General features: G+C 53.6%; 40 protein-coding genes. 24 read left to right on the top strand and 16 right to left on the bottom strand.

The window, feature by feature from the left end:
• Positions 1–430 precede the first annotated feature (430 nt).
• Entirely contained in the window at positions 431–2,887 is a 2,457-nt protein-coding gene (plsB, locus tag I9W95_RS12990; protein WP_225675559.1) for a glycerol-3-phosphate 1-O-acyltransferase PlsB, read from the bottom strand.
• 160 nt (positions 2,888–3,047) lie between these two features.
• Entirely contained in the window at positions 3,048–3,278 is a 231-nt protein-coding gene (locus I9W95_RS12985) for a SlyX family protein (protein ID WP_225675557.1), read from the bottom strand.
• 161 nt (positions 3,279–3,439) lie between these two features.
• Here I9W95_RS12985 and I9W95_RS18530 point away from each other — a divergent pair, with 161 nt between their 5' ends.
• Positions 3,440–3,931, top strand: coding sequence for a cold-shock protein (locus I9W95_RS18530; protein WP_318653617.1), 492 nt, complete (start codon positions 3,440–3,442; stop codon positions 3,929–3,931).
• A gap of 237 nt (positions 3,932–4,168) precedes the next feature.
• On the opposite strand, the gene I9W95_RS12975 is transcribed toward I9W95_RS18530, so the two are convergent.
• Complete coding sequence (locus I9W95_RS12975) at positions 4,169–4,942, bottom strand: inositol monophosphatase family protein (RefSeq protein WP_225675555.1); 774 nt, start codon at positions 4,940–4,942, stop codon at positions 4,169–4,171.
• Between the two features lie 272 nt (positions 4,943–5,214).
• Between I9W95_RS12975 and trmJ the strand changes: the two genes are divergently transcribed.
• The 14 genes from trmJ to I9W95_RS12905 all read left to right on the top strand — a co-directional run bounded on the left by trmJ (position 5,215) and on the right by I9W95_RS12905 (position 20,190).
• The gene (gene trmJ / locus I9W95_RS12970) at positions 5,215–5,997 is read left to right on the top strand and encodes a tRNA (cytosine(32)/uridine(32)-2'-O)-methyltransferase TrmJ (protein WP_225675553.1); all 783 of its coding nucleotides are present in this window, start codon (positions 5,215–5,217) and stop codon (positions 5,995–5,997) included.
• Between the two features lie 2 nt (positions 5,998–5,999).
• On the top strand, positions 6,000–6,836 hold the full coding sequence (gene cysE / locus I9W95_RS12965) for a serine O-acetyltransferase (protein ID WP_225675550.1): 837 nt from the start codon (positions 6,000–6,002) through the stop codon (positions 6,834–6,836).
• A 62-nt stretch (positions 6,837–6,898) separates the two neighbouring features.
• Positions 6,899–7,381, top strand: coding sequence for a Fe-S cluster assembly transcriptional regulator IscR (iscR, locus tag I9W95_RS12960; protein WP_225675549.1), 483 nt, complete (start codon positions 6,899–6,901; stop codon positions 7,379–7,381).
• 105 nt (positions 7,382–7,486) lie between these two features.
• On the top strand, positions 7,487–8,647 hold the full coding sequence (locus I9W95_RS12955) for an aminotransferase class V-fold PLP-dependent enzyme (RefSeq protein ID WP_225675546.1): 1,161 nt from the start codon (positions 7,487–7,489) through the stop codon (positions 8,645–8,647).
• 141 nt (positions 8,648–8,788) lie between these two features.
• On the top strand, positions 8,789–9,214 hold the full coding sequence (gene ndk / locus I9W95_RS12950) for a nucleoside-diphosphate kinase (protein ID WP_225675544.1): 426 nt from the start codon (positions 8,789–8,791) through the stop codon (positions 9,212–9,214).
• 78 nt (positions 9,215–9,292) lie between these two features.
• Positions 9,293–10,426: a 23S rRNA (adenine(2503)-C(2))-methyltransferase RlmN gene (rlmN, locus tag I9W95_RS12945; protein ID WP_225675543.1), complete on the top strand. Its 1,134-nt coding sequence runs from the start codon at positions 9,293–9,295 to the stop codon at positions 10,424–10,426.
• The gene (locus I9W95_RS12940) at positions 10,423–11,217 is read left to right on the top strand and encodes a tetratricopeptide repeat protein (protein WP_225675541.1); all 795 of its coding nucleotides are present in this window, start codon (positions 10,423–10,425) and stop codon (positions 11,215–11,217) included. Before rlmN ends, I9W95_RS12940 begins: the two co-directional genes overlap by 4 nt.
• Before the next feature lie 2 nt (positions 11,218–11,219).
• Positions 11,220–12,332, top strand: coding sequence for a flavodoxin-dependent (E)-4-hydroxy-3-methylbut-2-enyl-diphosphate synthase (ispG, locus tag I9W95_RS12935; RefSeq protein WP_225675539.1), 1,113 nt, complete (start codon positions 11,220–11,222; stop codon positions 12,330–12,332).
• A gap of 32 nt (positions 12,333–12,364) precedes the next feature.
• The gene (gene hisS / locus I9W95_RS12930; protein ID WP_225675537.1) at positions 12,365–13,645 is read left to right on the top strand and encodes a histidine--tRNA ligase; all 1,281 of its coding nucleotides are present in this window, start codon (positions 12,365–12,367) and stop codon (positions 13,643–13,645) included.
• A gap of 40 nt (positions 13,646–13,685) precedes the next feature.
• Positions 13,686–14,348, top strand: a complete 663-nt coding sequence (locus tag I9W95_RS12925) for a YfgM family protein (RefSeq protein WP_225675535.1) — start codon at positions 13,686–13,688, stop codon at positions 14,346–14,348.
• Positions 14,348–15,565 carry an outer membrane protein assembly factor BamB gene (gene bamB / locus I9W95_RS12920; RefSeq protein ID WP_225675533.1) on the top strand — a complete coding sequence of 406 codons (1,218 nt, stop codon included), beginning with the start codon at positions 14,348–14,350 and terminating at the stop codon, positions 15,563–15,565. The genes I9W95_RS12925 and bamB overlap by 1 nt, the downstream gene beginning before the upstream one ends.
• Positions 15,566–15,646: 81 nt before the next feature.
• The gene (gene der / locus I9W95_RS12915) at positions 15,647–17,131 is read left to right on the top strand and encodes a ribosome biogenesis GTPase Der (RefSeq protein WP_225675531.1); all 1,485 of its coding nucleotides are present in this window, start codon (positions 15,647–15,649) and stop codon (positions 17,129–17,131) included.
• A gap of 523 nt (positions 17,132–17,654) precedes the next feature.
• Complete coding sequence (locus tag I9W95_RS12910) at positions 17,655–19,268, top strand: methyl-accepting chemotaxis protein (protein WP_225675529.1); 1,614 nt, start codon at positions 17,655–17,657, stop codon at positions 19,266–19,268.
• Between the two features lie 91 nt (positions 19,269–19,359).
• Positions 19,360–20,190 (top strand): ATP-grasp domain-containing protein, encoded by an 831-nt coding sequence (locus I9W95_RS12905; RefSeq protein WP_225675527.1) that lies wholly within the window; start codon positions 19,360–19,362, stop codon positions 20,188–20,190.
• Between the two features lie 7 nt (positions 20,191–20,197).
• Here the strand turns inward: I9W95_RS12905 and I9W95_RS12900 are convergent, their stop codons facing one another.
• The 3 genes from I9W95_RS12900 to I9W95_RS12890 all read right to left on the bottom strand — a co-directional run bounded on the left by I9W95_RS12900 (position 20,198) and on the right by I9W95_RS12890 (position 25,376).
• A complete protein-coding gene (locus tag I9W95_RS12900; RefSeq protein ID WP_225675524.1) occupies positions 20,198–22,330 on the bottom strand; it encodes a methyl-accepting chemotaxis protein in 2,133 nt (710 codons plus the stop codon).
• Between the two features lie 459 nt (positions 22,331–22,789).
• Positions 22,790–23,572, bottom strand: coding sequence for a crotonase/enoyl-CoA hydratase family protein (locus I9W95_RS12895; RefSeq protein WP_225675522.1), 783 nt, complete (start codon positions 23,570–23,572; stop codon positions 22,790–22,792).
• Positions 23,573–23,585: 13 nt separating this feature from the next.
• Entirely contained in the window at positions 23,586–25,376 is a 1,791-nt protein-coding gene (locus I9W95_RS12890) for an acyl-CoA dehydrogenase (protein WP_225675520.1), read from the bottom strand.
• 118 nt (positions 25,377–25,494) lie between these two features.
• Here I9W95_RS12890 and I9W95_RS12885 point away from each other — a divergent pair, with 118 nt between their 5' ends.
• Complete coding sequence (locus I9W95_RS12885; protein ID WP_225675518.1) at positions 25,495–26,475, top strand: GlxA family transcriptional regulator; 981 nt, start codon at positions 25,495–25,497, stop codon at positions 26,473–26,475.
• A 131-nt stretch (positions 26,476–26,606) separates the two neighbouring features.
• Positions 26,607–28,949: a CCXG family PEP-CTERM protein gene (locus tag I9W95_RS12880; RefSeq protein ID WP_225675516.1), complete on the top strand. Its 2,343-nt coding sequence runs from the start codon at positions 26,607–26,609 to the stop codon at positions 28,947–28,949.
• On the opposite strand, the gene I9W95_RS12875 is transcribed toward I9W95_RS12880, so the two are convergent.
• The gene (locus tag I9W95_RS12875) at positions 28,918–30,126 is read right to left on the bottom strand and encodes an MFS transporter (RefSeq protein ID WP_225675514.1); all 1,209 of its coding nucleotides are present in this window, start codon (positions 30,124–30,126) and stop codon (positions 28,918–28,920) included. The two genes, I9W95_RS12880 and I9W95_RS12875, sit on opposite strands and share 32 nt — an antisense overlap.
• A gap of 129 nt (positions 30,127–30,255) precedes the next feature.
• Here I9W95_RS12875 and I9W95_RS12870 point away from each other — a divergent pair, with 129 nt between their 5' ends.
• The 5 genes from I9W95_RS12870 (at position 30,256) to I9W95_RS12850 (ending at position 34,347) form a co-directional block, all read left to right on the top strand.
• A complete protein-coding gene (locus I9W95_RS12870) occupies positions 30,256–31,161 on the top strand; it encodes a LysR family transcriptional regulator (protein WP_225675512.1) in 906 nt (301 codons plus the stop codon).
• The gene (locus I9W95_RS12865) at positions 31,158–31,607 is read left to right on the top strand and encodes a YbaN family protein (protein ID WP_225675510.1); all 450 of its coding nucleotides are present in this window, start codon (positions 31,158–31,160) and stop codon (positions 31,605–31,607) included. The genes I9W95_RS12870 and I9W95_RS12865 overlap by 4 nt, the downstream gene beginning before the upstream one ends.
• Before the next feature lie 82 nt (positions 31,608–31,689).
• Positions 31,690–32,442 carry a class II aldolase/adducin family protein gene (locus I9W95_RS12860; RefSeq protein WP_225675509.1) on the top strand — a complete coding sequence of 251 codons (753 nt, stop codon included), beginning with the start codon at positions 31,690–31,692 and terminating at the stop codon, positions 32,440–32,442.
• Positions 32,432–33,334, top strand: coding sequence for an alpha/beta fold hydrolase (locus tag I9W95_RS12855; RefSeq protein ID WP_225675507.1), 903 nt, complete (start codon positions 32,432–32,434; stop codon positions 33,332–33,334). The genes I9W95_RS12860 and I9W95_RS12855 overlap by 11 nt, the downstream gene beginning before the upstream one ends.
• On the top strand, positions 33,331–34,347 hold the full coding sequence (locus tag I9W95_RS12850) for an AraC family transcriptional regulator (protein WP_225675505.1): 1,017 nt from the start codon (positions 33,331–33,333) through the stop codon (positions 34,345–34,347). Before I9W95_RS12855 ends, I9W95_RS12850 begins: the two co-directional genes overlap by 4 nt.
• Before the next feature lie 53 nt (positions 34,348–34,400).
• Here the strand turns inward: I9W95_RS12850 and I9W95_RS12845 are convergent, their stop codons facing one another.
• The 5 genes from I9W95_RS12845 to I9W95_RS12825 all read right to left on the bottom strand — a co-directional run bounded on the left by I9W95_RS12845 (position 34,401) and on the right by I9W95_RS12825 (position 41,974).
• On the bottom strand, positions 34,401–36,464 hold the full coding sequence (locus tag I9W95_RS12845) for an alkyl/aryl-sulfatase (protein ID WP_225675503.1): 2,064 nt from the start codon (positions 36,462–36,464) through the stop codon (positions 34,401–34,403).
• 105 nt (positions 36,465–36,569) lie between these two features.
• Positions 36,570–37,883 (bottom strand): ABC transporter permease, encoded by a 1,314-nt coding sequence (locus tag I9W95_RS12840; RefSeq protein ID WP_225675501.1) that lies wholly within the window; start codon positions 37,881–37,883, stop codon positions 36,570–36,572.
• Positions 37,873–38,559: an ABC transporter ATP-binding protein gene (locus tag I9W95_RS12835; RefSeq protein ID WP_225675499.1), complete on the bottom strand. Its 687-nt coding sequence runs from the start codon at positions 38,557–38,559 to the stop codon at positions 37,873–37,875. Before I9W95_RS12835 ends, I9W95_RS12840 begins: the two co-directional genes overlap by 11 nt.
• Positions 38,560–38,580: 21 nt before the next feature.
• On the bottom strand, positions 38,581–40,695 hold the full coding sequence (locus I9W95_RS12830) for a TonB-dependent receptor (protein WP_225675497.1): 2,115 nt from the start codon (positions 40,693–40,695) through the stop codon (positions 38,581–38,583).
• A 13-nt stretch (positions 40,696–40,708) separates the two neighbouring features.
• Entirely contained in the window at positions 40,709–41,974 is a 1,266-nt protein-coding gene (locus tag I9W95_RS12825; RefSeq protein ID WP_225675495.1) for a hypothetical protein, read from the bottom strand.
• 104 nt (positions 41,975–42,078) lie between these two features.
• Between I9W95_RS12825 and I9W95_RS12820 the strand changes: the two genes are divergently transcribed.
• Entirely contained in the window at positions 42,079–42,663 is a 585-nt protein-coding gene (locus tag I9W95_RS12820; RefSeq protein ID WP_225675493.1) for a DUF3299 domain-containing protein, read from the top strand.
• A 76-nt stretch (positions 42,664–42,739) separates the two neighbouring features.
• Here I9W95_RS12820 and I9W95_RS12815 read toward each other — a convergent pair whose 3' ends face one another.
• Together I9W95_RS12815 and zigA are read right to left on the bottom strand one after the other, a co-directional pair.
• Positions 42,740–43,387: a DUF1826 domain-containing protein gene (locus tag I9W95_RS12815; protein WP_225675491.1), complete on the bottom strand. Its 648-nt coding sequence runs from the start codon at positions 43,385–43,387 to the stop codon at positions 42,740–42,742.
• Entirely contained in the window at positions 43,388–44,611 is a 1,224-nt protein-coding gene (gene zigA, locus I9W95_RS12810) for a zinc metallochaperone GTPase ZigA (RefSeq protein ID WP_318653616.1), read from the bottom strand. It abuts the gene before it with no gap.
• A gap of 166 nt (positions 44,612–44,777) precedes the next feature.
• Here zigA and I9W95_RS12805 point away from each other — a divergent pair, with 166 nt between their 5' ends.
• Complete coding sequence (locus I9W95_RS12805; protein WP_225675489.1) at positions 44,778–45,446, top strand: phosphatase PAP2 family protein; 669 nt, start codon at positions 44,778–44,780, stop codon at positions 45,444–45,446.
• A 69-nt stretch (positions 45,447–45,515) separates the two neighbouring features.
• Here I9W95_RS12805 and cspE read toward each other — a convergent pair whose 3' ends face one another.
• Together cspE and I9W95_RS12795 are read right to left on the bottom strand one after the other, a co-directional pair.
• Positions 45,516–45,725: a transcription antiterminator/RNA stability regulator CspE gene (cspE, locus tag I9W95_RS12800; RefSeq protein WP_225675487.1), complete on the bottom strand. Its 210-nt coding sequence runs from the start codon at positions 45,723–45,725 to the stop codon at positions 45,516–45,518.
• Between the two features lie 236 nt (positions 45,726–45,961).
• Positions 45,962–46,447 (bottom strand): LabA-like NYN domain-containing protein, encoded by a 486-nt coding sequence (locus tag I9W95_RS12795; RefSeq protein WP_225675485.1) that lies wholly within the window; start codon positions 46,445–46,447, stop codon positions 45,962–45,964.
• Positions 46,448–46,578: the final 131 nt, after the last annotated feature.

The raw sequence follows: 46,578 nt of genomic DNA, 5'->3' as shown, positions 1-46,578 counted from the left end.
TTTTAGTACAACGCCTACTCTGAATTTCAGTCAGAGACATGAAGTTCAGATTCTGCGTGACGTTTGAAATAAGGCTGTGAGGTTGACTAACACAGCGCCTCTGGGCTCGCCGCAGAAAGCGTAGATATTTCCGATCTGCCCGAAGGGACTCGGGCAAGCGGCCCCGGCCATGGATGGCCGATGGGGCGTGAGGTCAGGAAATATCAAGGTTTCAAGGGTAAGCGAGCCAGGACAGCGCGAAGCGGGCCGGTTTTTGCTCCTGCAAAACCTGCATTTCCGCCATCCATGGCGGTCAGGAGTCACGCCCGTCCGGCGAGAGGGGCGGTCCGACGTTTCGGAAGGCCCCTCTATGAGGACAAGGGGCCTGGAGTATCCCACAAAAGTTCAAATAAAAATGTGTGGGACAGCAGTGGCGTCAGCGGGCTTTTTATCAGGCATTCAGACTACGCAGAATACTCTGTCGCAGTGCACCATCGAGTACATCTTCCAGTGCTTCAGTCATATCATCCAGTGAAGAATTGACCGACAATTTTCCTTCATCATCGCGACTCAGACGCTGATCACTCAATAATTGCTGAATCAGCGTACGGAACAGTGCCTTATCAAAGAACTCAGGGGAATTAATGCCATACAGCATGCTTATGCGCTGCGCCAACAGGGTACATTGCTCTTCCAGTTCCTGTGCTGTCAGCGAGCCATTATCCTTACCCTTGAGAATGCTCAGGGTCAGGAAGTAACGTTCCAGCGTCTGCATTACGTTACCAGCCATGCCGGCCAGCAGTACGTACTCGCCGGTACTCGCCGGTGGCGCGTGGTAGCCTTTTTCATTGAGAATCAGGTAGCCACGACCTGTCAGGGCATCCAGCCAGCGGCCGGTTTCCTGTTCCAGTTGCGACTCATCCCAATGCAGGAATAACTCCGCTTTCAGGTAAGGGTAGAACAGAGCAACCAGTGCTTGTGTCTGTTCACGGCTGAAACGCTGATTATTAACAAACAGGCAGGCCAGCAACGACGGCAGGGCAAACAGGTGCAGTACGTTGTTGCGGTAGTAGGTCAGAGTAACCGCCTGGCGATCATCAGTCTGAATCAGGTCGCCCAGTGGGTGTTTGCTGCGCGAGACCGAATTCAGTTTTTCGGCATAGGCCAGCCATTCGGCACCATCGCCTTGTGGTAATGCCGTCAGTGCGCTGTAAGCGTTATCGGCAATCAGGTCGCGATAAGCTTCCATTTGCTGAATCAGCTGCTGTTCTTCCATTGCCTGGCGCGGCGCCGACAGAATACTCAGCGCGATCAGGTTGATCGGGTTAATGGAAGCGGCGGTGTTGATACCGGTAACCACTTCTTTGGCCAGCTGATCAACAACGGCCGGTGCCCACTGCGGGCGGTAATCGCAGTCGGTGTAATCTGTCTCTTTCCAGCCTGGTTGTTCGCGGTCGAGGAAATCGGTTAGATAAATCGGCTCGCCAAAGGTTACGTTCACTTTACCGAAAGAGCGCTTAAAGGAACGCAGGGTGCCGACAACACCAAGCAGACTTTCTTTTTTCTTTTTCGCGCCACGCAGCTCGCCAAGGTAGCTGTTCGCTTCGAATACTTTCTCGTAGCCGGTGTATACCGGCATAAACATGATTGGCTTCTTCGAGTCGCGCAGGTAACTACGCAGTGTCATCGCCAGCATACCGGCTTTAGGGCTCAGGGTGCGGCCAGTACGGGAGCGACCACCCTCAACGAAGTATTCCGTGGCATAGCCACCAGAAAATACCGAGTGCAGGTATTCATCAAATACGGCGGCATACAATTTATTATCGCGGAAGGTACGGCGCATAAAGAATGCACCGCCGCGACGCAGGATCGGTCCGACAACCGGCATGTTCAGGTTAATGCCTGCGGCAATCTGTGGCAGCTGCAGACCGTTGCGGTACAGCACGTAAGACAGCAGCAGGTAGTCGATATGACTGCGGTGGCATGGAACGTAGATGATCTCGTTCTCTTTGATAACCTCTTTCAGGTTTTCAATATTGTGCAGCTGCACACCGTTGTAGATTTTGTTCCATACCCAGGTCAGCACCAGATCCAGAAAGCGGATATTGGTGTAGGAGATATTGGAAGCGATTTCATCGGCGTACTTTAACGCTCTTTGCTGAGCTTTTTTCTTACTGATGCCTTTGCTCTCGGCCTCTTCTTCAATGGCTTTCTGCACCAGAGGACGGTTTGGAATCTGATGCACCAGGGTGCGGCGGTGAGACAGATCCGGACCAAGAACGGTCGCAGATACCTGGCGATTATGTACACGCAGTACCCGGGCCAGTTTACGCGCAATAATTTCGGCGTTGGTTTCTTTGTCTGCCAGTTCTCGCAGAGAAATAGGGCGGCTGAAATGCACAAAGGTATTACGGCCGTTGAAAATAATTGCCATCAGCTTGGCCAGACGACCACCGATAGCACCGGTATTCTGCAGCCAGATTTTCAGGAAGGAGCCTTCTTTCTCAGGCGCTCGTCCCCAGAATACACGTACCGGCACCACCTGAATGTCACGCTGCTCGTCTTCACTCAGCCACTCTGCCTGACGAATCAGCTGACGTGCGACCATTGGTGTGCCTTGCTTGCGGAAAAAGTTTGCCCGTCGGTAAATACTGAAGAAGGGTTTGCCGGGCAGTTCTTTGTTCAGACGACTTTCCTGCGGGCTGCCCCAGCCAAGCTTCGACACTTCACGGTCAATAACCAGTTGTTCGGCATGGGAAGGATAGAGCATGGCGTAAATGACGGGACGCTCCGGATCAATGCTGAACTCTTTCTGGTCCGGACCAATGATCTGGGTCTTAATCAGGCCGTACAGCCACTTTTGCTGCAGTCGGAAAAGGGAGCTGCGGATGCTTCTGATGATACTCATAGTATTTGTTCTTAAATGTCAGTTGACTGATGAAACGAGCGGCAGTTTAACCCGACGGGCCAGACGTTAAAACGTTTAATACTTGCTGAATATCTCAGAATCGGAACCCGGTATTGGCGGCTATGCCCCGGGTGATCCGGTGTGATGGTCTTTTGCGGACTCAGTAGTGCGGTGGTGGGGTTTCTTCGGAAATATCACGGATGTTGCTTTCGCCGGCGCCCATTTGTTCGACTTTGGCATTCAGCATGCGCAGTGCTTTCATCGCCATGTCGAATTCCTGGGCAATCTGGGCCAGTTGTTCGTTCAATGCATCGGTCGTGTCTTCAAGAAAGGCGATGCGCACTTCGAGTTCTTCTATGCGCTTTTCGCTCTGAGGGTCATTTGACTGCATGGTCGGATCCTTTGTCGGTCGCCGCTTACGGGTCTTATACCGGTTAGCTATCGTGTTGATTTTTTTAATGAATTGGGCTTTCATAGCCCACTTGTCAGAGGGCTGTCTGGCCCTGTTTTGTATTGTACGTGGTGATATTAACGAGTCATACGGGATAACGCATGGGTAAATTAATGGTTAGAAAAATTGTGGTGGCAGTTATCTGCGCTGTTTTGATGGCAGTGGTGGCAACATTGGTGTTTCCTGCGCTGGTTTCCGGCCTGCAAACTGCAGACGGTGTTGCAGTAACTGCAGCTGGATTGCTGGATATTCCGGGCATGATGGCCTTTGTCATTGTTATGGGTGCGGCTGGTGGTGTTGTCAGTTTTGTGTCTGCACAGCTTTCTCCGTCTCGTCGTCGTCGTTTCCGTTCCAGCGGTACAGTGATTGAAGACGATGTAGAAGATGGTCGCGAGCGCGGTGTTGTTAAATGGTTTAACGTGAAGAAAGGCTTTGGCTTCATTACCTGGGACCAGGGTGAAGACGTGTTTGTACACTTCCGCTCAATTCGCGGTCAGGGTCATCGCTCATTGACGGAAGGTCAGCGTGTGAAGTTCGCGGTTGTACGTGGCCAGAAAGGCCCTCAGGCTGAGGACGTGTCAGCGGTTCGCTGATATTCGGACTTCAGAAACAAAAAAAGCGGCTGATGCCGCTTTTTTTGTGTCCATCGGAAGGGTCAGATGTCCGGATCGCTGGTCTGGTGAAGTTCCAGCTCATCGCAGCCCATAGGCTCCGCCAGCCACTGAAGTATCCGTTGGAATTGTTGCCAGAGCATAGTGCCATCCTCCCGCAGGTGCCTGTTGTACACCGTTTAATTCAGTGTAGGCCCTTTGCGGAAGGATGCCAGTGGCTCAGTCGCGCGCGACCAGAGCCTTCAGCAAGCGAGGGTTGCACACTACCAGATTGGCCGGTGCACGCAGCTGTGGCTGGCCATTGGCATTGGCCATCAGGCAGCCGGCTTCATTGGCAATCAGAGTCGCTGCATTGAGGGAGAACTCGTCAACATTGCTCAGCAGTGCGCCCTGGAAGCGGTTGGCGGCAACGTAGCAGATGGACAGTGCGTTGGAGCCGATGTTGCGCAGGTCGTAGGCGCGGCCCATCAGGCGCTGGATACGCTGGCGCTGTTCGAAAGCAGTTTCGTTAGTGCCCATTGGCTGGGTGTAGCCAATGATGGAATCACTCAGGCTGTTGGCATTGCCGCAACGGATACGACGATTGGTCAGCTGTGCACCACGACCGCGAGAGGCAGAGAACTCGTCGTTGTTAATCGGGTTAACGACAATGGCGTGTTCAGTTTTGCCTTTGATCTGGCAGCTGATAATGATGGCAAAAGATGGGATCCCCAGACGGAAGTTAGACACGTCATCAATCACGCATACCTGCCATACAGGCTGGTCGTTGCTTTCGCCATTAAAGCCGGTTTCACGGCCCATGAAATTGTGCTCAGGCAGCGACTTCTTCAGATCGAAGATGATGCTTTTTTCCAGACCGATTGTGCAGTCTGCAATGAACTTAGCTTTTTCCTGGTCAGTGCTCTGGTAGGAGTCAAAGCGGTCAAGACGCTGTACCAGGTCCTGACCAGCATTACGCGCAGCGCGCAACGCAAGGTTCACCATGGGTTGCATAGGGATCTCTATCTCTTAAAGAACAAAGGCTGCCAGTGCGGGACCGATCAGCCAGTTAACTGGTTTCGCTGTCTGCCCAGGGGGGCGATGCAGCGTATGTTACCCGTGGCGGTTAAGCCGATGTACAACAACACGGGGCGCGGGATTATAACAGCCGTTCACTGGTTGTCGAGGGGTGTTTTGCGTTACAATCCGTGCCCTTCATTTAAGTCAGCCTGAGACTGGCTGCACGATCACACGCACAGACAGGGCTGACAGGCCCGGCGAGCCGTATGCTAGATAAAATTCAGATTGTCATGGTTAACACCACCCATTCCGGCAACATTGGTGCTGCGGCACGGGCGATGAAAAATATGGGGTTGAGCCGGCTGACGCTGGTAGATCCGATTGCAGCGGTTGATGAAGAAGCGATCCAGCGTTCGTCCCGCGCAGAAGACATCCTTCATAACGTACGTATTGTCTCCACGCTGGAAGAGGCGATCGCGGACTGTGGTCTGGTGATTGGTACCAGTGCGCGCAGTCGTCATATTCCATGGCCGCTGATGAATCCGCGTCAGGCGGCTGCCAAGGCTGCCGAGATGATTCCTGCGGGTAATGACGTGGCACTGGTATTTGGTCGTGAATCCCGTGGCCTGACCAATGAAGAGCTGCACCTGTGTCATGCCCATGTGCACATTCCGACTAATCCGGATTTCTCCTCGCTGAACGTCGCACAGGCAATTCAGGTGCTGTGTTATGAGCTGCGTATGGCCATGGTCGCCGAAGAAACTGAGGAAGAGGAGGGGCAGTGGGGAGTGCCCTGGGATTATCCGCTGGCTACCCATGGCGAGTTGGAAGGACTGTTCCAGCATATGGAGAAAACGCTTATTGATATTGGCTTCCTCGACCCCAATACTCCAAAACAGCTGATGCCACGACTGCGCCGCCTGTTTCAGCGCTCGGCGCCGGATAAAACTGAGGTGAATATCCTGCGTGGCATGCTGGCTATGATCCAGAAGAAAACTGTCCGTAGCGGACAGGAGCAAACACCACCCCAGACAGAGCAAGGGGAATAGCATTGAGTATCAGACAACTGAGGGAAGATATCGCCAGCGTTTTCGAACGTGACCCCGCTGCGCGTAACACCTTTGAAGTCATAACAACCTATCCGGGACTGCACGCGCTGCTGCACTACCGTCTGGCTAACTGGCTGTGGCGTAAAGGGTTCAAATGGCTGGCCCGTCTGTTGTCGACCTTCAGTCGCTGGATGACCGGTATTGAGATTCACCCGGGCGCCACGATTGGCCAGCGTTTCTTTATCGACCACGGTATGGGCGTGGTGATTGGCGAAACCGCTGAGATCGGTGATGACTGTACTCTTTATCACGGGGTGACGCTTGGCGGCACTACCTGGAATAAAGGTAAGCGCCACCCAACACTGAAAAATGGCGTAGTCGTGGGTGCCGGTGCCAAGGTTCTTGGTCCGATTACGGTCGGCGAAAATGCACGTATCGGTTCCAATGCTGTTGTTACCAAAGAAGTGCCGGACAGCGCGACAGTGGTCGGTATTCCGGGGCGTATCATTCGTAAGACAACCGCATCAGAAGATGAAAAGCGCCGCCGTATTGCGGAGAAAATCGGCTTCGATGCCTATGGTATTGCTGATGAGATGCCGGACCCGATTGCTCGCTCCATTCATAACCTTATGGACCATATGCACGCGGTGGATGCCAAGATAGATACCATGTGCAGAGCACTCAGTGCACTGGGCGATACCACTTGCTCAGATGCGTTGCCGCGGCTTGAGGAAGAGACCTTTGTGGCGCTGAACGAAGCCTTCAGTGACGCTGCAGCGGAGGCGGCATCGCAAAGTGAGCAGGGTGAGGTAAAACCTGACCAGATTGATAGAGTTTAAAGTTGACTGTATTAGTCGGATATCCGCATAATCCATAAGAGATAGAGTGTGGGAGAGCGACGATGCGATTAACAACCAAAGGCCGCTATGCGGTAACAGCAATGCTGGATCTGGCGATTCACGCCACCCAGGGGCCTGTCAGCCTGAATGATATTTCTGGCCGCCAGGGTATTTCCCTGTCGTATCTGGAGCAGCTGTTCGCCAAACTGCGTCGCGGTGGTCTGGTCGCCAGTGTTCGTGGTCCGGGGGGCGGCTATCGCCTCAGTCGTGAATGTGAACAAATCAACGTGGCTGAAATTGTGGACGCAGTGAATGAGTCCATGGATGCCACGCGTTGCAATCGTCGTGGCGATTGTCAGGATGGCCACCCTTGCCTGACGCACCATTTGTGGCTGGATCTGAGTGACCAGATTCATGATTTTCTCACCGGTATTACTCTGCAGAGCCTGATTTCGCGTAAGGAAATCCAGACCATTGCAGAGCGCCAGGATAATCGTTCCGGCCGCATTGAGGCTGCTCTGCGCGAAGACGAAGAGCTGGTCTGATCTCATAACTGCCAGTGCAGGCTTGACCCAGAACGCCGGGTACGGACAATCCCCGGCGTTTCTTATTTCTGGCCGGAGCTTCCGGCGACGCAACAGGGTGACCGGATGAAAGCTTTCTATTTCGACTATGCCGCTACTACGCCAGCAGACCCGCGGGTTGCGCAGGCGATGGCTGACTGTCTGACTCTGGAAGGTAACTTCGGCAATCCGGCATCGCGCTCTCATCGCTATGGCTGGCAGGCCGAGCAGGCTGTCGAACACGCTCGTCGCCAGCTGGCTGATCTGCTGAACGCCGATCCGCGAGAAATTGTCTGGACTTCCGGTGCAACAGAAAGCAATAACCTGGCGTTAAAAGGGGTGGTTGAGCAGTTGCGTCTGCAGGATGCAGAGGCTCCCTTGCATATCATCACTTCTGCCATTGAACACAAAGCTGTTCTTGATCCATGTGCCTGGCTGGAAAAACATCAGGGGGTGGATGTTACCTGCCTGGTACCGGATGCTGACGGTCTGATTCACCCGACACAGGTGGCAGAGGCATTGCGTCCCGATACTTGCCTGGTCAGCCTGATGGCAGTCAATAACGAGCTGGGTACGATTACCGATATCGAGGCCATCGGTCAGTTGCTGGTTGATCACCCGGCTTTACTGCACGTTGATGCCGCTCAGGCGGTGGGCAAGGTTGACGTTGATGTGCAGCGCTGGAAGGTCGATTTACTGTCGGTTTCGGCGCACAAGTTCTATGGCCCCAAGGGCGTGGGCGCACTGTATGTGCGTCGTGAACCGCAGGTGAAGCTGGCGGCACAGATGCATGGTGGTGGTCATGAGCGTGGTATGCGTTCGGGCACGTTACCTACCCATCAGCTGGTCGGTATCGGTCTGGCAGCTCAGCTGGTGCAGGAGCAGCTGAGTTCAGACAAAGAGCGGGTGTCCACTCTGCGTAACCGGTTATGGCAGGGCCTGGAGGCGATCGGTGGTGTATATCTGAATGGACACCCATCGCAGCGCACCGCGAATCATCTGAATGTCAGTTTCGATGGGGTTGACGGTGAGATCTTGCTGGCGTCCATGGCGAAGGTGGCGGTTTCTTCGGGTTCGGCCTGCAACTCAGCCACCGTGGCGCCATCTTATGTGCTGAAAGCCATTGGTCGCAGTGATGCGCTGGCTCATGCCGGTCTGCGTTTCAGTCTTGGGCGTTTTACTGCGGCGGAAGAGATCGACGCGGTGGTGGCTGAGGTCAGCCGCATTGTGACCCTGCTGAGAGGCTGATTCTGCCCGTGGATACCTGCCTTGCAGGTAATCCCGGTGAAATCTTTCGTGCAAAGCCCGCCACACGTACACCTTTCATAAAAACGTGCGTATAATCCGCGGGCTTTATCAACCCTATCATCATCTAACTGGGAGCTTAAAATGGCTGTAGAACGCACTCTGTCCATCATCAAACCTGATGCAGTGGCTAAAAACGTAATCGGTGAAATCCTGACTCGCTTCGAAAAAGCTGGTCTGACTGTTGTTGCCGCTAAAATGATCAAACTGGACGACGAGAAAGCAGGCGGTTTCTACGCTGAACACAAAGAGCGTCCTTTCTTCAAAGATCTGGTTGGTTTCATGACTTCTGGTCCTGTTGTTGTACAGGTTCTGGAAGGTGAAAACGCTATCGCTGCTAACCGTGAACTGATGGGTGCTACTAACCCTAAAGAAGCGGCTGCTGGCACTATCCGTGCTGACTTCGCAGAAAGCATCGATGCTAACGCTGTACACGGTTCTGACTCTGCTGCTTCTGCAGAGCGCGAAATCGCTTACTTCTTCGCTGCAGAAGAAATCTGCGCACGCTGATACGGCGTTGTGTGGAACTCAGAGGGCCATTGTGCCCTCTGATTCGTTTGCCGTTCCGATCATTTCAGGGTCACACTGATGTCCGATACACCGCAAAAAATTAACCTGTTGGGGCTGTCGCCCGCGAAAATGGAGGCTTTTTTCACCGATCTGGGTGAGAAAAAGTTCCGTGCCCAACAGATGCTGAAATGGATCCATCAGTACGGCGAACCAGGCTTCGATAACATGACGAATATGAGCAAGGCTCTTCGTCAGCGCATGAGCGAGATCGGTGAGATCCGCCTGCCGGAAGTCGTATATGAAGATATTTCCAAAGACGGAACCCGCAAATGGGTAATGCGGGTGGACGGTGGCAGTGCTATCGAAACCGTTTACATTCCGGAAAAAGAACGTGGCACCTTGTGTGTCAGCTCGCAGATCGGCTGCGCGCTGGACTGCAGCTTTTGCTCCACCGGTAAGCAGGGCTTTAACCGCGACCTGTCAGTGGCTGAAATCATCGGTCAGGTGTACGTCGCCGCTATGAGTTTTCATGGCCAGGGTGAGCGTCGTGAAGGCAAGATCACCAACGTGGTGCTGATGGGCATGGGTGAGCCGCTGCTCAACTTCGATAACGTAGTCGATGCCATTCAGCTGATGATGGACGACAACGCCTATGGCTTGTCCAAGCGCCGCGTTACGCTGAGCACCTCGGGTGTTGTGCCTATGCTGGATAAGCTGGGTGATGTTACCGACTGCTCACTGGCAGTATCGCTGCACGCGCCGAATGACGAGCTGCGTAACCAGCTGGTGCCGCTTAATAAAAAGTATCCGATTAAAGAACTGATGGCGGCCACCAATCGCTATCTGCAGAAACTGCCGGATCGCCGTAAGGCCACCATCGAATACACTCTGATCGATGGCGTGAACGATAGCCTGGAACACGCTCAGGAACTGGCTGAGGTTCTGCGTGACACACCATGCAAAATTAACCTCATTCCGTTTAACCCATTCCCGAATTCAGGGTATAAACGGCCGAGTAATAACCGTGTGTATCGCTTCCGCGATCACCTGGTTAGTCAGAATTATATTGTGACCATCCGCTCGACCCGTGGCGACGATATTGATGCGGCCTGTGGCCAGCTGGTTGGTCGGGTAGAAGACCGCACCCGCCGCAGCGAACGCTATATCAAGGCGGTGCAGGTGGATGCTTCATCACCGGGGGAAAATCTATGATTCGTTCGACCGCGTTGTATCGGCTGGCCACGGTTGTGCTGGCCCTGACTCTGGCCTCCTGCGTAACAGTGACTGAAAGTCGCTTTACCAAAAAGGCGTCACCAGAAAAAGCGGTCGAGAATTATACTCAGCTGGGCCTGGGCTACCTGCAGAAAGGTCGCCCGGATCTGGCGCGTCAGCGTTTACAGAAAGCGCTGAAAATTGACGAAAGCTATGCTCCGGCCAACGATGCCATGGGCCTGGTCTGGCAGAGTGAAGGCGAAGACGACCTGGCAGAGGAATACTTCCGTAAAGCCCTCAGTCAGGATGCCGACTACTCACTTGCTCGTCACCACCTCGGCCGTCTGTTCAGCCAGAACAAGCGTTATCAGGACGCCGATGAAGAATTACGCGCTGCAGTGGGGGATCGTTACTACGACAACCGCGCAGCTGCTTCAAACGACCTGGCGATGAACTACTACCGTCAGGCGAAGAATCCACAGGCCATTGATGCCTACCTGCAGACACTGCGTATTGCACCCTATAACGGTGAGGCGCTGGCGAATGCCTCGACGCTGCTGTTTGAAGCGCAGCGTTACGAAGAAGCGGCCAAGTATTTTGAACGATTCGACCGTCTGGTTCAGCGTGAGCAAACCCAGCACACGGCACACAGCCTGTGGCTCGGTATCAAACTGGCAACCATTACTCAGAACACCCGTCGGGCGATTGATCTGGCGTCTGAACTGAAGCGCCGTTTCCCTGAATCCACGGAATATCGTCTGTACCAGGACTCCCTGTCCGGAGCCAAATAACGATGCATTTTGAAAATCCGATTAAGCGCCGTAAAACCCGTAAAATCTGGGTAGGCAACGTGCCGGTCGGTGGCGATGCGCCGATCGCCATCCAGACCATGACCAACACCGAAACCACGGATATCGCCGCCACCGTTGCACAGATTCGTCGTGCACAGGATGCCGGTGCGGATATCGTACGTGTCTCTGTTCCGACCATGGATGCAGCAGAAGCTTTCGGTCAGATTCGTAAGGAAGTGGAAGTACCGCTGGTGGCGGACATCCATTTTGATTACCGCATTGCCCTGCGTGTGGCACAGCTGGGCGTCGACTGTCTGCGTATCAATCCGGGCAATATTGGCCGTGAAGACCGGGTTCGTGCGGTGGTGGACGCGGCGCGTGAGCGCAACATTCCGATCCGTATCGGCGTGAATGCAGGGTCGCTGGAAAAAGATCTGCAGAAGAAATACGGCGAACCAACGCCGGATGCACTGGTCGAATCGGCCATGCGTCACATTGATATTCTCGACCGTCTCGACTTCCAGGACTTCAAACTGAGCCTGAAAGCATCGGATATCTTTATGACGGTGGATGCTTACCGCAAAATTTCCAGCCAGATTGATCAGCCATTGCATCTGGGTATTACCGAAGCCGGTGGTCTGCGTGGCGGTACAGTAAAATCCTCTATCGGCCTGGGCCTGCTGCTGTGGGATGGTATCGGCGATACCATTCGTGTGTCGCTGGCGGCGGATCCGGTTGAAGAAGTCAAAGTCGGCTGGGATATGCTGAAATCGCTGAAACTGCGTTCGCGCGGTATCAACTTCATTGCCTGCCCGAGTTGTTCACGTCAGAACTTTGATGTGATTAAAACCATGAACGAGCTGGAAACCCGTGTCGAAGATATTCGTACCGACATGAGCGTTGCCGTGATTGGTTGTGTGGTGAATGGCCCGGGTGAAGCGAAAGAAGTGGATCTGGGTCTGACTGGTGGTCAGCCGAATCTGGTGTACATCGACGGCAAGCCAATGGGCAAGCTGACCAACGACTCACTGGTTGATGATCTCGAGCGCATGATCCGCGAACGTGCGGCGAACCTCGAAGAAGAACGTAAGAATCTGATTGCCAGCGACGTCTGAGCAATAACACGAACGAACAACAGAACGACAACATGGCAAAGAAAATCCAGGCCATCCGTGGCATGAACGACATCCTGCCGGCACAAAGCCCGGTATGGCAGTATCTCGAAGGTACGGTAAAAGAGACGCTGGCGTCTTACGGTTACGATGAAATCCGTATGCCAATCGTTGAGCAGACCAACCTGTTCAAACGTTCCATCGGTGAAGTTACCGATATCGTTGAAAAAGAAATGTATACCTTCGAGGACCGTAATGGCGACAGCCTGACCCTGCGTCCGGAAGGTACCGCCAGTTGTGTGCGCGCCTGTGAAGAGCATGGCCTGCTGTACAATCAGACTCAGCGTCTGTGGTACACCGGCCCGATGTTCCGCCACGAGCGTCCGCAAAAGGGCCGTTACCGTCAGTTCTACCAGATTGGCGTGGAAACCTTCGGTATGGCTACCGCCGATATCGACGCCGAAGTCATTCTGATGACAGCACGTCTGTGGAAACAACTGGGCCTGACCGATGCGGTAACGCTGCAACTGAATACCCTGGCTTCCAACGAAGCGCGTGCTAACTACCGCGATGCGCTGGTGGAATACCTTGGTGAGCGTAAAGATCAGCTGGATGAAGACAGCCAGCGCCGTCTGGAAACCAACCCACTGCGTGTACTGGACAGCAAAGACCAGAACACTCAGGCGCTGCTGGCGGATGCGCCACAGCTGCATGACTATCTGGATGACGAAAGCCGCGAGCACTTTGATCTGCTGCGCAGTATTCTGGATGCCGCTGGTGTGCAGTACGAAATCAACCAGCGCCTGGTGCGTGGCCTCGATTACTACTGCAAAACCGTCTTTGAATGGGTTACCGACAAGCTCGGTTCTCAGGGCACAGTCTGTGCCGGTGGCCGTTACGACGGTCTGGTGGAACAGCTGGGTGGTAAATCAACGCCGGCTGTGGGTTTTGCTATGGGCGTTGAACGTCTGATTCTGCTGCTGGAAACACTGGAACTGATTCCGGAAGAAGTACTGCAGACCATCGACGTGTATATTTGTCCGGTGGGCGAAGGCAGTGCCCGATCTGCGTTGTTGCTGGCCGACCAGTTGCGTGATGAGCACAGCTGGCTGCGTATTCAGACCCACTGTGGTGGTGGCAGCTTCAAGAGCCAGATGAAAAAAGCCGATAAGAGCGGCGCTCAGTTTGCCCTGTTACTGGGGGAAGACGAAGTCGCCAATGGTACTGTGACTGTCAAAGACCTGCGCGGTGAAGACGGACAGAGCACCATGCCTGTTGCTGAGCTGTATGACTGGCTGGCGCAGAAAACATTCTGAATAACCGATTACTCACACTCGTTTTTGGGGAAGTGGACGCATGACTGAATTACGTACGGATGAAGAACAGGTAGAAATGCTGAAAAAGTGGTGGGATGAGAACGGAAAAAGCCTGCTGGTTTCCGTTGTTATCGTTGCCGGTGGCTGGTTTGGCTGGAATACCTGGCAGACTCAGCAGCAGGAAGCTGGTGAAGCGGCTTCCTACCTGTACACCCAGCTGGTAGATCAGGCGTCTCAGCCTGCCGCGCAGCAGACCGAAGCCACCCGTACTGAAATGCAGGCGATGGCAGAGCAACTGAAGTCTGACTATAAAGGCTCTACCTACGCGGAATTCGGTTCGCTGTTCCTGGCGCGTTTTGCTGCCGATGCCGGTGACTTCGATGCTGCAGCTGCTGAGCTGAAAGCGCTGATCGCAGAAGCAGACGAAGGCCCGATTAAGTACACCGCTCAGGCGCGTCTGGCCAATGTTCTGATTCAGCAGGAAAAGCTGGACGAAGCACTGGCACTGGTCAATACCGTGCCGGCTGAAGCGTACGCCGTACAGTTTGAAGAAGCCAAAGGTGATGCACTGTTCCGCAAAGGTGAGCTGGCTGATGCACGTTCTGCTTATCAGCGCGCACTGGATGCAGCACAGTCCCAGGGCCTGAGCACGCAATTACTGCAGCGTAAAGTAGATAACCTGGCAGCGGCCGGAGACGCATAATGCGAAATATCCTTGTTCCTGCTCTGCTGACCGCATTTCTGGCTGGCTGTGCCAGTCAGCCGGAGTCATCAACCGCTGACGGGAATGAGCCCGGTTTTCCGGACATCCGGGAAACCACCGATATTGGAATTGAATGGCGCGAAAAACTGGGTGATGGTTCAGGCCTGCGTTATGAACGACTGCGTCCGCTGGTTGTGGATGACACTCTGTATATGGCCGATGCCAGTGGCTCTGTCAGTGCCCGGGATCTCGACGATGGTGACAGTCAGTGGAGCATTCGTCTTGATCTGCCGATAACGGCAGGGGTCAGCGGAGACAATGGCCAGCTGTTCGTTGCCACACTGGATGGTGCTCTGCATTGCCTGAATGCCGACAATGGCAAAACCCTGTGGACTACTCGCCTGACCAGTGAAGCCGTGGCTCCGGCTGCCTTTGATAATGGTCGGGTTTTCGTGCACACCGTGGATGGTCGTGTGAGCGCGTATGAGCGCAGTAACGGTCGTCAGGCATGGTCCTACGAAAATGCCATGCCGGTTCTGACGGTTCGTGGCACTGGCACGCCACTGGTACTCGACCAGCTGGTCGTTACCGGTTTCGCCACCGGTAAACTGGTAGCGCTGGATAAAGTGCTGGGTATCCCACGCTGGGATGCTCGTCTGGCGACGCCGGATGGCCGCTCTGAACTGGAACGCCTGGTGGATGTGGACGGCTCTGCGCTGTGGGACAACGGCGTAATTTACGCCGCCGCTTATCACGGCAAACTGGCCGCGGTCAGTATTAACGGCGAAACACGCTGGGAAGAAGAAGGCTCTTCCTACACCAGTCCGGCAATGGGGCTGGGCAACCTGTACCTGACGCTGGATGATGATTCCGTTCAGGCATACGATCAGGTTTCCGGTGCGCCTGTCTGGAAGCAAACGGCTCTGCGCGGACGTGGTCTTGGCCAGGTCGTTACCTATGGCAGCTGGCTGGTGGTAACGGATCGTGAAGGCTATCTGTACGTGATGAATCAGGTTGATGGTGAACTGGTCGGCAGTCGCTTACTGCGTCCAAAGCCATTGCATGTGAACTATCCTAACCAGACAGAAGGCGCAAACTGGAAAGCGCTGCGCGGTCGCGACATGGGCGTTCGCAGTCCACTGGTGGCCACCGATGACGGTCTGCTGGTGTATACCAATTATGGTGAACTGATGCTGGTGACAGTCGAAGCCGACTGAAACCCAGGCAGTTACCGCGATACTATTTTCCGGGCGCCGCTGTAGCGGCGTTCAACGTTTTTATTAAGAGGTTTCCTGATCATGGTCCCTGTGATTGCACTGGTCGGACGTCCGAATGTGGGTAAGTCCACACTCTTTAACCGCCTGACCAAAAGCCGTGACGCGCTGGTGGCAGAAATTGCCGGCCTGACCCGCGACCGTAAGTTTGGTGAAGGTAAGGTTGGCGATCGTCCGTTTATCGTCATTGATACTGGTGGTATCTCTGGCGAGGAAGAGGGCATTGATGCGGCCATGGCTGGCCAGAGTTACCAGGCGATTCAGGATGCCGACATCATCTTCTTTATGGTTGATGTGAATGCCGGTATTACCAACGGCGACCGTATGATTGCCGAGCATCTGCGTCGTAGTGGCAAAAGTGCTTATCTGGTAGCCAACAAGATTGACGGTAAAAATCCGGAAATCGTACTGGGCGAGTTCTTTGAGCTGGGTATGGGTGAGCCTCTGCCGATTGCTGCCGCACACAACCGGGGTGTTACTGCTCTGGTTGAGTACGTCATGGACGAACTGCCAAAAGACGATGAAGAGTACTTCCGTGAACTGGCTGGTGAAGACGCGCCGGTGCACGAGGAACTGGATGTTAAAGGCATTAAGATTGCCGTTGTTGGTCGCCCGAATGTGGGCAAATCGACACTGGTGAACCGTTTCCTCGGTGAAGATCGCGTGGTGGTGTACGACGAGGCCGGTACTACCCGAGACAGTATTTATATTCCATACGAACGTCACGGTCAGGAGTACACCCTGATTGATACCGCTGGTATTCGTCGTCGTAAGAATATCTCCGAAGCGGCAGAAAAATTCTCGATTATTAAAACCCTGCAGGCCATTCAGGACTGTCACGTCTGTATTCTGGTACTCGATGCCCGTACCGGTATCGTCGAGCAGGATCTGCACATGCTCAGCTTTGTGCTGAACTCCGGCCGGGCACTGGTGATTGCTATCAACAAATGGGATGGCATGACGCAGGACGACAAAGATCGGGTGAAAACCGAGATCGACCGTCGCTTCGACTTCCTGACCTTTGCTGATATGCATTTTATTTCGGCTCTGCATGGCACCGGCGTTGGTCATCTGTATGACTCCGTTGATCAGGCCTACCAGTCTTCCATGACCAAATGGCAGACCAACCTGCTGACCCGCATTCTTGAAGACGCCACCTCCAGTCATCAGCCGCCGGTGGTACGTAATCGTCGTCCGAAACTGCGTTATGCGCACCAGGGGGGCTCGAACCCACCGATTATCGTGGTTCACGGTAATATGGCCAACGAACTGCCGGAAGACTATAAACGTTACCTGGCCAATACCTATCGTCGTGTGCTGGAAATCAAAGGTACACCGATTCGTATGGAATTCCGCCAGGGCGATAACCCGTTCTCGGAGAAGAAGAAAGACATCCGTCACTCCAGTAAGAAACGTGCGGATGCGGTGGAACGTACTACCAACAAACGTAAGATCAAGCAGGACAAGGCACGTAAACAGTTGCGTAAAAGCTATAAAAAACCGACCTGATTCAGATCGGAACATTGCTGCATTATTTTCACTAAAAGGGGCGTTTGCCCCTTTTTTTATCGGCTTTTCTGCCATTTTTTCACAAGCCTTGTGATGGCAGGAAATAACCGCCGATGCAGATCAAGTTATGGTGCAATTGGCCGATAACCTCTTGGTAAGGTGGCGCATCTGGACTAAAAATACAGTGGTAGCTAGGGAACCTCTGAATAACTCTGCACAGCTCTGCGCGAGTCTTTCCGGACTGCAGAGCAAGGCGGCGAATGCAGAGAATGGCGAGTCCTTTTCAAATTCGCCAACACCGCTATGTGGGCCGGAAAGCCACGCCCTGCGGGAATTGCAGTAAAGTCCTGACTCGGTGTCGCCGGTTTTTGCCAGAGCCCGCTATGCCTGCAACCCGGCTTCGTGATTCAGAACTTTCCTGCCATTCAGAGCGGGCACCGAGTTATTCAGAGGCTCCCTAGATACGCTTTTATGAGTAAAAAGGTATCGGAGCTGCTGCTGATTCCATAACAGTGAGGTTTGCATGACCAGATTTCTGGGTTCGTTGTCGGTTCGTCAAAAATTAATGTTCAGCTTTGGCCTTCTGGCCGTTCTGATGCTGGTGGTGGCGCTGACCATCTCTGTGTCATTACGCAACATGGCTCTGGCAGAAAGTAAGGCACGGGAAGAAATGGCGGTGACGCTGCTGCAGTTTGACCGGGAAATCGGTCATCTGGTGTGGGCCAGTAATCTGGCCAACAGCATCATGTTCAGCCGGCCGTTTCCCGGCCAACTGGATCCGACCCAATGTGAGTTTGGTACCTGGTATGACCAGTTCCGTACCAGTGATGCCTACCACCATGCCAAGCCGGCACTGAAGCGGGCGCTGGACAGTCTGGATCAGCCCCACAAAGACCTGCACGCCAGTGCGCGAGAAGTATTGGCCAATCCGCAAAGCGCGCTGTCGGTATACGACAATAAAACCATGCGTCACTTAAGCGATATGCGCGCAGCGTTTAATACCGTGCGTACCTTATTGCAGGAACAGCAGGCTATTTATATTGCCGAGTCGGAGGCGGCTTCAGAGCGTGCCAGTGTGGTGGTGTGGGTTGCGACCGGCATTACTGCGGTGCTGGCACTGGGTCTGGCGATCCTGCTCAGTATGCTGATTTCCCGTCCTCTGTATGCTCTGAAGAAAAAAGCCGAGCAGATCGCCAGTGGTGACCTGACCATGGCGCCGATGCGGATTGAATCCCGTGATGAGGTCGGACAGGCCAGCGAAGCCTTTAACCAGATGCAGATTCAGCTCAGTGAACTGATTCATGGGTTGGTAGACTCAGCCCAGACACTGGCCCAAGAAGCCGATGTGGTGGCGGAAAGCACGGCTCAGACCAATATGGATCTGCAGAAGCAGGCTATGGAAATTGATCAGCTGGCGACCGCCATGAACGAAATGGCTGCCACCATTACCGAAGTGGCCCAGCATGCGCAGAATACCTCGGAAGCCACCGGCGAGTCGCAGCGCTTTGCAGAAACCGGCCAGAGCACGGTGCGTACGGTGATTGACTCCATTCGCAAACTCGCCACCGGTGTTGATGAGGCATCCGGCGTGATCGCCAACGTGCGTCAGGAAAGTGTGAATATTGGTGCCATTCTCGACACCATTCAGGCCATTGCCGAACAAACCAACCTGCTGGCCCTGAACGCTGCCATTGAGGCCGCACGTGCCGGTGAGCAAGGCCGTGGGTTTGCGGTGGTCGCCGATGAAGTACGGACTCTGGCGGCGCGTACCCAGCAATCGACCTCGGAAATCAAAACCCTGATCGACCGCTTGCAGCAAAGCTCGTCCAGTGCGGTAACCAGCATGGAAAGTGGCGTGAAACAGGCTAACTACAGCGTGCAGGAAGCGGATAAAGCCGGTGAGGCACTGCAGCAGATTACCGGTTCGGTGATCACCATTACCGATATGACCCATCAGATTGCCAGCGCCACCGAAGAGCAGAGCCTGGTGGTGAAAGAGATGGACCGTAACCTGATTCAGGTAAACCACCTAACCGAACAAACCAAAGAGCGTTCACGTTCGGCGGATGAAGCGGCGGAAAAACTGGGCAAAACCGCCAAGGTGCTGCTGGGGTATACCCAACGGTTCAAATTCTGAGCATTTCTGATCGTCACGTGCAGAAAATTTCGCTGTAGACCGCAAGGCCGCTCATTAATATGAGCGGTCTTTTTTATGCCAGCTATCTGCCATGCAGCTGATTACTTTTGATCCGTACCGGACACTGAGTTACGCCCGTACCGAATACATCAAGCCTGAGTTGATGAACAACCACCTTGACCGGCTGATCGCTGCCGATGGTATTTTATTTCCGCAATACTGGCAGGTGAACGCGCTGCTGTATGGCTTAAAAAAGCGCATCTTTCCCAGCCCGGCGAGTTACTACATCGGCCATGATAAGGTCGAAATGACTCGCTGTTTTCAGAGTATTGCAGCCGATGCGGTACCCTGGACAATCATTGATGCCAACACCCCCTATGCCGCAGAGCGAGTCTGGGATGACATGCCGTTGCCCTTCGTGGCAAAAATTCCACGCAGTAGCATGGGCGACGGCGTTTACCTGATAGAAAACCGCTCAGACTGGAATCGCTATCTGGCGAAGACGCCAGTCATTTATGCACAGGAATACCTGCCCATAGACCGTGATCTGCGCATCGTCTGGGTCGGTAAGCAGGTTGTCGGCGGCTACTGGCGTATTCAGGCAGAGCAGGGCTTTTATAATAACGTGTCAAAAGGCGGTCAGGCGGAGATGGGCATCCTACCGGTTGAAGCCGTTGCGCTGGTTGAACGACTGGCGCTGGCACTGGATATCGACCACGGTGGGTTTGATATCGCCATGGTTGGCCACAGGCCTTACGTATTTGAGTTTAATCGGATCTTTGGCAACAAAGGCATGCCAGGCCTGCAACAGAAAGTTGATCGGGCGATTGAGACTTACCTGGCCAGTATCTGGACAGACAATGACGAGCCCGGCCCTGTGAAACCACAGAGGTCGGGCAGGGGCTGGTCTGAGGCGGGTTAACGCAGGCTCAGGTATTCAGTTGATTTAACTGCGCATCCAGAATATCAACCTGACCCGATAGCGCATTGCTACCTGAACTGGCTTCCTGCGCCAGTTCCGCCAGGGTTTGTGTTGCCTGACCAATCACAGTGAGCGTTCGGGTAATTTCATTACTGACTGAACTCTGTTCTTCAGCTGCAGTCGCCACCTGGTGAATATGGTCGGCAATGCCCCCAATAGATTCCACGACCGAGTGCAGAGACTCGTTGGCGTAGCGGGTTGAATTCATCGCACCTTCGGCGCGTTCACTGCCTTCCTCGATAATGCCTACCGCAGTTTTCACTTCGTCCTGCAGGCTGGATATCAGCGCATCAATTTCAGCCGTGGACTCCTGAGTCTTGGACGCCAGTGTGCGAACTTCGTCGGCAACCACAGCAAAGCCACGGCCTTGTTCACCCGCACGGGCCGCTTCAATCGCCGCATTCAGTGCCAGCAGGTTTGTTTGCTCTGCAACGTTACGAATTACCAGCAGAATGCCGTTAATGGCATCTGAGCGAGAGGCCACTTTGGAAATGGAATCGTTTGCCGATTTCATGGCGCCAGTCAGCTGCTGTACGCTGCCTGCAGCATCTGACAGCGTTTTCTGCGAGGAAATCACAGTACTGTGAATATCTTTCGCTTTGCCGGCTGCATCGGCGGCAATGCGGGATACTTCCTGAGCGGTGGCAGACATTTCTTCTGTGGCTGTTACTACGTTGTCCATTTCATACTGTTGCGAGTCAGTGTTTTCCCGGGTTTTCTCACTGATGCGCTTGTTGTCACCGGACATACTGCGTACCGAATCACTGACGGTTTTCAGTGCATTAATCATGTCGCGCAGCTTGCCAATAAAGGCGTTAAAGCCGCCGCTCAGTTCAATCAGTTCTGCGTGGGTATCAAGCTTGAGGCTCTGGGTCAGATCACCATGACTACTGGCTAACTGGCCAACCTGACTGTTCAGTTTTTGCAGCGGACTGGTAATCGAGCGAATAAACATTGTGGTAATAACCAGTGCTGCTGCGAGCAGGATCAGCGTAACGAGAATCTGCTGGCCCACCACGGCATTTTTCGCATCTTCAATGACCTGCTGCTGATGGTAAAGAGCCTGTAGCGCGACCGCCGTTGGTAGTTCGATCAGAAATGCCCAGCGAGAACCCGACGCGGTGATATTCAGCGCGTGAGAGACGTAAATATTGCCATCAATTTCTGTCAGTGAGTCGTTATCCGGCAGTTTCAGCAGGGTATCGGCAATGTCCTTATGCACTTCTTTCAACGGACGTCCGGATTTTTCCTTGTAGTGACTTGAAGCGACAATCAATCCCATATCGCTTAACAGCGTGACTTTTGCCTGGCCATCAAACAGGTTCTTACTGGCGGTCTCTGTCAGTTTCTGAAAAATAGGTAAGTTGACATCAACACCGGCTATGCCGCGAAACTTTCCGTTAATTACGATCGGCGCGGTCAGGCTGGTCATCATCTCACTGTAACCGGGCTCAATTTCGTAAAGGTAGGGCTCCATAAGGCAGGGCTTTTTCGTATCCCGTGCGCACAGATACCATTCCGATTCGCGAATCCCAAATTCATTGAGGCCAGTCAGATACTTTTCTTCCGGGTCTTCAACTTTTTGCTGTTCGACACTGCCGTCAGACTCGCGCACCCAGTAAATTTCAAGGGAGCCGGTTGCACCTGAGGTTTCAATACGGGAGTCATCACCAGTCAGGATCTGGTCGAGGTTGTCGTAGCCGTTAACTTCAAACTGAGCATAACTGGAACTGATATCCGGGTTCGCACGTAGCAGATCACCTGATAACTCACTGATTTCTTCACGCGACATCATTGGTTCTTCGCCCGAGTCGATACTGCCCTGAATTACTCGCGCCATCGCCATCGGTACCCGGTACGCACCATTAATAAAGCCGCGCACTTCCTCGCCGAAAGCGTGGGCACTGGTTTTCAGACGATTGACTGCAGATTCACGCAGACTGACGGCTGTCTGGTCGCTGAGCTCGTCACTTAACGAAGTAATGCCACGGTAGGTTTGCAGAGTAAGAACAACGGCGATCAGAATAATCATCCCCAGAATCAGGGCGATCAGCTTGGTCTTAAGAGGTAGCGCTTTCATCAGCGGCTCCGGAAGCTATACACATACTTAAGATTGAGTATAGAAACTGTACAGCGAACTGCATGCCAGTCTTGAAAATATGGCCTGTTCAGACACTGAATGACCGGAATGTCAGATGGTGGCTTAACCTGGCTTTACTCGAACGGTTTATCGATTTAGCTGATAAACTTCTCAGTTTTTACCGCATGGGGCGCTGGGACGCAGGTAGGCTGTAAAGATTTTAATGCCTTAGCTTACTACTAAGCTGGCCATCAAGCGGACGCTGGTTAAGGGTATGGTCGTAATGTGAGTATCGCTGGGGGCATGAGGTTTGTGATATGTCAGCTGCTGTAAGGCGAAGGAATTTCAGAATGGAAATGGCAGCTTACAAAGTGCCCGCCTGCAAATCACTGGGCTTGCAGGCGGGAGAGTGTGCTTCTTAAGCTTAGTAGACCTTGTCGTGCTGTCGAATGAATCGGCTTACTTTCCCTGAAAAACTGCCGGGCGACGTTCGAGAAAGGACTGCACGCCTTCACGTGCATCGGCGCTGGTCATCACCGCTGGCATATCATCAAACACTGTCTGTAAGGCGGCTTTGTCGCCATTCATACGTGCAGTTTTGGATGACTTCAGCGCGGCTTTTACACCCAGTGGTGCGGCCGCTGCAACTTTATGGGCTAATTCCCGCGCTCGTTGCTGTACATGATCAGCATCGCTCAATTCGGTAATCATGCCCCAGTCAAATGCCTGCTGGCCGCTGAATTCGTCACCCGTGAGCAGGTAGCGTTGGGCCCGTGCCCAGCCAATTTCTTCCGGTAAACGCACGGTGCCGCCGCCACACGGATAGATACCACGCTGTACTTCAAGCTGCGCAAAGCGTGCTTCCGGAGTAGCTACGCGAATATCAGTATTGAGCAGCAGTTCCAGGCCCGAGGTATAACAGATGCCCTGTACGGCCATAATAAGGGGTTTGGTCAGGCGCGCACCATTAATGCCATACGGGTCCAGATGCTCTGGCGGCAGTTCCGGCACGCTGCCTTTGGCAAAAATTGGTGCCCATTTTTCCAGTTCCAGCCCGGCGGTAAAATGCTTGCCGTTTGCCTGAATTACGCCAACGCGTAAATCGTCATCGTGCTGCAGACGATACAGTGCCTGGGCCAGCAGATAAAAACTTTCGGGGTCGAGGGCGTTCATTTTTTCCGGACGATTAAAGGTAATGGTCAGGATGTGTTCGCTGGCTTCAATTAATACTTTTTCGCTCATGGTTTTCTCCTGCTCAGAACCAGTCGTTTTTCATATCCAGACAGGTGCGGTCAAAGCTTTGCAGCAGACGTGCCTGATGCTGGATTTCCGGCATTTCCCAGCGCACGAAATACTGCGCTGCCTGTAATTTTCCGGCGAGGAAGGCCTGGTCATCGGCGCTGTCAGCCTGGCCGAATGCGGTCAGCGCTTTATCTGCCATTTCGATCCACAGCCAGCCAATGACGGCTTTGCCCATCATGTCCAGGTACAGGGCTGCATTGGACAGCGCTTCATCAACCTGACCTTTCTGTAAGGCACCGCCAAGCAGCAGCGTTGTTTCCTGTACGGTTTTTAATTGCGTCTGATATTCGCCCACCAGACCTGCCAGCTCTTCTTTTTGTGCGGCAGAGGCCAGCGTCGCGTGAATGCGCGCCATTAATAATTTCAGACCTTTGCCATTGTGTTGCCACAGCTTACGACCTAACAGATCCAGTGACTGGATACCGTGGGTGCCTTCGTGAATCGGATTCAGGCGGTTATCGCGGTAGCACTGTTCAACCGGGTATTCGCGGATATAGCCAGAGCCGCCGAGAACCTGAATGGCTAAATCGTTGGCACGCGGGCCGTAATAGGACGGGAAGGATTTCACCACCGGCGTCAGCAGATCGAGCAGAATACCGCTGTCTTCGTTGCCGCCGGCTTCCTGTTCATCGACCAGACGTGCGGCCAGCAGACACACCGCCAGTGAGCCTTCGACGTAGGATTTCTGTGCCAGTAACATACGGCGTACATCGGCGTGCTCGACAATATTAACGGGTTTGCTGAGTGGGTCTTTTTCCGTTGGTTTTCTGCCCTGAGGACGATTGCGGGCATAATCCAGTGATTCCAGGTAGCCGCGGTAGCCGATCATGGCGGCACCCAGGCCTACGCCAATACGTGCTTCGTTCATCATCTTGAACATGTACATCAGGCCTTTACCGGCCTCACCGATTAAATAACCGACGCAGCTGTCTTTTTCACCAAAGCTCAGAACGGTAGACGTGGTACCGCGATAACCCATCTTGTGCAGCAGACCGGCCAGTTGCACATCGTTACGATTCGCCAGGCTACCATCCGGGTTGGTAATGAATTTCGGCACAATAAACAGTGAAATGCCTTTTACGCCTTTGTCAGCACCTTCGATGCGGGCCAGTACCAGATGCACGATGTTTTCGGTGATGTCCTGGTCGCCACCCGAGATAAACATCTTCTGGCCTTTGATGCGGTAGCTGCCGTCATCCGCCGGGCTGGCTTTGGTGTTCAGATCGCCCAGAGACGAACCGACATCCGGCTCGGTCAGTGCCATGGTGCCGGAGAAACGGCCGCTGAACATGTGTGGCAGGAAAGTCGCTTTCTGTTCTGCGGTGCCGAAGGCATGAATAACATTCGCCGCTGCCGTGGTCAGAAACGGGTAGCCAGCCGTTGATGGGTTGGCCGACATAAAATAGGTGTTGGCGGCCATATGAATCAGCGCCGGCAGCTGCATACCACCATCTTCAAAACTGTGACGCGCCGACAGCAGACCGGAATTGGCAAAGTGCTGCCAGGCATCTTTTACTTCGGCAATGGTGGTGACTTTTTCGCCGTCGAATTGCGGCTCGTGTTCATCGGCCTTGGCGTTATGTGGCTCAAAGTAGTCGGTGGCAATACGCTCAGCGGTGTTGAGGATACCGTCGAAGGTGGTTCGGTCATGATCCTGATAGTGGGCGATATCAGTCAGTTTCTCTGCCTCAAATACCTGATACAGCAGGAATTCGAGGTCTTTGTTGTTCATCAGATGGGCCACAGTCGGTCTCCGGATTTGTCTCTTTTAACCAGTATCAGGCTTGTCATGCCGTTCGTTAATCGTCAATATAGCCACACTTGATGCGAAATGTGACACAACGAGGTGCTGCGTGGCGGAAATGCTCAATATTGTAATTGTCGGCTTCGATAAGGCCCTGTCGTCGGCCATGACCGGCGTGGCTGACCTGTTTGGTCTGGCTGGTGTTACCTGGAACCGGATTCAGGGACAGGAACTGCAGCGCCTGTTTAATGTTCGTATCGCCAGCCCGGATGGGGGCGTTATCCGCTGCATCAACGGCATACAGTTGATGGCTCATATGAGCTATGACGAAGTGAAAGACGTTGATGCCATTGTGATTCCAACCGTCGGCGGACCGGTGGAAGATGTGGTGGATGCCAATCCGCAACTGCTGGAGTTATTACGCCGTGCACACGCCAGTGGCTGCACCATTGCCGGTAACTGTACCGGCAACTTCCTGCTGGCAGAGTCGGGTATTCTTGATGGTCGTGTTGCTACCACCCACTGGGGTTTTAAGGAGCTGTTCGAGCAACGCTACCCCGGGGTTGATCTGAAAGCCGATCAGCTGATTACCCGCAGCGACAACATTTATTGCGCTGGTGGTGGCCTGGCCTGGTTTGATCTGGGGCTGCACATGATTGAGCGCAGCTACGGTTTTGAAACCGCTATTCAGACAGCCAAGGCGTTTGTCATCGATTACCGCCGCGACAGCCAGCTGTCCTATTCGCTGATGCGTCTGGCCAAGCCCCATAAAGACGATCTGGTCAAACAGGTGCAGGTCTGGCTGGAAGAACATTACGCTGAAGACTTTACGGTGGATGAACTGGCCGACCGCTTCAGTGTTTCTAAACGCACGTTAATTCGTCGTTTTAATGCGGCGCTGGATATGCCGCCGAATACTTACGTGCAATCTATTCGTATTGAAGCGGCGCAAAAGCTGCTGGAAGAAACGGATCGTACCGTGGATGTGGTGATGAACGATGTCGGTTATGAAGATGCCAGCTCATTCCGACGGTTATTCCGTAAAAAAACGGGTCTTACTCCGACCGAATACCGTCGTCGCTTCAGTCGCCGTTTCTGAGGCCTTGGCGGGAAGGGCAGCGGACTGCGATATGAGTCTTTTTGACAAAAAAAGGCCAGGATGGACAAAATACAGCAGCAGTCGTTCTTCGTCTTTTACAGTACAATGCGCTCATCTCAATAAAGGACACTATGATGCGCTTTCTGCTTTGGTTCGTAATGATTGCTGCGAACAGCTCTTACGCGGGACTTCTATGCGACTGGCCTTATCGTACAGAAATTACCCTGAGTGAGAACTCCGGCTCAACACTGACCAATTATCAGATTTTGCTACGTCTTGACGGCAGTGAACTTCACCCATCATATAACTGGACATCCGGCGGCAATGATCTGCGTATCCTCGATCAGGACGATACAACAGAAATTCCTTATTACATTGATAACTGGAATGCACAGACCAAAAGCGCAGAAGTCTGGATCAAATTAGCCAGTTTACCCGCCAATAGCAGCCGCAAGATTTATTTGTATTACGGTAAAACCGAAGCCTCCCCTCTGGCTCAGGTACCCCCCGTATTTGATAAAGCTGGTATTCGTTTTCATACCCGTAATTCAACTGTCAATCCCGGTAATAAAGCGCAGGGCATTGCAGCCTTTAACAACAGTACCGATAGCAGCAACCTTTATGGTTGTACTTTTATCAATAACTTTACCAACATTACCAACCACTGCACCTTCAATAATGGCAATGGAAGCAGCACCAATATTGTTGCTTATTCGCAGAGTTACTTTGAAGTAAAACCGGGTGAAGCCGGTGTGTGGTCATTCCGTTACGGAGCAGATTTCGGTCGTGGCGGCGGTCTCTATGTGGACGGTCAGCTGGTGGACGAAGACTGGACAAATGATCTCTGGTGGGAAGGTAACTGGAGCCATCAGGATGTACTGTATGGCACGCGAACGCTTGCAGCGGGTTACCATAAAATTGAAATCATAGGCTCTGAAGGGGGCAATGATGGTGGTATCACGGCACAATTCTGCCGACCGACCTCCAGCGACTGGCGCTGTGCCCGAACAACCAGCAATGGAAACTGGCGCGCGTTCAGCACCTCAAACATTGATATTCGTTCATACAGTTGTCCGATTTCTGAGCCGTCGGTTACTTTTGGTGCACATCAAAGTTGTAGTGCGGAACTGGGGCTGAGTGTACAGGCTCCGTCAATGTGGGTGACAGGTAGTGGCCGCGATATTAGCCTGAACGTTGTCAATAATGGCCAGGATGCGACACAGCCGGATACCTCACTGACGTTGTTTCTGGGGGGGAATTTCCAGATCAGCCAGATTGGTAGTTCACCCTGGAATTGTTCCTTTAGTGCAGGCACTGCAAACTGTACCTATTCAGAGGTAATTGCTTCCGGATCAGCATTCAACACGTTGCTACTGTCAGCGTTGCCGCCTGCTGGAAGTGATGGTCAGGTTTTCAGCTACAACGCGCAGGTATCCGGGCCGCAGTACGACAGCAACCTGAATAACAATCAGGTTTCTGCGTCTGTTCCTGTACGGACACTGGCCTTGCCCTCTGGGGCTGGTTGTTCATCACCGGATGGTGGTTTGTGGGCACGTTTTTTTGATACCACAACCAGTTCCGTCGATTATCCGGATAACGCTACTGAATATCAGCAGATGGTTGATACCTTTGCCAATGAAACCTATCTCGACGGCCAGACCCTCAGAGATAACGTGAATGGCAGTGGTAATCCATTTGATGATCGTGCTGACGAATATTACCTGACGCTGATGGAAGGTTATCTGTACATCCCCTCCGATGGAGACTGGGGCCTGGCAGTCAATGGCGACGATGCCCTCGAGATTCTGCTGAATGGCGTGGTCAGCGTGTCCTGGTATGGTGGTCACGGCGCTGCGACTGGCGCGACGAATGGTGTCACTCTGGGTCTTGCCCGGGGCTATCATCGCTTTGAATTCCGCCATCAGGAATTTGAGGGCGGAGACAGTTATACCGCTTACTGGCGTCAGGGCACTTCCGGTAGCTACAGTATTATTCCAGCATCGAATTTTGTGCAGTGTGATGGTGTTTTCGACCTGCAGCTGACACCGTCACTGACGATTATTTCTGATCCGATTAATGGCACGTCCTCTCCTAAAGCCATTCCGGGTGCGGTGCTTGAATACAGTGTGCTGGCTGAAAATCAGGGGTCACTGAATTCTGATACTGATACCACGGTGGTGACACAGGCGGTAGCTGACAGTGCCGATTTCTATATCGGTGATGGTTCGTCATCACCGGTGAGCTTCACCGATGGTTCTGGTGTACAGAGCAGCGGTGTGACCTTCAGTTATCCCGGCGGATTAACCTTATCCTGTGACGATGGCGCGACCTTTACCTGTGCGCCAACAGCCGATGGCGATGGCTACACTGCTGGCGTCACGCACTTCCGCCTCAGCCTTGAGGGCAGCATGATGCCGCAGCTGGGTACGTTACAACCGCAATTTACCTACCAGTACCGTGTGCGTCTGAAATAACCTGACGCGCATAATATTCCAGTCGCAGCGCCATCAGCAGGGTGGCGCCCAGAATCAGCAGAGAGCCGGCAATGACCCCGGCCCATTGCTGCCAGTCCCAGAAATAATGCAGATAAAAACCGCCACTGCTGGCGCCTGTATAATAGAACACCAGATACAGGGATGACGCACTGGCTCTTGCCTGTTTAGCCTGATGGCTGACCCAGCTGCTGGCGCTGGAATGGGCGAAGAAAAAGCCGAAGCTGTTGATAAATAATCCGCAGATAATAAATCCCAGTCCCGGCATCAGGGTCAGCAATGAGCCCAGCATAAGAATCACAATACCCAGTACCATGCACATGGGTTGGGAGATACTCTGCGCGACTTTTCCCGACAGCGCCGAGCCAACTGTACCGCTCAGATACGTGAGAAACAGCATACCCAGCAGAGTTGGCGGCAACTGATAAGGCGCATCGGCCAGGACAAAGGTGACGTAGCTGTACTGGTTAACAAAAATAAAGAAATTAAAACCACCGATTAAGTAAGCCAGCAGCAATAGCGGATTGCGCAGATGACTGAGCAGGTCGTGCACCATCTGTCGGGGATGTAACGGCTTGCTGACAAAATGCTGTGATGGCGGCAGGGCCCAGGCAAATAACGCAAACAGGGCGATGCTCATCACTGCCATAAACTGAAAGGCACTCTGCCAGCCGGCAATATCACCCATCAAACCACCAATAACACGTCCACCAATCCCACCCAGACTGTTGGCGCTGATGTAGAAGCCGACGGCTACCAGTACCGCTCTTTTGCTGAACTCATCGCCCATGTAAGCAATGGCAATGGCGGGCAGGCCGCCGAGCAGTAATCCCTGCACTGCACGAAGAATCAACAGGCTGGAGAAGCTTTCGGTAAAGGAGAGGGCAATGGTGACCAGCGTCGCGCCAGCCATACTGATCAGCATGATAGGACGTCGACCCAGAGCGTCCGATAGCGGGCCATAAATCAGCAACGACAAACCCAGCATCAGGGTCGTTACGGTAAAACTCCAGCCAGCCTCTAACGCCGAAACAGAAAAGTTCTGCGCCAGCATCGGCAGCAGTGGCTGAGTAACGTAGACATTGGCAAAAATAATAAAAGAACCCAGGCTCAGGGCGAGGGTGGCACGCCAGAAGGCGGCGGTACGGGTTTCGATCATGCTGAGGGTCTGAAAAGGATTATCTGACTAAGTCTGGCACCAGTAACCAGATCAGGAAAATATATAGTTGTTATCTTATCTATAAGATATTGTTATGCCTTGGGTCGCGCTATATTGCAGGAGACGAATATGGACCTGAGAGCCTTACGTTACTTTCTCGCCGTGGCGGAGCAGGGCAGCTTTACCGCGGCCGCTCAGCAGCTGCATACCGCCCAGCCGGCGGTGAGCATGGCGGTCAGAAAGCTGGAGGATGAGCTGGGGCTGACACTGTTTCATCGTAACGAACGCCGCGTGACGCTGACCGACGAAGGCCTTGTGCTGTTACCGCACGCACGTCAGATTCTGCAGGGGGTGGCTGACGCCGAACTGGCGATGCATGAATTGCATGGCCTGCAGCAGGGCGAGGTGCGTATCGGTATTTCCAATATGCTCGGCTCGTATTACTTCCCACCGATTCTGATGGCCTTTCGTGAGCGCTACCCCGGTGTTCGCCTGTCAGTGGTGGAGGCCGGCACCCGGGCCATTCAGCGCATGATCATGGAAGGGGAAATCGATATTGGTGTGGTGGTGGCCGATGCACCGCCGGCAGAACTGGAAAGCCGCTGTTTTCTGCGCGATCAGATGATGGCCATTGTGCCGGACGATCACGCGCTTGCTCAGCGTAAGGCTATCCGCTTTGACGAGTTCTTCGACGAAGAGCTGGTGTTATTCAAGCAGGGCTATTTTCACCGCGAAGTGATTGACCGACTGTGTGCAGAACACGGACTACAGGCCAATATCGGTTTCGAGACCAACCTGCTGGCGCTGATTCGCCAGATTGTGAAGCAGGGTTTTGCCATTACCACCTTGCTCCCCATGGTGATTCGAGACGATCCACAGCTGGTGGCAGTGCCTTTTACCCAGCCGGTGTGGCTGGATCTCTCTATTGCCTGGCGGCGTGGCGGCTACCTGTCTGTGGCGAATCGTACCTTTGTGGAATTTCTGCTCGCACACAGCCAGAATAAAGAAAGCCCAACCGCGTCGGACCCGTTATGACGTCAGATATGCAGGAACCTAACATCGCTGAACGTGCCGTTATTCGCCAGCCTCTGATCCGGATGCTGGTATTTTCCTGTGGTTGGCTGAGTGTTGCTCTCGGCGTTGCCGGTATTTTTCTGCCGGTACTGCCGACCACGCCATTTCTGCTGCTGGCGGCTGCTTGTTTTATCCGCACTTCGCCAAAATTTTACCACTGGCTGATTGAACATCCGCGTCTCGGTCAGTACGTTATTTATTATCTCGACGGTAAAGGTATGCCACGTAAAGCCAAGGTTTATACCCTGATTATTATGTGGGCGACCATGCTGCTTACCGCGTTTGTACTCACCGATCGTACCGCTATTAAAATCATTTTGCCTTTAATTGGCACAGGGGTAAGTATTTACATACTGCGCTTACCAACCCTGGTGCTGAAAGACAACGAAGCAGAAAAACGCGACTAGCGACGTTACGAAAATTTGCAGAAAAACAGCACCAGCCTGATATGGTGTGACAAGCAGACAAAAATAAGAAAGAGGACATCGGATGGCGAACGTTAAAGCCAGTGTTTCGGCTGAAGAATGGCAAATGCGCAAAGACCTTGCGGCCTGCTACAACCTGGTTGCCCATTACGGGTGGGATGACCTGATTTTTACCCATATTTCTGCCCGAGTCCCCGGTCCGGAGCACCATTTTCTGATTAATCCCTACGGACTTATGTTCGACGAAGTCAGCGCTTCGAGTCTGGTTAAAGTCGACTTGCAGGGCAACAAGGTGATGGATTCAGAGTACGACATCAATCCTGCTGGTTTTACTATCCACAGTGCAGTGCACGAAGCACGTGAAGATGCTTTGTGTGTTATTCACCTGCATACCCGCGAAGGGGTCGCCGTATCGGCGCTGGAGGATGGGCTGCAGCCGCTGTCACAACAATCGCTGTTCCCTTTGTCGGGCCTCAGCTACCACGATTATGAAGGGGTGGCTCTGAACCCGGAAGAGAAAGTACGCTTGGTGGCTGACCTCGGTCAGACCCAGTTTATGATTCTGCGCAATCATGGCCTGTTAACCTGTGCAGGTAATGTAGCCGACGCATTTCTCAATATGTTTATTCTGCAGCGTGCCTGCGAAATTCAGCTGTTGGCTCAAAGTACCGGGCAGCCTCTGATTCAGGTTCCGCAGACGATTGTTGACGGAATTCAGCAAGCCGCTCAGCAGGTAACCCGCAATGCTGGCGGCCAGCTGGCCTGGCCGGGACTTCTGCGTCGACTCGACCGGATTAATGCCCCCTATGCCAAGTAATGCCCGTCAGTCCGCGGATGGCTACGTGGCACCATCGCTGAGTCAATGGCAGCAACAGGGACGTTACTTTGATTTTCACGGGCGTCAGGTGTTCTGGCAAACGGCAGGCAACCCGAAAAACCCGGTAGTGCTTCTGATTCACGGCTTTCCCAGCGCCAGCTGGGACTGGCGTCATCAGTGGCAGCCTCTGGCGGAAAAATATTATGTTATTACCGCCGATATGCCGGGCTTTGGTTTCAGTGATAAATCACCGGCAAGGGACTATTCGATAAAGCTGCAGGCCGATATGTTTGAAGCTTTGTTGTCGGCTCAGGGTATTACGCATTGCCATCTGGTAGCCCATGATTATGGCGATACGGTAGCGCAGGAACTGCTGGCGCGGCAGACTGAAACATCGTTGCTGACATTGCTCAGCGTGCAGTTACTGAATGGTGGTCTGTTTCCCGAAACTCACCGTCCGGTGCTGGCACAGAAATTATTAATCAGCCCGCTGGGCTTCGTCTTTGCCCGCTTTTTCACTGAAAAAAAGCTGCATAAAACCTTCGCCCATATCTGCAAACAACCGCTTGCTATGGAAGAACTCAGTGGCTTATGGCAACTGCATTGCTTTAATCAGGGATCGCGCGTGATGCACAAGCTGATTCGCTATATGCAGGAGCGCCGACGTTATCGCGATCGCTGGGTGAATGCGCTGGCTCATACGTTGCTGCCATTGCAGTTGATTAACGGTGCCGACGATCCTATCTCCGGCAAGCACATGGTGCATCGTTATCGCGAGCTGGTGACGGATAAGAATATTGTATCGCTGGCCGGGGTTGGCCATTACCCGCAGCTGGAAGCACCCTCTGCGGTGACGGCGGCCATCTGCAGTTTTCTGCGGGAGCACGCATGAATCAGCAGCCTACTACCATAGCCGCCTGGTCGCTGGCGATCTGCAAGGCGTTGCGTGCCAGTGCAGTTGATCCACAACCTTTGCTCGCTGAGGTAGGGCTCAACCTCACGCAACTGGAAAAAGAACCGGAAGCGCGTATACCTATTGCAACCATGACCCGCTTCTGGCAACTGGTGGAAATGGCAACGGCAGATTCTGCCTTTGGCCTTAAGGTTTCACGTTATGTGCAGCCTATGCATTTTCGCGCGCTGGGTTTGCTGATGCTGACCAGTGACAATATGGGGGCGGTGATTGATAAGCTCGGGCGCTACCATGCGATGATTTCCGACTCGGTTAATATTCGCGTAATTTACCAGCCCGACCGGGTCGGTTTTGCTGTCGACCCTCTGGCCGGTGTACCCATCAGCCCGATGTCTGTGGACGGATTTTTTTCCACGCTGATGGTGTTTTCCCGACAGTTAACCGGTGTTGAAACAACACTGCTGGCCGTAGACCTGATGCGTCAGCAGCCGTTGGATGTATCGCCGTGGCAACAGTGTTTTCAGCTGACGCCAGCCTTTGCTCAGGCTACCAACTGCCTGTGGTTTGATCGTGCCACTCTGAATAAAAGTGATATGGCCGGTGATCAGCAACTGGCAGTGGCCAATGAAGCGCAGGTGAAATCCTATCTGCAGAAAATGAACGCCTTAAGCTGGCGCGAGCGGGTACGTAACACCCTGCAGGCGATGCTGGAACAGGGTGAGCCATCACTGGCTGAAGTAGCGACTCTGCTGAACAGCAGTGAGCGTTCACTGCGTCGTCATCTGCAGCAGGAAGACACCAGCTTCCGTCAGTTAATGAATGATGTCCGTGCAGAACTGGCCGTTTATTATCTGGCTAGCAGCACCTGTTCCATTACCGAACTGTCACTGCGTTTAGGGTTCAGCGACAGTGCTAATTTCAGTAAGGCATTTCAACGCTGGTATGGCATGGCACCGGGTCAGTACCGTAGCCGCCAGAACAGCAGCGATTAACGCTGCTGTCTGGTGGTGGAATGAGCCTGGATGGCTAAGGCTGACTTAAGTTATCAGCTGGCAGGCACGACAATCGGGAAGGATGTTACCGGCTTTTCAAACAATGAGAAAAAGCGCACCAGATCCAGACGGCTGCCGTCGACGGATAAATCATCCGAGAACAGAGTGTCTTTCAGTCCTGCCTCGCCAATCAGAATATTCACAAACAATTCGTGCGTCAGATTCAGGGTAGCATCGGCTGCCGGGTCTGCAGCGGTCAGTGGTTTATGGTGCAGTACTGCATTTTCAATCCACAGGCGGTAGCTTTCATTCATATCGGTAAAGTGAATGGTCACACTCAGCTGTTTGTCTTCGGCATCCTCAGCTTTCAGACGTACCGCCAGCGTATCGAAAAAGTTTTCGATTGGTGTCAGCAACAACATGTCACGCATGGTGGCGATATTAATCCCGCTTTCCGGTGTGCCGTGACGTAATTCCAGTGCGCCGGTTAAATACACGTCGCGCCATGGTCCGGACTCTGCCTGATAACCCATCTGGTCATAGCTGGCGGCCAGCAGTTCGCGTGCTTCATCATTGTCAGGCTGAGCGAAAACGAGATGATTTAACAACTCGGCACTCCAGCGATAATTACCCTGATTCATCGCCTCACGGGCTGTACTGATCAGTGCGTCTGCACCACCGGCCAGAGCCACATAACCGCGCGCGCGCTCAGCGTTTGGCAGCGGGTCCAGGTGCGCGGGATTGGCGTCGTACCAGCCAAGGTAGCCCTGATAAACAGCACGCGCATTATGCTTCACCGTGCCGTAATAACCGCGGCTGGAAAAGGCCTGCTGCAAACTGGCTGGCAGTGTCAGTACTTCAGCGATGTCTCCCGGTGTTTTACCCTGATTCATCAGTCGTACGGTCTGATCGTGAATAAACTTGTAGGTATCACGCTGCTGCTTGAGGAAGGTCTGAATATGATCGCGGCCCCACACTGGCCAGTGATGGCTGGCGAAGTACACATCGGCGTCGGCGTAGAGGGAACGCATTTCCTCAATGTAGCCACTCCATTTCAGCGCATCCCGCACTTTGGCACCACGCAGGGTGTAAAGGTTATGCATATTGCGTGATACCACTTCACCGCCACAGAACGCTTTATGCTGTGGCAGATAGAAGGTGAACTCCGCCGGTGCTTCTGACTCCGGCGTGTACTGGAACTGAAAATCCACACCATCCAGCGTCAGGCGGGTATCGGTTTCACCTACCAGTGTATTGGGTTTAACAATACTGAATTCGCCGAAGGCCGGACCTTTGCCCAGACCGGAATCAACATGGCCGCGTTCATTGCGTGGCAGATTTTTACCGTACATAAACACGGCGCGACGGCTCATGGCAGTCCCTGCGATCATGTTTTCGCTGGTCGCTTCTTCCATAAAGCCAAGCGGTGCAACGACCGGAATATTCTGACGCTCAATATCCTGTGCACTGATAATGCCGAGCACACCACCGAAATGGTCAATATGGCTGTGAGTAAACAGAATGGCACTGATGCGCTGCTCTGTATCGCCACGCAGTGCAAACTGCTGCAGGGCAAAGCGGAAGGCGTTGGCGGCAGTCTCTTTTGAGGTTAACGGGTCAACAATAATCCAGCCATTTTCACCCCGGATCAGCGTCATATTCGACAGATCAAATCCCCGCAACTGATACACGCCCGGCACTACTTCAAACAGACCGTTGATGTTATTCAGCTTCGCCTGACGCCACAGACTGGGGTTGACGGAATCCGGTGCGGCGCCGTCAATAAAATCGTAAGACGGACGGTCCCAGACATGGCTGGCATCGTCACGCAGGGAGGCCGTCTGCAGTCGTTCCGGACTGGCAATCAGGCCGCGTTCTGCCTGCTCAAAATCGCTGCGATCTGCCAGCGGCAGGCTGTCGCGCACCTGCTGCTGCGCGGCAATGGTGTAGGCAGACGGTGTGGTATTGCCCATCGCATCGGCTGCGGCTGAAGACGACCTTGTTGTGCTGGTGCCAGAGCCGGCTGGTCCGCAGGCGCTGAGCAGGGCCAGCGACAGGCTGGTCAGCAGCGCCGCCGGGCGCAACGCAGAAGGTTGGGAGGCTGTTATTTTTTTCATACTGTTCTCCTGAATATGCACACAGTGTAGTCAGGAGTCCGTGCAGTTCGCCTGTGCCGGGCGGCCAGGCCTTTGTTCAGAATGACCCGGCGCAGGTGGCGCTGTTTAAAGGCGGAAGGCCTTGCGGTAGGCGGACAGGGCAGGGACAAGTCCGGCCAGCAGGCTGAGAAGCAGACTGCCACCAATTAACCACAGGCTGTCCGCCGGCCACCACTGGCTGCTGAGTTGCAAACCATAGTGGCTGGCAATCCACGGCGCTGCGAGGGTTTGCAGTGCACCACTGCCGAGCAGGGCGACAACCCAGGCACTGAGCGTCAGCAACAGTACTTCGCTTTCCAGCAGCAGGAAAATATACAAGGGGCTGGCACCGGTCAGGCGCAGCAAACTGATTTCGCGTTGACGGAAAGCCACGCTGACCTGCAGCATTGCCACACTGCCAAGCAGGCCCGTGATTAACATCAGGCCACTGAGAAATTGCAGTAATCGTTCGGCGTTACCTAATAATTGCCAGAATTCAGTCAATGCGGCGCCAGGAATGACTGCACTCAGCGGTTCCTGATGTGCGGCGTTAATGGAAGCCTGGGCCTGAAAGGTGAGGGCACGGGATTTCAGGCCGACGAATAATGCAGAAATACTGCTGGGTTCGGGTAAATCAGAAAATGCCAGCGTAAGCGCATGGTCATCATCATGAGATTCGTTGTGCTGGTGTTCTTCGTGCTCGTGTTCTTCGTGTTGGTGTTCTTTGTTCAGCTGCCCGCGAGTTACAGTATGCAACCACTCTGAATTATGCAGAGCTTCCAGCGTGGCCAGCGGCACGTGTACGGAACGGTCAACCGGCGTGCCGGTGGGCTTAAGAATAGCGCTTACGATAAACGGCAATTCTTTATGCTCGGCAAAACTGTGCTCATGCATGCCATGACTGAGCGACAACGAATCACCGATTTTATAGCCCAGTACACGCGCAGCTTCGGCACCTAAAACAGCCGCTGTCGGTTGGCCGAACTGCAGTGCTTCTGTTGTGCTGCTTTGCAATGGGTGTTTATCGCCGTAGCGAAAATAACGGAAATAATCGTCGTTGGTGCCAATAACGCTGAAACCTTTTACCGAGTCCCCCAGCACTAATGGAAAACTCCATTTGACCTGAGGCAGCTGGCTGATCTGCTGCCAGCGTTCAGCGGACATGGCTTGTGGTGGTGTGCCCAGACGGAATACGGAATACAGCATAATCTGTGTAGGCTGAGCACGCGCAGCAACAATCAGGTCGGTGCCACTGACACTGCTGCTGAAGCTGCGGCGTAATTCCTCACCAGCACCGCGACTGATTAATAACGCCATTAAACTCAGACTGATAGCGGCGATAATTAACAGTGCCGCCAGACGCCGTTGCAGCAGACTGCGCACAGCAATTTTAACTAACATAGTCTGCCTCCGCGCTCTGATACTGACGTAAATCCAGTGTACGGCTGAAATGTGGCTGCAAGCGGGTGTCGTGGCTGACCATCAGTAAGGCCGTATCGAAATTCTGCATTTCATTCAGCAGCAGCGACATAAAGGCGTTTTTATTGTCATCATCCAGTGCCGTGGTGGGTTCGTCGGCAATGATTAACGATGGCTTATGAATCAGTGCGCGGGCAATGGCAGCACGCTGTTGCTGGCCAATACTGAGTTGTTCAACAGGCTGGTGAGCCTGGGCTGTGAGATTTAATGTCTGCAATAAATGGCGTTGCCATTCGCTATCCGCCTTTTGTGCAGAAAATGTCTGCATCAGGCGCAGGTTTTCCGCAACGGTAAGGTAGGGCAATAAATTCAGTGACTGAGTTATCACCCCCATGCACTGTGCGCGCAGGCGATCACGGGCGCCGGGTTTCAGCCCGTACAACGACTGGCCATTAATCAGCACCTCGCCCTGTGTCGGAGGTAATAAGCCAGTAATGATATTCAGCAGGGTGGATTTTCCACAGCCGGACGGGCCACACATAAACAGTGAGTCGCCGCTGTTTAATTGCAGATCATCCAGTGTAAATAATGGCGACGACGCTGGCGTCGTCGCCCATTGATGACTCAGATGATGCAGTTGCAGGCGTGGAGTGCTCATCCGCTGGCCGTCCGTAAAAAATCAGAAGCGCCAGTTTACACCGGCCTGAATATTACGTCCTGCCAGTGGTGCTGCGTACTTAAGATACGACACATGGTTGGTGGCGTATTCGTCGGTGATATTGTTCAGCGCCAGACGCCAGTTCACCTCCTGAGCACCAATAAACTGCAGATACTGCACACTGGCGTTCAGCAGCATGTAGTCACCAGTGGCGGTTTCGTTATCGGCGATGCGTTTCTGACTGGCCACCGCCTGAGTTTCAGCCCGGGCCTGCCAGCCATTCTGTTGCCAGTTAACACCCAGGCGCATACTGGCTGGTGGTGTGCGTGGCAGGTCGCCGCCCTGCGCCAGACGAGCACGCACATAGTCGCTGTTAACGTCAGTTGACCAGCTATCCGTCAGTTGGTGAGCCCAGCTGAATTCTGCACCGCTGAAACGGGCATCGGCCTGCTCGTGACGATATACTGCTTCGTCATGGAAGGGGTCTGTCACTGACTGCAGATTGTTGTAGATGTAATCGTTGAAATGGTAGTGATACAGCGAGACTTTCACCTCGTTAGCGCTATCAACCAGCATCCAGTTCAGTTCGGTGGTTATGGCGGTTTCGATGCCCAGGTCGGGGTTGTCCAGCTGGAAGGCAAAGGTCGCGTGGTGGTCGCCATTCCAGAATAATGACTGGGCATCCGGTGCGCGCTGCACGCGTGCCAGACTCAGACCAAAACGTTGCGCATCGTTCACTACCCAGGTAGCAGACGCTGACAGGGTCAGTGGGGTAAAGGTTTTATCGTCATAGTAGTCTTCAGACTGACGTGCCGCCGGGCGAATGACGGATGGATCGGACTCAATGGTACGCTGATCGAGTCGTGCGCCCAGCTCAATGACACCCTGAGACCAGTCGCGCTGTTCCACCATAAATACACCGATGTCGGTGCTGGTGGTTTCCGGCATCGGCGTGTCGTGGGCAAAAACATACACAGTGCCATCGTCAGCCGTGACTGAGGTGAAGTTGGTGCCCATGCTGCCGTCCCAGCTCAGCTGCGGGTAAGACGGAATCGAATCACAGCCAGCATGGTTGTGGCACAGCGCCAGCTCCTGCTGCTTAACCTGTATTCCCAGTGTACCGCTCCAGCGACCGAAGCTATGACGCAGACGGCTGCTCAGTTCGGAGCTCTGCTGATCGAACAGGCCAACCACCAGATCACCGTCAGTTTCGTCGTGCTGGTAGTCGTTGTGGCTTAATTCCAGACGCCATTCTTCAATCCAGTTAAGTGCCGAATCGGCCGCGGGGCGCCAGCCGCCTTTCACATCCAGGCGCGTTTGCTGGGGTTTTACCCGGTAGTCTTCACCATCGGTATTCGGCACGCCGTAATCGTAATCCAGCGTGCTCAGACTGATACCGGCAAAACCACGTTCGCCATCAGCCCAGCTCAGCGCCAGTGCGCCTCCTTTGCCCTGACTGTCGCTGTTGGCGATGTCACCGCCATTGCTGCCAGCCGGTGTCGAGGCTTCGTCGCCACTGCGGTAGTTTTCGCTGCTGCGGTCAAAACCATCCAGATGCAGGGTCCAGTCGCCTTTGCCCGCATCCATCAGTGCCGACAGGTTATAGCCGCTGTCGTTGCTGCTGACGCGAGCATTCACCTGACCGTGCACCCCTTGACGAGGCTGTTCATGAATACGGTTATCAATCAGATTCACTACACCACCGATGCTGCCGTCACCGTAGATCAGGGCCGCTGGTCCGTGAATCACTTCAACCTGTTCGGCAACACTGGCCTCGGTCATGGTAGCGTGGTCAGAACTCATGGCCGACAGGTCGGAACTGTCGCTGCCGTTCTGCAGGATTTTTACCCGGCTACCGCTCATGCCACGTACTACCGGACGACCCACACCGGGCCCGAACGAGGCATTGCTGACACCCGGCAGGCGCTCGAGCAGAGTGCCCAGGGTATCGCCACTGTTGCCTTGAATGTCTTCCGCTGACAGTACGGTGGCAGGCTGAGCGCTATCGAATATCCCGCTCTGTTCACTGTCGCTGACCACAACTTTATCGAGCTGGGCGGTATCGTCTTCGGCATGTAGCAGGAAAGGGCCTGACAATGTCAGGCCCAGTAATGTGTGATAAAGCGGAAAGCGCATACAGTTTTTCTTCTTAGTGTTCATGAGCATGTTCGGCGTCGATGGCGTGCATTAATACCACATCCGCCAACGTTGTCAGGGCGTTATCCTGATAACGGCTGTGCACATGGTACGGGCTGCCGTCGTGGGCGTCGATGATGTACAGGATACCGTCGTTTTTATCGACCACCATAAAGCCTTCCGGGCCATTGGCCAGCGTCAGAGCATCGCAACTCAGATTGGTGGTTACGGTTTCATCCAGAGCGATACGGGTTTCTTCGGCAGATTCGGCATCAATAATATGCAGGTAGCCGGCGCTGTTCAGTACCGCCAGTGATTCTTCATCTTCAGTGGCGAAAGCTGCATTACAGATATTGTCGACATCCGTCAGGCTAACGGTTTCTGCTTGCAGCGTTTCGTTGTCGTCTTCATGAATCAGCCATAACCCATCGGCACTGAAGGCGGCGAAATCATGGCCGTTGCTGCGCAGCTGAGTCGCACTGCTCAATGCGGTCAGAGTGTCGCTGTCGATTTCATGATCGGTTTCTGTTTCTTCAACTTTAACGGTCAGTACGCCTTCATCGCACAGTACCAGCGCAAACTCGGTGCCCTGAACGCTGGCAGCCGGGTTGGTACAGCTGAACTCGTCACCCGTGGCTGCTCCTGCTTCATACACCTGTGCTTTGTCGGCGGCAAAGAACAGCATCAACTCGTGTTCTTCTTCCAGTAACAGACCCGGGTAAGTCTGACTGGCCGGGCCAGTGGTGTTTTCAAAGTCCAGTTCAGTATCTTCCAGATCCTCAGCCGGCAGCAATACCGTGCTACCGCTCTGCAGCAATGAGAAATGCCCTTGGGTACTGGTCATCGCGGTTACGGTATCCAGACTCCGAGACAGTAATTCCGCTTCTTCGTGACCATGTTCGCCTTCAGCTTCTACCAGTGCTTCTTCCTCTTCTTCTGAGTGCAGGCCGGAGTAAACGAAATCAGCGATGCCATTGCTGAGTACCGCGGCACTCAGGCCATTGTCTGCCAGTACCAGGGTGGCAGCGTTACCAGCAGCACTGTCTTCAACGGATTCGAAGGCGCTTTCTTCCTGGTCGAATACCATCAGAGTATCGCTGTCAGACAGAGAGAACAGCAGACGCCCTGTGTGTTCATGTTCGTCGCTGGTCTCTTCCGTACTCTGGCTGCTACCGCCACCACAGGCGGTCAGCAGGGTACTGGTCGCAATCAGTGCAGCCAGTGTTTTGACGGACGCTTTGGCCGGGAAGGAGAACGAAGGAAACCTGCGTGAATTCATGGCACTGACCCTTATAATCGCCTCTGCAAACAGAGGATCTACTGGAGTGTTATAGTGTAACTTCCGGTATGTTATATTATATCGTTCATTAAAAGGAAAGCCTCATGGGCAGATTCTTATCTTTGTGTGTGCCGGTTACGGCCGCGCTGGTGCTGCAGGTATCAGCGGCAACCGCTGAGGCACAGGGACGCGACTATCGTGAAATCGAGTTTTCCGAGTTATTACCGGATGCTGATTACCAGGCGTTGTCGAAACCACCGGCGGAGCTGGCAGATGTCGCCGAGGGATCACTTGAAGATCAGATTGAAGCGGCAGTGGGCGTAGCAGTGGATAAAGCAGCGGAGCCTGCAAGCGAGTGGGACAGAGCATTGCAGTCGGTGAATGTGCGCCCGGAGTTTAACGGCCAGCAGATTCGCATTCCCGGTTACGTGGTACCGATTGAGTTCGACGACGAGCAGGTGGTGAAGGAATTTTTTCTGGTGCCATATTACGGCGCCTGTATCCATCTGCCACCACCACCGCCGAATCAGCTGATTCTGATGCAGAGCAGTGAAGGTATTAAGATGGATACCATTTACGACCCTTACTGGGTTTACGGCACGATTTATACCGATGTGAAAACCAATGAGGTGGCGACCTCAGCCTATCGCATGACGGTCGATCAGATTGAGCTTTACACCGGGCAGTAGGCGATAGCTGCCCGGGACAATAGCCTTCGCCTAACAACAGCCTTCGCATGACTGTATGTTTCCGCGGGCAGCAACGTCATGCAAAGTCCATGGTCAGAACCAGGCGCTGTTCATCAGGAAGCAGCGCCGGGGAGCGGTGGACTAAGCCACGCCCTTCGTTTCCTTCCCAGGCTTCGCCTTTGATCAGAGCGATGTCACCGGCTTGTATCTGCTGAATCATGTTCGTGTCGGTGCAGGGCTCGCCAGCGCCACGCAGCTGGCTGCGGTCCAGGGCTTTTTCCGGTAACCATTCCGTCGCTGGCCCGGCCAGTGTCCATAGCAGTCTGACGGGTACGTGATCCACATGAAAACGCGGGCACATAGCCCGTTGCAGACGGTCAATACGCAGCCCGACCTTATCCAGATCAAACAGCGTACTGAAGGCTTCGGCCAACAGCTTTACCGCCTCCGCCAGAACGACCAGCGATGATGTGTGTGGCAGATCATTGATGATGGCGTCGTAACACTGCTGCGGGCTGCCAGACATCCGTAGTGATGGTGTCTGAGGATGGTTGAGCAGAGCAGAAACCACAGCGCTTAACTCCTGGCCACCCAACAGCTGACGGGCAATGGCGATGTTGACGTCGTCATCGTAGATGGCGGTGAGTACGTTCCAGTCGTCGCCACTGACCAGTAGTGGTACAGGACTGAGTGAGCGGTCTTCTGTATGAACGGCTGTATTCATTTATTCCCCCCAGGCTGGAAACGGATCGGCGAGTGTTTTCCAGTAGTCCTGACCGGCAAGCAATTCCTCATCACTTAGCAGACAGCTGTCCAGCTGCTGACGGATTGCAGCTTCGTCCAGACGCTGGCCAATAAACACCAGCTCCTGACGCATATCGCCAAAAGGCTCTACCCATTTCTCTTTTATGTAGGCAATGGATTCTTCATCCTGTGGCCAGCGCTCTTGCGGGACTGCCTTCCAGAACATACCGGCGAAACCGTGATGCGCAATGCCGCCAGCCTGACTCCACTGACCGGCAAACTGCGGACGGCTGGCGAGCCAGAAATAGCCTTTAGAGCGGATCAGCTTACCTTCAGGCCAGTCCTGATGAAGGAACTGATAGAACTTTTGCGGGTGAAATGGGCGGTGAGCCCGATAGGCGAAGCTGCTGATGCCATATTCTTCAGTTTCCGGCGTGTGTTCACCGCGCAACTCTTTCAGCCAGCCAGGTGCTGCTGCCGCTTCGTCAAAATCGAAGCTATGGGTGCCGAGCACTTTTTCCAGTGGTGCATTGCCTTTCACCATCGGGATAATTTCGGCGCGTGGATTCAGGGTATGCAGAATTTCTTTCACCCGCTCCAGCTGCTCCGGTGTTGCCAGATCGGTTTTGCTGATCAGCAACTTGTCGCAGAACTCAATCTGATCAATCAGCAGGTCGGCCACGCTACGCTGATCTTCTTCACCGAGTGATTCACCGGTTTCCTGCAGGGATTTCGCTTCGTCAAAATCTTTCAGAAAGTTGATGGCGTCGACCACGGTCACCAGCGTATCCAGTCGGGCGATATCCGACAGACTGACACCATCTTCATCAGCGAAGGTGAAGGTCTCTGCCACCGGCAGGGGCTCTGCAATACCGGTGCTCTCAATGACCAGATAATCAAATTTACCGGCGGATGCCAGACGGCTGACTTCAATCAGCAGGTCTTCACGCAAGGTGCAGCAAATGCAGCCATTGCTCATCTCAACCAGCTTCTCCTCTCCGCGTTTCAGCTCGACTTCATCCTGAACAAAGGCGGCGTCGATGTTCACTTCGCTCATGTCATTCACGATGACAGCCACTCTGAGGTTTTCGCGGTTGGTCAGGATGTGGTTGAGCAGGGTGGTTTTCCCTGCGCCCAGAAAGCCCGATAAAACAGTCACTGGCAGGCGGTCGTCGGCCTGATGCACGGAGGAGTTTGTCATCATGTCAGATGCTCTTACTATTAATTGTTATGTTACAACATAACATTTTCAAGGGTCGATTTGGAAGAGGGAGCAGAAAAAGGGGGGGAAGGCACCGGACGGGTTAGGCACGGCAGCGCAAAACCGGTATCCTCAGCGGCTGATTTTTCAGGGCCTGGGGGGCATTGTTATGAACGGCTTAAAACAGCATGCAGACTGGATACTGTTTCTGATAATGGCGCTGACGTTTGTGCTGTTTCCCCAGATTGATCTGGCTGTCAGTGGCTGGTTCTATGATGCGGCCACGCAAAGCTGGCCACTGAATCATCACCCGATCAGTGATTCTGTTTATGCTCTGTTTCGTTACGTGCCATACGTATTGGTGCCGGTTCTGCTGATTGTGGTGGCGCTGACCTTTGTCAAAAACGGCATCGACAAAGCGCAGCGTAAGATCTGGGTGTTTATTCTGGTCAGCCTGATCGCCGGGCCGGGCATTCTGGTGCACAGCGTATTCAAAGAGACCTTCGACCGTGCGCGGCCAAAACAGGTGGAAGAATTTGGCGGGCACAGCGGCTTTACACCGGCCTGGGTCATTTCGGATAAATGCGAGAAGAAAAAGTGTGCATCGTTTGTCAGCGGCCATGCAGCGATGGGCTTCTGGCTGATGGCGCTGGCCTGGGTGTTCCGCCGTCGCAGCTGGCTATGGGCGGGCATTGTGGTTGGTTGTGTGGTCAGTGCCGGGCGGATCGTGCAGGGGGGTCACTTTTTAAGTGATACCGTGATGGCTGGTTTTGTTTGTTATTTTGTTTATCGCGGACTCAGCTGGTGGCTGTTAGGCCATAGCCGCATACAGCAATAGCCTGCGTTACAGGCATAAAAAAAAGCCCCGCATACTGAGTATTCGGGGCTTTTTTGTGTGCGTGTAAGATTACAGCACAACGATCTCTTCGGCCTGAGGACCTTTCTGGCCCTGAGTCACGATGAATTCAACCTGCTGACCTTCAGTCAGAGTTTTGAAGCCATTGCCAACGATCGCGCGGAAGTGTGCGAATACGTCCGGACCACCAGAGCTCTGCTCGATGAAACCAAAACCTTTTGCTTCGTTAAACCACTTAACGGTGCCTTTTACTTTAGACATAGTAAATATCCTGAATAATAAATATTGATAGGGCCAGCAACTGGCCGAGGCGCATGAAACAAGGCTTGATTTAAAACTTCAGGACGAGGGTTTACGAATAAAACAACGAAATGCAGATATGAAACGCGGTCTTCTTTCTAGCTGCCCGCAACGGTACATGTGTTGATGGGGAATGTCTATGATTATTTTTTGATCAGGTTAAAACTTTTTAAATAGTCACATCCGGTCGCAGAGTCTCAGTCAGACTTTGGCAGCAGAAATTCAGCGCTGATAGCCGTGTACTGATCGGCTGCGCGAATCAGCGACTGAGCGGTCAGCTTCTCGACGCTGTATACGTGTACCAGTTTGCCATTCTGACGCAACGCCCTGACCAGTACATCGAAGTCGCCATCACCGGAAACCAGAATCACTTCATCGGCCTCTGCTGACTGTTGCAGTGCATCCACCGTGATACCCACGTCCCAGTCCCCTTTGGCGGAGCCATCCGCGCGCTGGATAAAGGGTTTCAGCTTTACCTCAAAACCAATGGCACGCAGGATGTTCTGGAACTGGGTCTGTTTGGCGTCACCCCGGTCGATGGCATAGGCGTATGCTCCGACAACCTGACGATTGTTGGTTGCGGCCGCCCAGAAACGGTTGTAATCAAAGTTCTGGCGGAAGATCTGGCGCGTGGTGTAGTACACGTTCTGCACGTCGACCAGAATCAGGGTGCGGGTTGTCATAACAGTTTCCGTGTCAGGCCTGCGGTTAATAAAAAAGGCGCTGATGCGCCACTGCTGTCCCACAGTTTGGAGTGACTGGATGTCACTCCAAACTGCAGCATTCCTCAGCTGCTGTTTTTCAATCTGAAACG

Source organism: Thalassolituus marinus (genome assembly GCF_020320395.1).
In the GTDB taxonomy this organism is placed as follows: Bacteria; Pseudomonadota; Gammaproteobacteria; order Pseudomonadales; family Oceanobacteraceae; genus Venatoribacter; species Venatoribacter marinus.
Note: the sequence above shows the minus strand (reverse complement) of the source record. Positions and strands in the feature narration are given on the sequence as shown.

What these genes read in the sequence shown, in the direction of transcription:
- trmJ (WP_225675553.1), top strand. Translation starts at nt 5,215, where the DNA reads ATGCTAGATAAAATTCAGATTGTCATGGTTAACACCACCCATTCCGGC.
- der (WP_225675531.1), top strand. Translation starts at nt 15,647, where the DNA reads ATGGTCCCTGTGATTGCACTGGTCGGACGTCCGAATGTGGGTAAGTCC.
- I9W95_RS12955 (WP_225675546.1), top strand. Translation starts at nt 7,487, where the DNA reads ATGAAAGCTTTCTATTTCGACTATGCCGCTACTACGCCAGCAGACCCG.
- hisS (WP_225675537.1), top strand. Translation starts at nt 12,365, where the DNA reads ATGGCAAAGAAAATCCAGGCCATCCGTGGCATGAACGACATCCTGCCG.
- I9W95_RS12860 (WP_225675509.1), top strand. Translation starts at nt 31,690, where the DNA reads ATGGCGAACGTTAAAGCCAGTGTTTCGGCTGAAGAATGGCAAATGCGC.
- ispG (WP_225675539.1), top strand. Translation starts at nt 11,220, where the DNA reads ATGCATTTTGAAAATCCGATTAAGCGCCGTAAAACCCGTAAAATCTGG.
- I9W95_RS12795 (WP_225675485.1), bottom strand. Translation starts at nt 46,447, where the DNA reads ATGACAACCCGCACCCTGATTCTGGTCGACGTGCAGAACGTGTACTAC.
- I9W95_RS12830 (WP_225675497.1), bottom strand. Translation starts at nt 40,695, where the DNA reads ATGCGCTTTCCGCTTTATCACACATTACTGGGCCTGACATTGTCAGGC.
- ndk (WP_225675544.1), top strand. Translation starts at nt 8,789, where the DNA reads ATGGCTGTAGAACGCACTCTGTCCATCATCAAACCTGATGCAGTGGCT.
- I9W95_RS12840 (WP_225675501.1), bottom strand. Translation starts at nt 37,883, where the DNA reads ATGTTAGTTAAAATTGCTGTGCGCAGTCTGCTGCAACGGCGTCTGGCG.
- rlmN (WP_225675543.1), top strand. Translation starts at nt 9,293, where the DNA reads ATGTCCGATACACCGCAAAAAATTAACCTGTTGGGGCTGTCGCCCGCG.
- I9W95_RS12985 (WP_225675557.1), bottom strand. Translation starts at nt 3,278, where the DNA reads ATGCAGTCAAATGACCCTCAGAGCGAAAAGCGCATAGAAGAACTCGAA.
- I9W95_RS18530 (WP_318653617.1), top strand. Translation starts at nt 3,440, where the DNA reads ATGGGTAAATTAATGGTTAGAAAAATTGTGGTGGCAGTTATCTGCGCT.
- I9W95_RS12925 (WP_225675535.1), top strand. Translation starts at nt 13,686, where the DNA reads ATGACTGAATTACGTACGGATGAAGAACAGGTAGAAATGCTGAAAAAG.
- zigA (WP_318653616.1), bottom strand. Translation starts at nt 44,611, where the DNA reads ATGATGACAAACTCCTCCGTGCATCAGGCCGACGACCGCCTGCCAGTG.
- I9W95_RS12875 (WP_225675514.1), bottom strand. Translation starts at nt 30,126, where the DNA reads ATGATCGAAACCCGTACCGCCGCCTTCTGGCGTGCCACCCTCGCCCTG.
- I9W95_RS12820 (WP_225675493.1), top strand. Translation starts at nt 42,079, where the DNA reads ATGGGCAGATTCTTATCTTTGTGTGTGCCGGTTACGGCCGCGCTGGTG.
- I9W95_RS12855 (WP_225675507.1), top strand. Translation starts at nt 32,432, where the DNA reads ATGCCAAGTAATGCCCGTCAGTCCGCGGATGGCTACGTGGCACCATCG.
- I9W95_RS12880 (WP_225675516.1), top strand. Translation starts at nt 26,607, where the DNA reads ATGATGCGCTTTCTGCTTTGGTTCGTAATGATTGCTGCGAACAGCTCT.
- bamB (WP_225675533.1), top strand. Translation starts at nt 14,348, where the DNA reads ATGCGAAATATCCTTGTTCCTGCTCTGCTGACCGCATTTCTGGCTGGC.
- I9W95_RS12910 (WP_225675529.1), top strand. Translation starts at nt 17,655, where the DNA reads ATGACCAGATTTCTGGGTTCGTTGTCGGTTCGTCAAAAATTAATGTTC.
- I9W95_RS12865 (WP_225675510.1), top strand. Translation starts at nt 31,158, where the DNA reads ATGACGTCAGATATGCAGGAACCTAACATCGCTGAACGTGCCGTTATT.
- iscR (WP_225675549.1), top strand. Translation starts at nt 6,899, where the DNA reads ATGCGATTAACAACCAAAGGCCGCTATGCGGTAACAGCAATGCTGGAT.
- I9W95_RS12885 (WP_225675518.1), top strand. Translation starts at nt 25,495, where the DNA reads ATGCTCAATATTGTAATTGTCGGCTTCGATAAGGCCCTGTCGTCGGCC.
- I9W95_RS12975 (WP_225675555.1), bottom strand. Translation starts at nt 4,942, where the DNA reads ATGCAACCCATGGTGAACCTTGCGTTGCGCGCTGCGCGTAATGCTGGT.
- I9W95_RS12850 (WP_225675505.1), top strand. Translation starts at nt 33,331, where the DNA reads ATGAATCAGCAGCCTACTACCATAGCCGCCTGGTCGCTGGCGATCTGC.
- plsB (WP_225675559.1), bottom strand. Translation starts at nt 2,887, where the DNA reads ATGAGTATCATCAGAAGCATCCGCAGCTCCCTTTTCCGACTGCAGCAA.
- I9W95_RS12825 (WP_225675495.1), bottom strand. Translation starts at nt 41,974, where the DNA reads ATGAATTCACGCAGGTTTCCTTCGTTCTCCTTCCCGGCCAAAGCGTCC.
- I9W95_RS12905 (WP_225675527.1), top strand. Translation starts at nt 19,360, where the DNA reads ATGCAGCTGATTACTTTTGATCCGTACCGGACACTGAGTTACGCCCGT.
- I9W95_RS12805 (WP_225675489.1), top strand. Translation starts at nt 44,778, where the DNA reads ATGAACGGCTTAAAACAGCATGCAGACTGGATACTGTTTCTGATAATG.
- I9W95_RS12895 (WP_225675522.1), bottom strand. Translation starts at nt 23,572, where the DNA reads ATGAGCGAAAAAGTATTAATTGAAGCCAGCGAACACATCCTGACCATT.
- cspE (WP_225675487.1), bottom strand. Translation starts at nt 45,725, where the DNA reads ATGTCTAAAGTAAAAGGCACCGTTAAGTGGTTTAACGAAGCAAAAGGT.
- I9W95_RS12845 (WP_225675503.1), bottom strand. Translation starts at nt 36,464, where the DNA reads ATGAAAAAAATAACAGCCTCCCAACCTTCTGCGTTGCGCCCGGCGGCG.
- I9W95_RS12870 (WP_225675512.1), top strand. Translation starts at nt 30,256, where the DNA reads ATGGACCTGAGAGCCTTACGTTACTTTCTCGCCGTGGCGGAGCAGGGC.
- I9W95_RS12900 (WP_225675524.1), bottom strand. Translation starts at nt 22,330, where the DNA reads ATGAAAGCGCTACCTCTTAAGACCAAGCTGATCGCCCTGATTCTGGGG.
- I9W95_RS12940 (WP_225675541.1), top strand. Translation starts at nt 10,423, where the DNA reads ATGATTCGTTCGACCGCGTTGTATCGGCTGGCCACGGTTGTGCTGGCC.
- I9W95_RS12835 (WP_225675499.1), bottom strand. Translation starts at nt 38,559, where the DNA reads ATGAGCACTCCACGCCTGCAACTGCATCATCTGAGTCATCAATGGGCG.
- I9W95_RS12815 (WP_225675491.1), bottom strand. Translation starts at nt 43,387, where the DNA reads ATGAATACAGCCGTTCATACAGAAGACCGCTCACTCAGTCCTGTACCA.